Below are 56,315 nucleotides of genomic sequence, written 5' to 3'. Positions count from 1 at the left end.
ATTTCTTTAGTGGCATACTTAAAGCAAAATGTAAAAGCAACAACTTAGTTTTGAGCGAACTTGAACATATGCGAAAGAATATCTCAGATAAAATTGAATACTACACTTCATTAAGACTAATATGTTTAGAATTGAAGGAAGAGTAGAGAGCTAAGCCATGGTTTCCTGTACATGCTTCTTCTTACAGATGCCAAGGGGATGAAACGGTAGTCAGCATCTCTCCCAGAGAAGCTGAGGGAGCCCTGAAGTTAGTTTCAGATTCGTTACTTCTACAGAAGGTAACAAAAGGGAGTGAGGCCATCGGCATTAGGCACCACTTCATTCGTAGCCGTTTTTTGATAGTATAGCCAGGAAGTAAGCGCTGTCGTGGCACCACCCCTTGCCACCTGGTTTTCTGCCACCACCAGTCCTGAAACGTCAACAGGAGTAGAAAGAACCCTCTACTCCTAACAAAATCTTCATGTCAGGCGGGTTTAAATCCAACTTTTACTATATTACTTTACGATTAGGTTCGTGAGGGTGGGAAGCACTACTTTTCAACCCGCCCGACCGCAAAGCCCAGCACATATCCCTTAACTAAATGAAAACTCTGTACGTCACCTTTATACTTCTTACTGGCCTGTTTATAGGCATCTCCTACAAAGTTAAGGATGACTACTTTTACTTACCGTACCCAAATGCCATTGAGTTTGTGTTGGTTTTGCTGCTCCTCCTATTCACAGCAGTAGTTTTGATTTGGAAGAAGCATCGGCGGGAGAAACTGTTCCTGGGGTGCGCATCAGCAGCCACGTTGTTGCTAGTAGTCAACACCATGAACTATTTCCTGGAATGGCATCCGCTCAATCTTTCAATGCCTTTCACAGCTTCACAGTCTTTTGAAGTCAGCCATGAGCCTTACAAATGGCAAACTGCCACTCCAATAAGTGCAGGGTACGATCAGGCAGACATTGAGCAATACCTAAAGGAAGTTGAAGGCTGGGAAAGGCTACGGGGGCTGGTAGTGATCAAAGATGGCAAGTTGGTAGTAGAGAAATATCAGAAAGGTGCTACCAGGTTTAGCGCATTCAACGTTCACTCTGTTACTAAAAGCATTACTTCCGCCCTAACTGATATATCGATCCAAGAAGGCTACCTTAAATCCGAAGAAGATTATGTTATGCCTTTGTTCCCAGAGTACCAGAAGAGCGGGCAAAATCACCCCAAGGAAAGATTGACAGTAGCCCATTTGCTGTCCATGCGGGGTGGTTTTACCGGATGGGATGGCCCACAGAATGTAGCGCAGGTGATGCTGAATGAAGAGGTTTCTGAAAGTAAGCTGGGGCATGAATTCAAGTACTTCACAGGATCACACACCGTTCTTTCTGCTGTGATCACGAAGGCTTCTAAAGCAACCACAAAGGAATTTGCCCAAGAGAAGCTGTTTAAACCGCTAGGTATCCAATGCGGCTTCTGGCGGAAAGTGGACGGCTACTATGCTGGCGGGGACGAGACTTATTTCACGGCAAGAGACCTTGCCAGATTTGGCGAGTTGTACCTAAACAAAGGAAAGGTGAATGGGGTACAGCTTCTGGATTCTTCGTGGGTGGATAAAAGCTTCACCAACTACACCAGCGAAAGCAAAGCTTTCCGAACCTTAGGCTGCTACCAGGAAACTGGATACGGCTACTCATGGTGGCTTCTAAACTACAACGATAAGCCTGTGTACACAGCGAGAGGTAAAGGAGGCCAACACATTCTGATTTTGCCTGAAGAAAACGTTGTAGCTGTGATCCTGCAGGAATGGAACATGCGGAAAGACTCTGCAAAGGAAAATGCCTATTTGTGCAGGTTGCTCTCAATTTTAACTAAAGAAAATAAAAGCACCGCTTACAACACGGCACACAAGTAAAGCTGCGGCTGCACAAGTAGCGTAACCGGAGGAGTTCCTTATATACTGTAGTTACCTAAAAACAAAAGAAAGAGAGAATGGCAGTATCACCTATTGTTCCGAATCATGATGATTCACCTTGGTACAAAATCATGGAAAGCAAAGGGAAAGTGTGGGAGAAGGTAGCAAATGAAGCAGGTGCGGAAATAAGAGGTTCTTACAACGCCAACATAGTAGAGTTTGAAATGACTCAACAAGTGAATTCGTACCAGCTGAGAGTCTACGGTAAAAGAGAACTCACCACAGTCAACAACAGCGGCATCTTTTCAGAAGTTCTAAGGCTGCAGCTAAAGGCTAATGGCATAGAGCAAGAAAAATTCTTGAAAGCTGGTGGAGGGAGCTTTTTGAACCTTTTCTTTAATTTGTCTGGAAAGTACAAGCACAAAGCTTCTGTTGATGGCTATAAAATAAAGTATAACTCCGCATCAACCCTTGAGAAGGTAATTAAGACCAAAATTTTTGAGGTATCACGGGTAAACAGGCTAACTGTTGATGCTGAAGGACTGAGCCTTGAGATGCAGGCAATACCCATGGATGTTAGAGGTGCAAGAAGAGTAAGAGACTTTTGGCAAATAATACTCTAAATATGTCTTTGGCTAGCCATGTGTATACTCCATGCTCGGCTATTGCCTCGCACATCGTCTACACCAACCGTTGCAAAAATGAAAACAGGTTTAACTCATGCACATGAAAAAGCTATTTACCCTTATCGCATTACTTGCCGCTTGCCAGTGCCTAAAGGCGCAGACCATTGATGAGACAGCGGCAGTCCGCTACTTTCAGCTGGCTGACAGCCTCAGACAAGGATACTCTTTGAAACCAGAAACCTGGCGGAAATTTCTGAAGCTGGAGGGGAACAGGCTGTACATCGAAAACCAGAACTTTAGTGACACCTACCTTGAAAAATACAGGAAGGAAATGGAGATCGTGTACATGCCCCAGAACGATACTATTCTTCAGAGAAAGTTGAAAGACCCTAGCCGTTACTACCTCACCTATGTCATCAACGAGTACAGGGCGCATGAGCCAGAGCTTTTGGCTTACCTGGGCAAGCTGTCTTCAAGCAAGGAGGCCTACATTGCGTCCATGTATGAGAATGCTTACCTGATGCTTCCAAAGAAGTTGCAGCAGAAAAGCCCTGAGACCCAGCTGCACTTCATCGCCATCGAGAACGATGCTATCGCCCAGCGAGGCAATATTGTTTTCACCCTTTGGGCTGCTTACAGCTTCGACAGGGTGAATCAAGGCGCACTGGCGGGCCACGAACTGCACCATGTGCTTCGTAAGCCTAAGCAGTACGAGGTAGCCGAAAAAGACAAGGGGTTGCTGCTACTGCTGAACAGGATATTGAACGAAGGCGGCCCGGACCTGATTGACAAGAAGTTTACCATGGCCTCTGGCTTTCCTGAGAACATGCGCTTTGGGGAGTACTTCCTGGTGACAGGGGAAAAGGCCCTGCCCATGATTGATGCGGCCATCACTGAAATGGCAACGGGAAAGAAAGCGTACACCACCAAGGACATGGGTAAGCTGATTGGTTCGAGCGGCCACATACCAGGGTTTTACATGAGCGAGGTTATCGAAAGGAACGGCCTGACAAGGAAACTGGTGAAAAACATACAGGACCCTTTCCAGTTTGTCTACCTCTACAACAAGGCCGCGAAGAAAGACAAAGCGAAACCCTTTACTTTCTCTGACGAGGCTATAGCCTATTTAAAGCAGGTGGAGAAAGGCGCAAAAGAAAAGAATTAATCCCGGTCGTTCAAAGTGCCCATATTTCTACGATGACGGGGAAACCTCAGCAGAACAGAGCTGCTGCAGCTCCTTAGTAACGACTGAAAACAGAGATATTGAGCACAGCAGCGCCTATACTTTTCATCCTGGGCGCTACAGCCGCGCTACGCCCCCCGCTCCCACATGCCTTCCATCACCACCTCCAGCAGGTGCTCGTCCGGGTCGCGGAAGTAAAAAGACAGAAAGCCGCCGCCCCAATCAAACTCCTGCTCTATCTCAACTCCCAACGCTGCAACTTTCTCCTTCCAGGGCTGGTACTCCTCTTTGCTTACCTCAAACGCCAGGTGCAGTTGCCCTCCCCCAAAGTGGGGCGGCAGGGTGCCCCCTTTCTTTGATGCCTCCGGGTTAAAACACAGCAGTACAGAAGCACCCGCCCGAAAGAACACGTGCCGGTCCTTCACCTCGCCTATCGTCTTAAAGCCTAGCTTCTCGCCGTAGAACCGCTTGCTTTCCGCCAGGTCCTTAACATAGAGGCAGGTTTCCTTTATCTTCTTGATCTCCATGGCCTTGTATTTTCTTTTTACTTATCGCGCCGCTTTACAGGCAGTGTTGCAGCCTTTTTATGCATTTTCTCTTAACGTGGCGCAGCGCTTCACGTTTATACTACAGCCCCGCAACTACACTATTTACATGAAACTGATGCTAAAGACTACTGTACTCTTTGTTACGCTTGTTGGCTTGATGCTGCTTATTTTCCGCGACGAGCTCTTCCTTCATGAAGCCGCCGCCGCTAACGGGCTGGAAAAACTGGCCTCCCTCCCCCGCGAGGTGAACGAAAGCTCCGGGCTGGCGGTGCTGGGGCAGGGCCAGTACCTAACGCACAACGATGCCGGCAACAGCCCCAACCTCTACCTCCTGAACGCACAGGGCAAGCTGCAGCAGACAATCTCGCTCAGGCTGCCAAACGTAGACTGGGAAGACCTGACACAGGATGCGGAGGGCAACATTTACATAGCTGATACGGGCAACAATGAAAATGACCGACGGGAATTGGCTGTGTACAAACTTCACCCTGAGCGGCCGGAGCAGGTGCAGGCGATCCGGTTCTCCTACGAAGACCAGACAGCTTACCCGCCCAAGAAGAAGCAGCGCAACTTCGACAGCGAAGCCATCTTCTGGAGCAACGGCAAACTATACCTCATCTCCAAAGACCGCGGGCGTGGCGAAACCGCCAAAGTGTACCAGCTACCCGACCAGCCCGGCACCTACAAAGCCCGTCTCATTGGCAGCCACAACTTAAAGGCTTTGGTAACGGGGGCCGCCATCAGCCCCGACGGCAAGACAGTGGCCCTTGTGAGTGAAGAGGAACTGCACCTCTTCCGGGGCTATAGCAGCCCGGACAAGTTCTACGAAGGCCAGTATGAGAAGCAGAAACTGGATGACGCGGGCCAGACAGAAGCCGTGGCCTTTGAGGGCAACAACAGGCTGGTGCTTACCAGCGAGGGCGGCAACCTGTACTACTTCCCACTGTAGGCACCATTTAAAAAGCGACATCCCCTCCTGCCGTGGCAAAAGGGGATGTCGCTTACTTTTTATACTTGCTTATACTTTCCTCTTCTCTTTCTCCTTCTCTGGCAGGCGGCCACCGGGCAGCGCCGGCGTTGGGTTTTGCCACACCCTAAAGAGAATGAACAGGCCAGCAATAATGAGAGGGATACTCAGGATCTGCCCCATGTTCAGCGTCAGGTTATCCTCAAAGGCCTCCTGGTTCTCTTTCAGGAACTCCACCAGAAAACGGAACGTGAACAGAGCCGTTACAAAGATGCCGAACAGCAGGCCCTTCGGCAGGGCGCTCTTATACTTGCTCCACAGCCAGTACAGCAGCACAAACAGCGCAAACACACTCAACGACTCGTAGAGCTGCGTCGGGTGGCGCGGCACCACCGGGTTCTCGCCCAGGCGCACAAACTCAAAAGCCCACGGCACGTCTGTCGGGCGGCCAATGATCTCTGAGTTCATCAGGTTACCCATACGAATAAGGGCACCGCCCAGGGCTACCACAATCACGATGCGGTCCAGCACCCACATGTAGTCGAACTTCTGTTTTCTGCTGAACAGCCACAGCGCGAAGAGAATGCCAATGGTAGCGCCGTGGCTCGCCAGGCCGCCCTCCCATATCTTCAGTATCTCGATGGGGTTGCTCAGGTAGTAATCCGGGGCGTAGAACAAGGTATGGCCCAGGCGTGCCCCGATTACGGTACCGATGATCATGTACAGCGTAATCACGTCCACGTCGCCCTCGGTGCGGCCTTCGGCTACGTATATCTTGGTTAGGATACGCTGACCGAAGACAAAGCCCAGCGCGAAAAGCAGGCCGTACCAGCGAATGGTGAGTGGCCCGATGCTGAAAATGTCCGGATCAACATTCCAGAGGATATAGTTTAGTATGTTCATAGAGGTGATGCTTATCTGCCAAAGTTACGATAAATCGCTCACCGAAAAAACGTAAGATGCTGCCCATTCGTGTTGTACCACCGCTGCTTAAATTTTAGCCCATGTTGTTTCTGCACCTTTTGCCCGGCCTGCTCGTGCTACTGATCGGCCTTGTTCTGCAGGCCTGGCCGCCGCGGCACATCAACTGGTTCTACGGTTTCCGTACGCACTACTCCATGCGCAGCCCCGAAAACTGGCGTGAGGGCAACCGCTACTATGCCCGCCTCATTGTTGGCACCGGCGTTGTCTCGGTGCTGGCCGGCTGGCTGTGCCACCTCCTGCTGCAGGTGCCTGCAAGTATACTTGTGCTGGCCGGGCTCATGCTCCCGCTGTTTATGGGCAGCATTCTGCTCACCAACGAGCACCTCAAACGAAAGTACGGCAACCGGTAAACACACAGCAGGCGCTGCCTGGTAGGGCAGCGCCTGCTGTGCTACGCTACGTTTAGCTTTATGCTTACTTATCCTGCACCCGCTTAAGTTCCTCTCTAAAGCCTCCGCTCAGGATCGGGAAGCGCAGCCAGCTGCGTGGGTCCACGTTGTAGTCGTCCAGGTGGAAGGCCGGTGCGTAGCGCTCGCGTTTCCACTGGTTGCGGCTCCACAGGCTATAGAACTTCGTGATCCAGGCTTTCAGCACTTCCGCCTGGGCTACTTGCTGCTCCAGCAGAATCGTGTACACCTCCTCCGGCGAATAGCGGTCATGGAAGGCAAGCCGCTCTATCTGGTTCAGCACCTCGTAAGGCATCAGGTCCTTCTCGTCGGTCTGCTCCTCTTCAGACGGCCGCAGCTCGGCGCTCGGCTGCAGGTTGTTCACATACTGCAGGCCGGTATAGCCCAGCTCCTGCTGCGCCCACACCAGAAACTGCCGGATAAACGCTTTGTCTATACCTGCGATGGGTGAAATACTACCCGCCGTGTCCCCGTCCATGGTAGCATAGCCCACAGAGGCTTCGCTGCGGTTAGAGGTGGCCATCAGCAGCGCGTACTGTATGTTAGCCAGCATCCAGATGCCGGGCGCACGCACACGGGCCTGTATGTTCTGCAGCGTGATGTCGTCCTGCTCCCATGTTAACTTCCGGCCTAGGGCGTGCTCTATCTTGCCGATGTACCCCTTCACCTCCTCGTCAATCGTCCAGTTGTAGAACCTGGCCCCGATGGAGTCGGCCAGCTCTTTGGCAGAAGTATAGGTGTCGTCGGAAGAGTTTACTGTGCCTTGGTAAGCGCAGGTCAGGAGCTTGTTAACAATGGCTTTCTGTGCCTCCTCCTGCGGCAGCTGAGCAATGCGGGCCTTGTCTTCGGCTGAGAAAAACAGGGCCTTCTCCACAAATGCCTCGCGCCCCAGGCTCTCTACGCCTCTGCGCACCATCTCCGCCACCGCCACAGCGCACAGAGAGGAGTCGGCGCCGCCACTCAGCGACAGCACGAAGCCCCGGCTGCGGCTTTTGCGCATGTAGTCGAACAGGGCCAGGCTCAGCGCGGCAATCACTTCTTTGTTCTCATCAATTGGCGGCAGGTACTCTATCACCTCGGCTATCTCCGGGTTATCCGAGAAGCACACTTCCGCACACTCCATGTCCACGTCCTTAAAGCACAGCAGCTCATTCCGGCGGATCAGCTTTCCGTTCTGCGCAATAAGCACCTCGCCATCGTAGATCATGCGGCCTGCCTCGTTGCCTAACAGGTTGGCGTACATGTAGGCGCACTGGTACTTCTTAGAGGCATCCACCACCAGCCTGTAGCGCACATCCGTTTTGCTCAGGGCAAAGTGGCTGGCGCTCGGGTTAAGTATAAGCTGCACGCCTTTGGGCATGTGCCGCTCTGCCGGGCGGTTCGGGCGCCAGGCATCCTCGCAAATCTCAAAGGCATACTTTACGCCCTGCTCTTCATACACAATATCGCCAATGCTGTACTTCTGCCCCAGCATTTCAAACTCCTGCACTTCGTTGGCCGGCCATGGCGTAAACCAGCGCGGCTCGTAGTGCACGCCATCGTTAGCCAGAAACTGCTTGGCCGTAAAGCCAATGATCTCTTTGTTCCTGATAACACAGGCAGTATTATAGACACGCATGTTCAGGAAAACAGGCAGGCCTACCGCCACCGTAATACCGTCACACATGTCCTTTACCTGGAGCAGCTGGTTAAAGGCCATCTCCGAAAGCCAGGGGCTCAGGAACATGTCTTCGCAGCCGTAGCCTGTAATGGCCAGCTCGGGTAAAAGCAGGAGGTCTGTGTTGTTTTGCTTTGCCTCGTTTATGGCAGTTTGTATGTTTTGCAGGTTACCTGCCCAGTCCATTGGTGTTTGGTTTAGGGCAGCCGCAGCCAGCATTAATCTCGTTTCTTCCATAGGGGTTTATAACGCATATATAGGGGGGCAAGTTAAGTGCAGGATTTTAATTTTGAACACAGAATACCTGAATTGTTGCATATAATGCCCTACGCAGCGGTTGTGCCGGGAGAGCCCACCAACCCCATCGGCCTGTACCTGGCACAGTGGAGACGCAGAGCCGCAAAACAAAAAAAGGCAAGCCTTACTTAAAGCAAGGCCTGCCCGAGGGGTAAATAGTAAAACTGCCAGGTATTATACATTAACTTTCTGAGGTTTTGGCTCACACACGTGCAAGGCAGGTATAAACGTTACAAACGTACACCCCCACTCCTGCACGTAGGCTAGCTGGTTCATCACCTCCTCTTTCAGGTTCCACGGGAATATGATGATGTAGTCTGGCTCGAACTCCCGAATGTTAGCCTCCTCGCACACCGGAATGTGGCTGCCCGGCAGGTATTTTCCCTGTTTGGACGGAGCTGCATCCACCACAAACTCAATGAGGTCGTTGCCTTTGATCCCGGCATAGTTCAGCAGGGTGTTTCCTTTTGCCGCTGCCCCATAACCGATCACTTTTTTGCCTGCTTTCTTCTTGTCCAGCAAGAACTGCAGCAGCTCATACTTACTAGTGTCCACCCGCTCCTGAAAGCCGAGGTAGTACGCGCTTGTTTTAATGCCTGCGGCCTCTTCTTTATCCAGCATGGCCTGCACCTTCGGGCTTATCTGCCTGGTATCGTCTTTGAGATGCTTGGCAAATATCCTGAGCGAGCCACCATGCGTGGGCACCTCCTCTACATCGAACATCTCCAGGGCATGTGCCTCAAAAATCGTTTTAACCGTGGTGAAGGAGAGGTAGGAGAAATGCTCATGGTAGATAGTGTCGAACTGGCAGTCTTCTACCAGCCGCAGCAGGTGCGGAAACTCCATGGTGATGACGCCACGCTTACGAAGCGCCACTTTCAGGCCTTCCACAAAGTCGTTGATGTCCGGCACATGCGCCAGCACGTTGTTGCCGATCAGCAGGTTTGCCTTTTGCTGCTTTATACTTAGCTCGTGGGCAAAGCCTGCCCCGAAATACTCCGTTATAGTAGGGATGCCTTTCTCCAGGGCAACCTCTGCCGTGTTGCGGGTTGGCTCAATGCCCAGCACCGGCACGCCGTTGTTCCTGAAGTGCTGCAACAGGTAGCCGTCATTAGAGGCAATCTCGATCACCAGGGACTCTTCGTTGTACCCAAAGCGGTCCATCATAGCCTCCACATAGCGCCGCGCATGCTCTACCCAGCTTTTGGAGTAGGATGAAAAGTACACATACTCACTGTTAAAGATCTCTTTGGCCTTCTTGTACTCATCTACCTGCACCAGGTGGCATGTATCGCAGGCGTAGATTGTAAGCGGAAAGTATAGCTCCGGCTCGCTGAGCTGCTCATAGGTTAAAAATGCATTGGAGGGTGGGCAGTTAACAAGGTCTACAAATTTGTTGTAGAGTGGCTCTTTGCAAAACCGACAGTTCATAGCATTTAACAGGTTTAGTTTTTAGATAAGATGAGTTACCCGGCCTGATAAGCAGCCGGGTCAGGAGTGTGCTACAGAGGCTCTGCCTTGCAAGGCATTCTCTGGCGCTGGAGATGTATTGCCACAGGAGCTGCAGCAACACAGGGGAAGCAGCCATGAGCCTACAGCAAACAGATTTCTCTACCTGCCGAAAGCCGTGGCACTAGTTAAAAGTAGCGGTAAGATTTTCTTGTTGGTACCCAAAGCACCTTTGCTGCTATGGGTGCAGCCTTTACCGGGCACGGGTACACGTTACAGAGTTGCCCGAAGATGGGCCTTGATGCTATGAAAGAGGATGTAGAGTTTGCGGATAACCCTTAGCAGGTATACTTCACTAAATACGGCACGGCACGCTTGCTTTGGGAAGGCAAGCAAGAATATACTTATAGCAGCCAGGAAGGTAAACGCCAGGTCTTTGCCGTCCTTGTCGCTGGGGTCCAGGTCGAGCTTGTAAGCGGTGGCTGCTTTCTTGCCGTGCGTGTCTACCAGCTTTTTCTCAAAGGATACACAGCTGATAGAAACTATCAGGAAAATAACCGCCAAAAACGATACGATTATCTGCTCTATGTTACTCTTTGCCAATGCCATATACCTTTTGTGCAGATACTGGAGCAGTAGCAAATAGGTTATATAGAAAGCAGGCTATTTTGTGAAATTTCTCACAAATGAGCTGCAGAGGCCAACAGAGGGCCTTTCCTAATGTGTGGTTAAGGAGGATTTTAGGTTCTGGAGTACGCTATGCCCTAGCTAATCTTGAGCGCCTCCAGCCCTTTTTCGGCCGCAGCCTGGTCAGCCTTTTTCTTGGAGAGGCCTATGCCTACGGCAATGGGTTTGTCGTCGATGTATACTTCGGAGGTAAACTCGGTGGTGTTGCCCTGTTGCTTACGCTTGATAATGTCGAAGCGGATCTCCAGGTTCTGGCTCTGCGCCCACTCTATCAGCTTGCTTTTGAAGTTGGCAGTGGTATTCACTAGGTTGTGTATGTCCACGTGCGGCTTCACCAGCTTGCTCAGGATAAACATGCGCGTGGTGTTGTAGCCCTTGTCCAGGTAAATAGCCCCGACCAGTGCCTCCAGCGCATTGCCGTTAACCGACTTATGGCGCATGCCGTGGTTGGAGGTATCCACCTTTACCAGCAGGTTAAGCCCGATCTTTACGGCTATCTGGTTCAGCGACTCTCGGTTTACGATGCGCGAACGGATTTCCGTCAGAAACCCCTCGTCTTCGTAAGGGAATTTCTTAAACAGGTGCTCTGCTACCACAGCACCAAGTACCGCATCTCCCAAAAACTCCAGGCGCTCGTTCGTCTCATGCTTGCCGGCAGCAGTCTGCCGGGCAAAAGACGTGTGCGTCAGGGCAAGTCTGTACAGGCGGAGATTATCGGGTGTACTGCCAATAATGCCAGCGAGCGCGCGTACTAGTACCTTGTCTTTGTTAAATAACCTGTGGTAAGCGCGCCGAACTGGTTTAAAAGGCCCAAACACTAATCGTTCAATTGACGGAATATAACAGAGGTGTTGTGACCACCGAACCCAAACGTGTTGCTCATGGCAACTTTCACTTCACGCTCCTGCGCCTTATTGAACGTAAAGTTCAGGCGGTTGTCGATCTTATCGTCGTCGGTGAAGTGGTTGATGGTTGGCGGCACAATGTTGTTGCGGACAGCCATTATGGAAGCAATGGCCTCAATGGCACCGGCGGCACCCAGCAGGTGGCCTGTCATCGACTTGGTAGAGCTGATGTTCAGGTCATAGGCATGCTCGCCAAACACAGTCTGGATCGCTTTTACCTCGCTGATGTCGCCAAGCGGCGTGGAAGTACCGTGAACGTTGATGTAGTCAACTTCCTCCGGTTTGATGTTGGCATCGCGCAGCACGTTTTTCATTACGTTCAGGGCGCCTAAGCCTTCAGGGTGTGGAGCCGTGATGTGATAGGCATCGGCAGACATGCCACCGCCTATGATTTCGGCGTATATCTTCGCGCCACGCGCCTTGGCGTGCTCGTACTCCTCCAGAATAAGGGCACCGGCGCCTTCACCCAGCACAAAACCATCGCGGTCTGCGTCAAACGGGCGGGAAGCGGTTGCTGGAGAGTCGTTGCGCTCAGACAGGGCTTTCAGGGCGTTAAAGCCACCGATACCAGCCTCTGTTACGGCAGCCTCAGAACCGCCGGTCACGATCGCATCGGCCATACCCAGGCGGATATAGTTGAAGGAGTCGATAATGGCGTTAGTGGCAGACGCACAGGCAGATACGGTAACGAAGTTAGGCCCGCGGAAGCCATGCTTGATAGAGATCTGGCCGGCACTGATGTCGGCGATCATCTTAGGGATGAAGAATGGGTTGAAGCGTGGTGTTCCGTCGCCGTTGGCAAAGTTCACACACTCTTCCTGGAAGGTGCGCAAGCCCCCGATTCCAGAACCCCAAACCACACCTACACGGTCAGGATCATAGCTCCCCTCAGTCAGCATTGCGTCGCTTACAGCCTCATCGGCCACAATCATCGCAAACTGTGTAAAAAGGTCCATTTTGCGAGCCTCTTTACGATCAAAGTACTTTTCAGGATCGTACCCTTTTATCTCACAGGCAAACTGGGTCTTAAACTTGCTCGCATCAAAGCGTGTAATAGGCGCAGCGCCACTCACGCCGTTGATCAACCCGTTCCAGTATTCTGATACGGTATTTCCAAGTGGCGTGAGTGCGCCTAACCCAGTAACTACGACTCTCTTAAGCTCCATAAGCTGCTAGTAGAGGGATAGATAGTAGAAAATTCTTAATAAACTAAGGGGAGGATATATTACTTCGCGTGCTCTTCCAGGTAGCTTACTGCCTGACCTACGGTCGAGATGTTTTCAGCTTGATCATCTGGAATAGACACGTTGAATTCTTTCTCGAACTCCATGATAAGCTCAACAGTATCCAGTGAATCAGCGCCAAGGTCGTTTGTGAAGCTAGCCTCCGGAGTAACCTCTGACTCTTCAACACCAAGCTTATCGATGATGATAGCTTTTACTTTTTCTGCGATTTCTGACATTTTTCTTATAGTTAATTAAAACACTGTGCAAAGAAATAGCTTTTACCAGACAATGTCAAAAAAAATTACTCTATTCGCTACTTAACAAAACTTTTATACATTGTATTCCCATTTGCAGGCAGAGCTTCTTATTTTAGCGATTCAAAGCAAAAGATGAAGACGCACCGCCTGCACATGGAGTATGATTACAGCTTCGACCTCTACGGACTCGTATCGTCTGTGAGGGATTACAAGCTGGCCTGGGCGCTCAACAAGCTTTTGCACTTGCGCCTTACCAGGCAGCAGGACCTGTGTTACGACCTCTTCGGGAAGGACCGCCTGCTCATCGCTAACTATCAGTATATAACAGAGCATAGCGAAGTAAGGCTCTTCCGCAACAGGGCGCTCGGCAGCTCTACCCTGAAGAAGCCTTTTTTGCTGCCTGACATAAAAGAGTATGACTACGTGCTGCAGATAACCGGGGCGATGCAGCAGCTGTACCCACAGGAACTTCTCAACAAACTGTTGCGCGTTCCGCTGGTACAGTACGTAAAACAATTCGACCCTCTCACGCTTAAGTTTAAGGAGAACCTGATTTTCTAAGTATGGATATTTCTTTTAATAAGACCAAAGTGCTGGCCACAGTAGGCCCAGCCAGTAATTCCTACGAGCGCCTTGTGGCCCTCGTGCAGGAAGGAGTAGATGCATTCCGCCTGAACTTCTCACACGGTGCCTACGAAGAGCACCAGAAGGTAATAAACCACGTGCGTGAGGTAAACCGCCAGTACAACACAAACATCTGCCTCGTACAGGACCTTCAGGGCCCTAAGATCAGGCTGGGAGACGTGGAGAACGGCAGCGTTGAGATAGTAGAAGGACAGCGGGTAAAGTTGGTGTGCGACGGCTCTATAAGCACTGCCGACAGACTGTCTACCATTTACACCGGGCTTGCGAAAGACGTAAACGAAGGAGACGCCATCCTGCTGGACGACGGAAAGCTTGAGCTGCGCGTTATTTCCACAGACAAGGAGCTTGAGGTAATAACAGAGGTGGTTTACGGCGGCATTGTAAAGCCCCGCAAAGGCATAAACCTGCCTAACTCCAGGGTTTCTGCCCCATCCTTAACCGAGAAAGACGTAGAGGACCTTCACTTTGGCCTGGACAACGATGTGGAGTGGGTAGCTCTCTCCTTTGTGCGCAAAGTAGAGGACATCCACGAGATAAAGCGTATTATCAGGGAGCGCGGCAAGGATACCCGCGTGATCGCTAAAATCGAAAAGCCGGAGGCGATCGAGAACATCGACGAGATCATTGGGGCGGTAGACGCCATCATGGTGGCCCGCGGCGACCTCGGGGTGGAAGTAGGCATGGAGAAAGTGCCGATGATCCAGAAGATGCTGGTGGAGAAATGCAACCAGGCCGCCAAGCCGGTCATCGTTGCCACCCAGATGATGGAAAGCATGATCGTGAACCCGCGCCCTACCCGTGCCGAGACAAACGACGTGGCCAACGCCGTGCTGGATGGCGCACACTGCCTGATGCTAAGCGCAGAGACAGCTGTGGGCGCCTACCCGATTGAGACCATCCGCAGCATGAACCTCACCATCCGCATGGTAGAGGAGCACTCGCACGTATTTAACAGAAGCTTTGCCAGCAACCCGGAGTCGCCTACTTTCTTAAGCGACAGCCTTGTGGCCAACGCCTGCAACCTTGCCAGCGACACAAACGCCAAGGCGATCATCGGCATGACCAAATCTGGCTACACAGCCTTCCAACTGGCCAAGTACCGCCCGAAAGCCGACATCTTCGTTTTCACGGAGAACCACAGGCTGCTGAACACCCTGAACCTGGTGTGGGGCGTGCGCGGCTTCTTCTACAATAAGTTTGAGTCTACAGACAGCACCATTCTGGACATTAAGCAGATACTGCTGGACGGCGGCTACATTAAGAAGGGAGACGTGTTCATTAACACAGCCAGCATGCCGATTAACGAGCAGAAGCGCACCAATATGATCAAGCTAAGTGTAGCGTAACCGCTCACAAAGGTGATAGAGTACCAACGCGAGGGCCTGCAGTCGAAACTGCAGGCCCTCGCTTGTATAGTAGGTAGTTGTAAGGTTGGGAAGCGGCTTCCGTTGCTACCCGGGCTGGGCAGGCGCTGTTCACCTGCAGCTGTCCATGCCTCCCCCTCTCCTACAGCGTACATAGCTTTCCATAGTACCTCTAGGCAAAGCTTTCCCTCCGGGCCGCGCAGCAGCATACGGGGCAGGCACAGTGAGTACCGGGCTTATAACGTCGGCTCAGCCTAAGGCAGCGAGTGCACAGCACCAGTGGCTACACATACACCCACACGCTTAAACAGGCACAAACACAAAAAGCCTTACACAGTACGTGTAAGGCTTCAGGGTTCTGTTTCCTAAAAAACTAGGCAGCCAGGCCGTTAACGAACTTAGCCAGTTTAGACTTGTTGTTAGCCGCTTTGTTTTTGTGGATGATGTTTTTCTTAGCCAAACGGTCAAGCATAGAAGAAACTGTCTTGTACAGCTCTTGCGCCTCAGCCTGATCGGTTGTGTTTCTCAGTCTTTTGATGAAAGTACGAGTAGTTTTCGCCTGATACCTGTTACGAAGACGTTTAGCGTTGTTCGCTCTGATTCTCTTTAATGCCGACTTATGGTTAGCCATGTTATTCTATAATAATTAATTCTTTAGATGCGTTTCCTGAATGAGTTTGCAAAGGTATACCCTTTACACTTAATTTCCAAAGTACCTAAAACAAAAATATTTTAGTGCGTATCATAGATCCAAAGATAACAATTCCAGCGGCTTTAACCTACCTTTGCTCTGAAACGACGTTGCAAATTTAACAGATTCAAAAGTATGGCAACGAATAAATACGCACTATTCTTCATATTAGCGTTCAGTACCCTCTCCTGCTCGTCTGACGAGGGGAGCCCGGCCATAGAGCCTGACACGCCCACCCCCTATGCGCTCACCATTCCCAAGCACCTGCCGCAAAACTATACCTTGCCCGCAGACAACCCCTTAACCGAGGAAGGCGTGGAGCTGGGGCGGCACCTGTTTTACGAGGAAAAGCTCTCCGGCAACAACACCATGTCGTGCGGCAGCTGCCACCAGCAGGAGAAAGCGTTTACCGACGGGCGGGCATTGAGCCTGGGCATCGACGGCCTGCCGAGCAGGCGAAGCGCCATGAGCCTGGCCAACATGCTTTGGTTTAGCCAGCTCAACTGGGACGGCAGCGCCCTAAGCCTGGAGGAGCAGGCACGCGGCCCCATCGAGAATACAGTGGAGCTACACGAGAACCTGGGCAGTGCCGTAGCAGAGCTGCAGGCGGCGTCGCCGTACCCGCGCATGTTCCAGAAAGCCTTCGGCGACAGCATCATCACCGAAACGAACGTACTGAAGGCGCTGGCGCAGTTTGAGCGGACGCTTATCTCGGCCGATTCCCGGTACGACCGTTACATGAACAACCAGGAGCAGCTCACCAAGGACGAGCTGGAGGGTATGAAGCTCTTCCTGACGCACCCCGACCCCAGCACCAACACGCGCGGCGGCAACTGCGGCGACTGCCACGGCGGCACGCTCTTCTCCCTCCGCACCTTCCATAACAATGGCCTGGACGATACCTTCAGCGACAACGGCCTGGGCGATGTGACGGGGCTGGAGAGAGACAAGGGTAAGTTTAAGGCGCCAACCATGCGCAACATCGCCCTCACGGCTCCATACATGCACGATGGCCGCTTCGCCACGCTGGAGGAGGTGCTGGACCACTACAACGACCACATCAAGTATAACAGCCCTACCCTGGACCCGCTTATTATAGAGGCCAGCAACGAGCCCAACGGTAAAACCCTGCTGCTGACAGCGGAGGAGAAACGCAAGATCATTGCCTTTCTGCACACCCTCACCGACCCGACCTTTACCACAGACAAACGTTTTTCAGACCCGAATAAATAATTACCTGTCATGAAGAAGCACTTTTCTACGCTGCAACTCTACCGGCTGCTACTCCTGGCGCTGGTCTTCCCGCTGCTCACCTCCTGCAACGATGACGACGAGGAGACAACACCCAGTGCCGATGTAACCGTGCAGTTCCGTAACCTGGTTGCCGGGCAGAACATCACGCTCGGCCAAACCTACACCAGCCCGTCCGGCGACACGTACACGGTGGAGGATTTTAAGTACTACATCAGTAACGTGAAGCTGCTGAATGCCAACGGCGATGTTGTGTACACGGAGCCGGAAAGCTACCACCTTATTAACGAGACGGCAGGCAACACCGCTTTTACACTAGCAGGCGTGCCCGCCGGCAGCTACAGCAAAATAGCCTTCAGCATGGGCGTAGACGAAGCCCGCAACCACTCCACCGACCAGGAAGGAGACCTGGACCCAAGCTCTGACATGGTCTGGGACTGGGACACCGGCTATAAATTTCTGCTGCTGGAGGGCACCTACACCGGCGATGCAGACGCTGGCGGCCTGATTTTCCACATCGGCCAGGATGAAAACTACACAACTTTCACCATGCCGCTGGAGTCGCCGCTTACTATCCGCACCAAGTCCGGCTATACTTTGCAGGTCAGCACAGAGCTGAACGCGCTGTTTCAGCAGCCTAACCTCATTGACTTTGACGAGATGAACGCGGCGATGGGCGGTGAGAACGCTCGCAAAATAGTAGAAAACTACACGGCCGGCTTCTTTTCTGTGGCAGAGTTAAAGTAGCCTGACGTACCTTTGCGGCACATGCCACGCGCCAAACATATCGGGAGCCTTTGCCTCGCCATACTTGTGATGGTGAACGTGCTTTCTATGCCCCTGATACGGCTGGGCTATGAGCTCAACAAAACGTACATCGTGAAGAACCTCTGTGTGAACCGCGATAAGCCACAGCTCGGGTGCGAGGGCAAGTGCCACCTTTCCAAAAGCGTTAAAGCGGCAAGCCAGGAGTCGCAGGGCCAGACCGACTTCAGGGCCAAGTCCCTCTCCTATGAGTTCGTAAGCGTGCCCAGCCCCTACACGGCGCCCGCCCCGGCACCCGCGGCGGCAAACATAACTTACGGCCGCCATGCCCTGCTGGCGTACAACGCCTACACTTCCGAAATCCTGCATCCGCCGCAGGTATAAATCATCTGTACTGTAAGCTGACAGCGCCTCCCCAGCGGGTGGCCTGCCTTGCCTATAGCCACTGCGCACCCTGCGCCGGGGCTGTATACCTATGCCTTATACTTTTAAGGCACTATCATATCTCCTTTTCAAAAAACCACAGATGAAACCACTACAACACATCTTATCTTACATACTACTTCCGCTTACCCTGCTGGCTACCTCCTGCGAAGAGAACGACACACCGGAGGCAAAAGAACCAGGCACCGTAACGCTGGATATACACCACACCTACAACAGCGAGGCGCTCCAGCTAAACCAGGAGTATGCCACGGAAGGGGGCACAGGCATAAAGTTCAGGCAGCTGCGCTACATCCTCAGCAACGTGGTGCTTACCACCGACAACGGCGCGACGTACAAAGTCCCCGACAGTTATTACATTGTTGAGCACACACCGACCCACACACGCGAGCAGGTGGCGCTGACAGGTGTGCCGGCGGGCAGCTACACCTCCGTTTCCTTTGCCATTGGCGTAGACCAAACGGTTAACCACAGCCTAGACCTTGCCGCCGGAGAACTGGCAACCGTATCGGGAATGGCCTGGAGCTGGAATACCGGCTACAAGTTTATCGTTGCCGAGGGCGAGGCCTTTAATGCCGCCACAGGCGCCTGGGAGAACTACACCTACCACGTAGGCACCGACGCGAACTACCGCACCGTTACACTCGCACTGCCAAACGCACTGCAGGTAGAGAAGCAAACCGACAGCCAGGTGATGCTGGTAGCGGAAACCGGCAAACTCTTTAACCAAGTGGATGTATTGCAGTATAAAATGGTAATGTCGGGAGCCGCAACTGCCGCAGTAGCCACGCAGGTGGCAGCTAACTACGCCAGTATGTTCTCGGTACACCACGCCCACAGCATGAAAGGAAACTAATGCCCTGCCTGCGCCACATAGCCACTTTAGGTTTGAGCCTGCTGCTGTTGCCGGGCTGTAAAGACCGCGCCACGGAGGCGCCGGCGCCACAAGCGCAGCGCTTCAGCCCGGCCGTGCCCACTAACCTGGCGACGGAGGTGCCCTTTCCGGAGCGCAACCCTTTTACAGTGGAGGGCGTGGCCCTGGGCCGCATGCTGTTTTACGACCCTATCCTGTCTGCCAGCAACCGGGTTTCCTGCGCCAGCTGCCATCAGCAGGACAAGGCGTTTTCGGATGGCACGGCACTCACAGCAGCCGGTGTAACGGGCAAGCCGCTGAAAAGGCACGCCCCTGCCCTCCTGAACCTCGCCTGGATGGGCGGGCTCTTCTGGGACGGCGGCGCCCGGGACGTGGAGTCGCTGGTGTTCGGGCCCATTACCCACCCGGACGAGATGGGCCAGGGCCTGGGGGAGCTGACGCAGGAGCTGCAGCGCCACCCGGCCTACCCGCGCCTGTTCCGGCTGGCCTTCGGCTCCGACTCCGTTACCTCGGCACGCATCGCACAGGCTCTGGCCCAGTTCCAGCGCACGCTTATCTCCGCCGACTCCCGCTACGACAGGTACGCACGCGGCGAGCGTGGTGCACGCCTGAGCGAACCGGAGCTACAGGGCCTGGCGCTGTTCCGGCAACACTGCGCCTCCTGCCACGCCACGCCATTCTTCACCGACCAGGGCTACCACAACAACGGGCTGGACAGTGCCTTCTCGGAGGATTTTGAGGAGCTGGCTTACGGGCGCGGGCGCATTACGCGGCAACAGCAGGACATCGGCAAGTATAAAACGCCTACCCTGCGCAACATTGCCCTCACGGCTCCTTACATGCACGATGGCCGCTTCGCCACGCTGGGAGAAGTGCTGGACCATTACCGCACGGGTGTAGTTTTGTCAGCGTCGCTGGCTCCGGAGCTACAGCAGCCGAACGGGCAACTGGGCGTGCCCATCACGCCGGACGAGAAAGAAAAGATCATCCTGTTCCTCCATACCTTAACCGACGAGGCCTTTACAAAGCACAAGGCCTTCTCCAACCCTTTTTAAGATGAAAAAATACATGCTGTCGCTGCTGTGCCTCCTTTGTTTTGGAGCCGTACAGGCCTGCGACATTTGCAATCTATACGAGTTCAACCCTATCGACTCGAAGAACTACTTCGGTGTCTTTTACCGCCAAAGCATGTTTAACGGCTACAGCCACCTCCACCAAAGCCACAGCTTTTTTGCCACGCAGAGCGCGCTGGCGACGCAAGGCTCCAACGGGGTGCAGCACGTGCCGGACCAGAGCGAGGTGTACCGGGTGCTGGAGAGCGAAGACGACTACGAGCGCTACGAGACCTGGGAGCTGCGAGGCAACATCCGTATCCTGCCCAAGGTAAACCTGCAGGCGGTGCTGCCCATCCGCAGAAACACCGTTTACTATGCAGAGGTCTTTCACCTGCCCAGCCCCAAAAAAGACACCACCTTTACCGTAAGCGGCCCGGGCGACCTGCTGCTGGCCGCCGACTACCTTCATACTTTTAGCACAGGGTCCGTAAAGCACATCCTCCGCCCGGGTGCAGGCATTAAGCTGCCGACGGGCGTGCACAACAAGAGGATTAGCGGAGAGGAGAAGTACGACCCTGACCTGCAGCCGGGCACCAGCGCCTTCTCTTACCTGGCAAAGCTAGGCTACACGCTGCTGTTGAATGAGCAAATCGGCCTCGACCAAAGTATAAGCCAACAGTGGATGAGCGAAGGAAGCAACGGCTACCGCTTCGGAGACCAGTTTAACTATACCGGCTCCGTGTTTTATGTCATGCGCCCGGGCATGCTGCAGGTGATCCCGCGGGTGGGAGCCTATTACGAGGCTGCGCAGCGGTCTGCCCAGGATGGCGTGGCAGCAGAACAGACGGGCGGTCGGGCGCTGTTCGGCCAGGCAGGGGCAGACGTGGTGCTAAAGCAGTTGACGCTAACGGCCGCTTACTTTCAGCCGGTGCACCAGCGCCTCCACGGTAAGCAGGTGGGCAACGCCGGCCGCTTTCAGGTAGGCCTGTTCGTGAACCTGTAAAAAAGAAAGGCCGCTGCGGTATACCCGCAGCGGCCTTTCTTTTATCTGTTAATGCTTAGTTATTTTCTCTTTCCACATTCGCGTCAACGTCTACGTCCACGTCCTCTATGTTACCGAGGCGCTCCTGTACTTTGTTCTCGAAGTCGTTCCACTCGTTTTTGGTCTCCTCCCACTCACGGCGGGTCGCCTCATCCCAGTTAGCGCTTTCACGCTCCAGCTCGGACTCGCGGCGGTTGTACTCGGTGCGCATCTCGCGGAACTCGTCGGCTGTCACCGTTTCCGCACGCTCTGAGTTGGTTGTTACCCAGGCATCGAAGTCATCGTACGTTCTGCGGGCTTCCATGTGCGCCTCGTCCAGATCGCCTTCCACTGTTTCCACAGCCTCATCGTTTGTTCCGGTGCCGGTGTTCTGATCACAGGCAAACATAAAAGTACCCAGTGCAAGGGCAAATCCTACGGTTTTAAACTTTGATATGATTTCCATAGTTCTAGTTCCTATTGATGATTATCCTTACTCATACGGACCTAAGCAAAATAATGATATAAAAACCGCTCGAAAGGGATTAAATTCGCGTTTTGAGCGTTATTTTCTTATAAAGAAGTATAAAACAGAAAGCGTAAGTCATGCCACTGCTACCCTCCAAACACAGCGCCCCTTTCTACCTTTTTAACGGGCACCTGCAAACCATTATCCCGAGCCTGTTCAGGCAGGTTGAGGGGGTGGCCTACGAGCGGGAGCGCCTCCTGACACCCGACGACGACTTTATCGACCTCGACTGGTCGCGGGTTGGCTCGGATGCCCTTATCGTGCTCTCGCATGGGCTGGAGGGCGATACGGGTCGGCCGTATATTACCGGCATGGTGAAGGCCTTTAACGCGGAAGGCGTGGATGCGCTGGCCTGGAACTACCGCAGCTGCAGCGGCGAACCCAACAAGCTGCTCCGCTCCTACCATTTGGGGGCCTCCGATGATTTGCACCTGGTGCTGCAGCACGCCCTTGGCACGCACCCGTACAAGTCCGTGTACCTGGTGGGCTTTAGCGCCGGCGGAAACATTACCCTGAAGTACCTTGGCGAGGACCCGCAGCAGGTGCCGGCACAGGTAAAGCGGGCCGCCGTGTTCTCCACACCGGTAGACCTGAAAGGCTCGGCTCAAAAGATATCCAAAGTATACACCCAGCGCTTCCTGAAGACGCTAGGCGAGAAACTGGAGCAGAAGCGCCAGATGTACCCCGATGAGGTGGACCTGTCGGACTATAGCCTGTTCTGGTCCTTCCCGGAGTTTGATGACCGCTACACCGCTCCCCTGCATGGTTTTAAAAATGCCGAAGACTACTATGCCCGCGTCAGCTCAAAGCAGTTCCTGCAGGCGATCCGCGTCCCGACGCTGTTGGTAAACGCTAAAAACGACCCTTTCCTGTCGCCGGAGTGCTACCCGGTGCAGGAGGCAGAGGCCAACCCATACTTTTACCTGGAGATGCCGGAGGAAGGCGGGCACGTGGGTTTTGCCGTCGATTTCCGAAGGAACCTGTACTATTCAGAAGCGAGGGCGGTGGATTTTTTACTGGGTGAGAGGTAAGCGACTTTCCTGAATAGCGTCTTTTTTTTCTGGTCTATCTTCTGGAAGGGCTCTTTTGTGTGTTTCTCTCCTGGCCCACCTCTGGCGCAAGTCTTCAGACTTGTGCCTTACTTATAGTGTCGAGTTTGCAACTCGACTGGCTTGCAAAGCCATACCGTACAGCTGATATACAAAACAGCTTCTCTGGCGCAAGCGTCCGCTTGTGCCGCGACTGTTCCTCCAGCTCCCAAATGCCTACCGTTTCAACTTCTGCTTTGGAGCGCTCATGCCCGCGAGGGCTCATCCTGGGGTATCGCACTGTGTGCCTGAAGCTGCCCTCGCTCCGTTGCGGGCTGCCCTTACGGGCACCGCAACAGGCACAAGGCGCTCAACCCAGGGGCTGGGATCAGGTCAGGTAGCTACTGCCTTTGCTGCGCGAACGAAACACTTAATGCAGGGCAGCCCAAGGTTATTTGTTCTTCAGCGGCACGTACACCACCTTCTTGGTATCGAAGAACTCTTCGTTGAAATAGCTCTTTAACTCGTGCGTCTGGGTAATAAGCCCTGACTCTGCCAGCTCTTCTTCCAGGTCTCCGCCTTTCAGGTAGTACAGGCCCTCCGTCTCCAAACCGGTTTTCTTGAAGCTGTTCATCACCCAGGGCCAGAAGTTGGCGAGGCGGGTAACGGCGCGGCTCACGATAAAATCGTACTTGTCGCGCACCTGTTCGGCGCGGGTGTGCGAGGCGGTAACGTTCTGCAGGTGCAGCTCGCGCGCAATCTCGTTTACCACGTGTATCTTTTTGCCGATGGAGTCCACCAGGTGGAACTTCACCTCCGGGAACATCACCGCCAGCGGCAGGCCCGGTAAGCCGCCGCCCGTGCCCACGTCCATTACAGAGGTGTTGCCCGGGAAGGTAACCACCTTGGCTATGCCTAGCGAGTGCAGAATGTGGTGCACCCCCAGCTGGTCCATGTCCTTGCGCGAGATCACGTTGATCTTCTGGTTCCACTCCTTGTACAGCTCCCCCATCTGCTCAAACTTCTGCAACTGGTCTTCGGTAAGCTCCGGGAAATAACCTGAAAGTAAAATGCGGATGGCGGTCATAGTAATTATGAATGATGAATTAGAAATTATGAATTGGGTTTTAGGAGACTGCGAAGTATAAAACAGCTGCAATTAGCGCCACAAAAGCAACTATAAGCACAGCCATGAGAGCGTCGATGAGCAGAACCACCCCTGCGTTGCGAAACTGCCCCTCATACTTTCTGCTAAGTTCCTGCTTCACCTTCTCCTTGTTTCTAAAGCGAAGATACAGATAAGCTTTGCCTATCAATACAAGTATAACATCCCCTATTAAAAACTCCATCTATACATGCTGCATCTAAACTTTACACAAGTATACATCTTGTGTCCTGTGTCTTGCTACTTGTGTCCTTAGTGCGCAAAAGTATGAAATATGCGCGGAACTAGCGTTAAGTATAAAGCCCCGGCTGCACGAGGCAACAGGGGCTTTAACCGTAATCAATATATTAACCTTAATTTAATGCTTGTTAGATGAGGTGCTTTTTGTTCTTCACCATGTCATAGAGCAGCTCGCGGGCGCGGTGCAGCTGGGCTTTTACCGTGCCGAGCGGGGCGTTGAGCTCCGTGGCAATTTCCTCGTAGCTCAGCTCGTTAAAGTAGCGCAGCGTAACCAGGCGCTGGTACTTCTCGGGCAGCTTGGCCACCACATACTGCATAATCTCGATCTTCTGGTTCTTGATCGCCTCCTCCTGCGGGTTCAGGTTCTTATCCTTAAAGTCGATCGTGATCTCATCGCCATTGTCGATTTTGATGGCTGAGTCGATGGACATGGTTTTGATCCTGTTCTTGCGGATGAAGTCGATACAGTTGTTGGTGGCAATCCGGAACAGCCAGGTACTGAAGGCGTACTCCGGGTTAAACTTATGTAGGTTCTTGAATGCCTTGGCAAAAGCCTCTATCGTCAGGTCCTCCGCATCGTCAGCGTTGCGCACCATCTTCAGAACTACGTGGTACACAGGCTTTTTATAGATACTCATGAGTTCGGCGTAGGCCTTCTCATCGTTTTCTTCTACCGCAGCCTGAATTAGCTTGAAGTCATGCTTTGCTTTCGCAGAGAATTGTTTATTTACTTCCATCTGAATTGTTTATACAGTAACACAGATATCCCAAGGAACAGGTAGTTTACAAAGTAAACCAGGTCCAGCACAGGCATCAGCAGCAAGGATATCCTATCGTTTAGTCTGCGGGCGGCCGCCAGGTACACCGGGAAGACCGTGAGGTAGCGAACGCCTGCAAGCGCTCCTAATATAGCTAAATGGCTATTTAGAACAAGAAGAATAACGAGAAGTATGTAAAAAAGTATATTCGATACTATAAAAGCTCCTATTCTTCGCTTATCTGCCGCTCTGTACCGCCCCCCGACCGACAAATGTCTCCTTTTCTGGACTATCCACTCCCGAAACGTCCTTTTGGGAATACTGATTGTCTGCGCCTCCTTGTCGATAACAATACTAACCTTACTATTGTTGGCGGCATCGCGCACAAAAAGATCATCGTCGCCGCCCATTAACTTGATATGCGATGCAAACCCCTTGTTCTTAAAGAAACACCCTTTCGTGTAAGATAAGTTTCGGCCAACGCCCATATAGGCGTTCCCTGCGTTTGCTTGAGACAAATACTGGATTCCGGTCAGGAATGTTTCATATCGGATCAGGTGATTCAAAAATCCTTTTAAATGTGCATACGGAGAGTAGCCAAGTACCACTTCTGCCCCACGGGCGTAGCCTGCCTGCATCCGGGCGACCCAGGTTGGGCTGCAAGGGCGGCAGTCGGCGTCGGTAAACAGCAGGTGCTCATACTTGGCGGCGCGTATGCCCAGGGCCAGCGCGTACTTCTTCGGGTTCAGGTACTCGGGTGTCTTTTTCACCGTCACCACCCGGAAGTTCGGGTACTGGCGCTCCAGCTCATAGGTGTAGAACTCGGTGTCGTCTTCGGAGCGGTCGTTCACCAGCAGCACTTCAAACTCAGGGTACTCCTGGTCCAGCAGGGCGGGCAGCAGCTCCATCAGGTTGTCCAGCTCATCGTGGGCCGCCACAATCACCGACACCGGCAGTTGCGCCGCCGGCTCCGGGTCTGTGTGCTTGGTGAAAGGCAGGAACCTAAAAAAAGAAAAGTATAACTGCACCAGCACGCACAGCGCCAATGCCCCCAGGAGTATAAGTGGTATCAATTAAGAATGATGAATTAAGAATGATCAATGAACACGTAGGCCGCTCCAGCGCATTTTCTCCGCAGCTTTAGAGCATCACCCTTTCAAAATTAGGCAAAGTATAGGCATTTCCGAAGCGAGTCCGAATTTTAAAGTTGGCTATGGTTTGTGCAGGTGTAGTTTGTATCTTTGCCGGTTAACTAAAAACTCAGAACTTAAAGAAATAGAAGCCCTTGGGGCGGGCCGGCTTTTGGTGTTGTTTTTGCAAGATGATGCGCCGGCAACCATACAACCATGCAATTTAACTTAGTAGCGACAGACGCTCAATCCAAAGCACGCGCCGGAGTGGTGCAAACCGACCACGGAGCCATCGAAACGCCGATCTTTATGCCTGTGGGCACGGCCGGAACCGTAAAGGCTGTGCACCAGCGCGAACTGAAAGAAGACGTAAAAGCCGAGATCATCCTTGGCAACACCTACCACTTATACCTGCGCCCGGGCCTTGAGGTACTGGAGAAGGCAGGCGGCCTGCACAAATTCAACGGCTGGGACCGCCCCATACTTACCGACAGCGGCGGCTATCAGGTATTCTCGCTGGCCGGCACGCGCAAGATCAAAGAGGAGGGCGTGAAGTTTAAGTCGCACATCGATGGCTCTACGCTAAATTTCACCCCGGAGAACGTGATGGACACGCAGCGCATCATCGGGGCAGACATCATCATGGCCTTTGACGAGTGCACCCCCTACCCTTGCGACTACGGCTATGCCCGTAACTCTATGGAGCGCACGCACCGCTGGCTGCAGCGCTGCGTAGACCGCTTCGACAGCACCGAACCGAAGTATGGCTACAGCCAGACGCTCTTCCCGATCGTGCAGGGCAGCACCTACAAGGACCTGCGTGTGCAGTCGGCGGAGACCATAGCCAGCTTTGGCCGCGAGGGCAATGCCATCGGAGGTTTATCGGTAGGCGAGCCTGCCGAGATGATGTATGAGATGACCGACCTGGTGTGTGACATACTGCCGAAGGACAAGCCGCGTTACCTGATGGGCGTGGGCACGCCGGCCAACATACTGGAGAACATCGCGCTGGGCGTGGATATGTTCGACTGCGTACTGCCGACCCGCAACGCCCGCAACGGCATGCTGTTCACCACGCAGGGCATTATCAACATCAGAAATAAAAAATGGGCCGATGATTTCAGCCCGATTGATGCGGAACTGGGCGGCTACGTCAGCACCTTCTATAGCAAGGCCTACCTGCGCCACCTGATCCACAGCACCGAATACCTGGCTGGCCAGATCGCCAGCGTGCATAACCTCACGTTCTTCCTGTGGCTGGTAAAACAGGCACGCCAGCAAATCCTGAATGGAACTTTCCGCGACTGGAAAGATGTGATGGTAAAGAAATTAATGACAAGACTGTAATTAGAAATTAGAAATTATGAATTAGAAATTAAATCCCAACGTTGGCAATGTACTTAGTGCAGGCCACTCATTTTTAATTTCTAATTTTTAATTCGTAATTAACTTCTGTGAAGCTCCTCGACAAATACATCTTAAAGAAGTTCCTGACCACGTACGTGTTCACGGTGCTGATACTGGTGTCCGTTATCCTTGTGATTGACTTCACAGAGAAGAACGACGACTTTATCAAAACCAACCCGGCCGTCAGCGAGATACTCTTTGACTATTACCTGAACCTGATCCCCTTCTATGCGAACATGCTCAGCCCGATCACGGTGTTTATTGCCACCGTGTTTGTTACAGCCAAGCTGGCCTCGCATACCGAGATTGTGGCCATCCTGAGCAGCGGGATTAGCTTCAGGCGGTTTCTGGTGCCTTACATCATCGGGGCTTCTCTGATCGGAGCGACCATCTTTGTGCTTATCGGCTGGGTAATTCCCAATGCCAACAAGGAGAGCGTGGCCTTCCAGGTAAAGTACATTAAAAGTCCTTTTACCTACGACAGCCGTAACATCCACATCAAAATAGGGCCTGAAACCTATGTGTACATGGAGAGCTACAACAACACGGCACACGTAGGCTACAACTTCGCCCTGGAAAGCATCGACAACACCAAGCTCAAGCGGAAGCTCAGCACCAACAGCATCTCCTGGAACGCCGAAAAGGAGAAGTGGCACATAGACCGCTACACGCTGCGCACCTTCGATGGCGAGAAGGAAACGATCTTTAAGGGAGCCAACCTCGACACCACCCTCAACCTGCGCCCCAAGGACTTCGAGAGCACCTACAGGCTGGAGCAGACCCTGACCCTGACGCAGCTAAACGACTACATCAACGAAAAGATAGAGCGCGGCGCCGACGACATTGAGATTTACCTCATTGAGAAGTATGAGCGCTTCAGCTACCCGTTTGCCATTGTTATACTTACCGTGATCGGGGTGATTGTGAGTGCCCGCAAGGCGCGCGGTGGCGTAGGCTTTCAGATTGCGCTGGGCTTTTTCCTGGCCTTCATCTTCATTATTTTCGTAATCACGAGCCGCAGTTTAGCGCAGGTTGGCGATATTGCGCCACAAATTGCCGCCTGGATTCCGACCATCGTTTTTACAGGTATAGGGTTTCTGTTGTATCGTTACGTTCCGCGCTAGATGCCACGTCTCAAAGATTTTATCGAGCTCCACTTTGTTATCTTCCTGTGGGGTTTTACGGCCATACTTGGCAAGCTGATCTCCATCCCGGCGGTGGAGCTGGTCACGCTGCGCACCCTTATTGCCGCACTGGCGCTGGGGGCGGTGGTGTACCGGCGCGGCACGCCTTTCTGGATGGGCCGTACCATGGCGCTAAAGATGCTGGCGGTGGGTTTCGTTATCGCGGCGCACTGGATCCTTTTCTTTGCAGCGGCGCGCGTGGCCTCCGTCTCGATCTGCCTGGTTGGCCTGGCCACCTGCAGCCTCTGGACGGCCTTTCTGGAGCCGCTCTTCAACAAGGGCCGGATAAAGCCGCACGAGATCTTCCTGGCGCTGCTCGTGATCATCGGGCTCTACATCATCTTCCAGAACGAAACCAGCTTCGATAGCGTGCTTGGCATCAGTATGGCCATCGGTGCCGCGCTGCTCGGCTCCATCTTCACGATCATCAATGCCAACTTTGTAAAGAAGGTCCCCTCTACCACTATCACGGTGTATGAGATGGCCGGCGCCTGCCTGGGCTCTGTGCTGTTCTTCCCGTTTTACACGGCGTTCTTTGCAGAGGGAGGTGCGCTAAACTTCGGCCTTACCACCATGGACTGGGTGTACCTGCTGGTGCTGGCCCTGGCCTGCACCGTGTATGCCTACACAGCCTCCGTGCGGCTCATGCAGCGTATCTCTGCCTACACGGTTAACCTGACAGTGAACCTGGAGCCGGTGTACGGCATCATCCTAGCCTGGATCATCTTTAATGAGGACGAGAAGATGTCTTCCGGCTTTTATGTAGGCGCCACGGTTATCCTGCTAAGCGTGTTTATCTACCCGGTGCTCGAAGCCCTCGAGCGGCGCCGGAAAAGGCTAAAGCAGCCCCTTCCAGACGGTGTAGTGGTCCGGGAAGAGTAAGCTTTCCGGTGCTTCGCCTTTGAACAAGCCGTAGACGGCCGAGCCGGAGCCTGTCATGGAGGCATAGGCTGCACCGGCCTCATACAGCTTTTCCTTCACCTGCGGCAGCTCCGGGTACTTCGGAAACAGGGCCGCCTCGAAATCGTTCTTCAGCACCTCGCGCCATACTTTCACCTCCTGCTTCAGCAGCATGGCCATGTCGCAGGTAGGCGTTTCCGGTTTAATGCTGCCGTAAGCCTCTGCCGTGGTAATATGGATGCCGGGGTACACCACCACGCAGCTGTAGCCACTCAGGCTCAACTCCACAGGGCTGAACACATCGCCGCGCTCTGTGGCAATCACCGGCTTGTTTTGCACAAAAAAGGCACAGTCGGAGCCTAGCTGGCGCGCATAGTTCTCCAGCACATCCCCCCCCAGGTTTAGCTCAAACAGCTTGTTCAGGATGCGCAGCGTAAAGGCGGCATCGGCAGACCCTCCGCCAAGCCCTGCCCCCATCGGAATAACCTTGTGCAGGTGCATGTGCACGGGTGGCAGGCTAAAGTCCTGCTGCAGCAGCTTGTAGGCCTTCAGGCAAAGGTTGGTCTCAGGGTTCCCCGGCACCGGCAGGCCCGTCATGTCAAAGGCTTCCTGCTCCGAAGGCAGAATCTCCAGGGCATCGGTCCAGCGCACCGGGTAAAAGCAAGACTGCAGGTTGTGGAAGCCGTCCGGCCGCTTTTCCGTAATGTACAGGCCAAGGTTTATTTTAGCGTTTGGGAAGTCAAGCATTGTCTGAAATGTGCTGTTTAAGGGCTGCAATCTATAAAATTGTACCGAAAAGGCGGCGGCAGTTCACCGGCTTTCTAAAAATGTACGCCGATAAACTGTTATAGTAAACATGAAACTTGTAAATTAATGGACAGCATCACAGCACCTTGGCCCACCAGGGGCAGCTAAATTGGTGCCAGTACCGTATTTACTGAATCTGTATCCGAGGCTTCTCAGCCGCAGGGGCTCCAATTCACTTTAAGATTATGCTTTACAGGCCAGGACGTATTTCCCTTTCGGTGCCGCACATGGGCGGGCACGAGAAAAACTATGTGCAGAAAGCGCTGGAGGATAACTGGGTAACCACCGCCGGGCCTAACCTGCCCGGCTTTGAACACGACATCTGCCAGCACACCAACTCCCGCCATGCCGTGGCCCTCAGCTCCGGCACGGCGACTATTCACCTGGCCCTGCGCGTGCTGGGCGTACAGCCCGGCGACGAGGTGCTCTGCTCCACCTTTACCTTTGTAGCCTCAGCAAACCCTATTTTATACCTGGGGGCGCAGCCTGTTTTTGTGGAGAGTGAGCCCGACACGTGGAACATGTGCCCCGAAACGCTGCACAAAGCCATTGCCTCGCGCCTGCGGTTAGGCAAGCGCCCGGCCGCCATCCTGCTGGTGCACCTTTACGGCATGCCTGCTAAGATGAAGGAAATCATGGCGGTGGCGCAGGAGTTTGGGATACCGGTGGTGGAAGACGCGGCAGAGGCGCTTGGCTCGCGCTACGGCGGCCACCAGGTGGGTACCTTTGGCCGCATTGGCGTCTTCTCGTTTAACGGCAACAAGATCATCACCACGTCGGGGGGCGGCGCCCTGATAACCGAGGACGAGCAACTGGCTGAGCAGGCAAGATTTCTGTCTACGCAGGCAAAAGACCCCGCTCCCTACTACCAGCACTCGCAGATGGGCTACAATTACCGTATGAGCAACATCAGCGCGGGCATTGGCCGGGGCCAGATGGAGGTGCTGGAGAAGCGCGTGAAGCAGCGCCGCGAGATACACACGTTCTACCGCAACCAGCTCGGGCACATCGAAGGGCTGGAGTTTCTGCCGGAGCCGAAGGCCTGCTTCTCTAACCGCTGGCTAACCACGGTTCTCCTGCCTGCCCCGCACACACCGGAAAGTATACGGCTGGCCCTGGAAGAGGAGAATATCGAAACGCGCCCGCTCTGGAAACCGATGCACCTGCAGCCGCTTTTTGAGCACCACCCGTACGAAGGAGACAACCTGAGCGGCAAGCTGTTTGAACGCGGCCTGTGCCTGCCGAGCAGCAGCAGCCTAACAGACGAAGAGCTCGACAAGGTGGTTAAGCACCTGAAGCGCCTGCTGGAGGTGACGTAGGCTTTCTTTCCGTTTCCCGGTCTTCCTCCTGTCCTTCTTACCAAGGAGAATACCTGTTATGACTGCTCTGGAAGTATACCACAAAGGTTTGCTGCGCCAGGCGGGTACTGGACGTGCCTTATACTGCCGCGAGCGCCGTCTCCAGTTCTGCTATCAGCTCCTCCGGCTCCTCTATTCCCACCGAAAAGCGGATCACCCCCACCGTGATGCCCATCTTTTCCTGCTGCTCCGTGCTCAGAGCGCGATGCGACGTACCCAGTGGGTAAGAAACAGAGGTGTTTACACCGGCAAGCGACGGGGCGAAAGGTATACTTGGCAGCGCCTGCATAAAACGGTTAACCGCCTCCGTCTCATCTTTGATCCGGAAGCTCAACATGCCCCCGAACATCCCCTGCCCCTGGCGCTTTGCCAACTCATGCTGCGGGTGCTCCTCCAGGCCCGGGTACCACACCTTCTCCACCTTGGGGTGGCGCTCAAGGTATTCGGCTATTTCCAGGGCGTTGCTGCAGTGCTGCCTCATGCGCAGGCGCAGTGTCTTCAGGCCCCGTGCAGCCAGCCAGCCCTCGAAGGGGCTAAGGTTCAGCCCGTACACCATCATTACTCTCTGCACCCGCTGCAGGTCCTCCTGCTCTTTGCAAACCACCACGCCCGCCGTTACATCGCTGTGTCCGGACAGGTATTTGGTCACGCTGTGGATAACGGTATCGGCACCCAGTTCCAGTGGCCGGGTCAGTACCGGGGTGGCAAAGGTGTTGTCGATCACAAGCTTAATTCCCTGCCGCTTCGTTTCCTGGGCCAGCCTTGCCACGTCGAGCACCTGCAGCAGCGGGTTGCTTACTGTTTCGGCCAGTAGCAGGCGCGTGTTCGGGCGCACGTAGCTCCCTAGCGTATAGGTATCCGCTGTGGGCACAAACGTTACATCCACCCCGATGCGGGTCATCTCCTGGGAGAGCAGGGAGGACGAGCCGCCGTAAATCTCCTCGGCACACAGCACATGGTCGCCGGCCTTGCAAACCGCCAGCACCGCCGCCAGAATAGCCGACATCCCCGATGAGGTCACCACGGCCCCTGCCCCTTTTTCCAGCTTGTTTACCTCCTGCGCCAGCTCATCCGTGTTGGGGTTGCCGTAGCGCGTGTACATGTAGCTCTGCCCCGGCTGCTCAAAATACTGCTCCAGTGCGTTCAGGTCATCAAACGCAAATACTGAGGTCTGGTAAATCGGGGTGGTTTTGGGATGGATGTGCGGCATGAGTTGTAAGTATGATTTAGGCATCAAGTTAAGCAGGAATTCTTATATTGTATAAGTATTTCATTCCAAACATAAGCTCTCATCAACATGAAAACAGCCACACAAGCCCGCTGCCTCTTGGCGCTGCTCACGCTACTCCTGGGCAGTTTTGCTTCGGCAGGCGCGCAGCCACTTAGCTCACAGGAGATCGACACCCTTGTGGCGCGGACCATGAGAACCTTTCAGGTGCCGGGTATTTCCGTAGCAGTGGTCAAGGATGGTAAGGTGGCGCACATGAAGGGCTACGGCGTGCGTTCGCTCAACTCAGGGGAGCCAACAGACGAGCACACGCTTTTCGGGGTGGCCTCCAACAGCAAGGCGTTTACCGCGGCCTCCATTGGCATGCTGGTGGAGGAGGGCAAGCTGAAGTGGGACGACAAGGTGATCGATTACATCCCTGAGTTCCGCCTCTACAACGACTATGTTACGGAGGAGTTTACCATCCGGGACCTGCTAACGCACCGGAGCGGCCTCGGCCTCGGCGCCGGCGACCTCATGATCTTCCCGGACGGGAACGACTTTACCCTGAATGACCTCCTGCGCAACATGCAGCACCTGAAGCCTGTCTCGGCCTTCAGGACAAAGTATGATTACGATAACCTGCTGTACATAATCGCAGGCGAGGTAGTGGCAAGGGTATCGGGTATGAGTTGGCCGGCGTTTGCCGAGAAGCGCATTATGCAGCCGCTGGGCATGGCACGCAGCGCCGCCAGCTTCGGCAGGCTGAAGGACATTTCCAACACCATAGATGCCCATGCCATTGTGGAGGGAAAGCTACAGGTAATCGACCGCTACAACCTGCCGCTAACAGACGCCGCCGGAGGTATCTACACCAGCGCCCACGACCTGAGCAAATGGCTCGTCATGCTGATGAACAACGGGAAGTATGGCCCTGCGCCTCAGCAAAGCCTGCTGTCAGAAGAAGTGATACAGGAGCAATGGACACCACAGACCATCATCCCTTTCAGAGGCAGCAGCACCTTTAACACGCATTTTAAGTCCTACGGGCTCGGCTGGTTCCTCAACGACGCCAAGGGCTACAAAGAAGTAAGCCACACAGGCGGCCTGGCAGGTATGGTTAGCCAGGTAACCATGCTGCCGGAGCTGCACCTGGGCATTATCGTACTGACAAACCAGCAGAACGGGCAGGCGTTCCAGGCCATCACCAATACCATTAAGCAGGCCTACCTGGGCATGGAGAGCAAAGACTGGGTGGAGTACTACAGGGAGGAGGAAGCGGAGTACCTGGCAGAGGCCAAAGCCATAACCGATAAAACCTGGCTGGAGGTAAACGCCAACCTGAAAAACAAAAGGAAAAGAGTGGCTTTCGAGCCCTACACCGGCACGTTTGGGGATAAGTGGTTTGGGGAGATACAGGTATACAAAAAGAACAACAGGCTATGGCTGCAGTCTAAGCGCTCCCCTAAACTGCACGGCGAAATGCTCTACTACAAAGACAGTACCTTCGTCGTGAAGTGGGATGACCGCAGAATGGAGGCCGATGCGTTTGTCAGGTACTCCCCTGGCCTCTCGGGAATAACCATGGAGGCAGTATCGCCGCTTACGGACTTTAGCTACGACTTCCACGACCTGGACTTCCGCAGGGTGGCGGAGGCCCGAAGCTCTACAAGCGGCGCCCGGTAACGCAGTAAAACAGCAAGGCCTCCTGCTCAAAGAGAGCAGGAGGCCTTGCTTTATACTTTAGAAAAGGCTGTTACTCCGTCACTGACTCAGCGAGTACAATGATCTTGTTGTTCAGCACTTCTACCACACCACCGTCTACGGTAAAAAACTCCTGGCCTTTGCTGGTAGTGATACGGATGCTTCCTCTATCGAGCGTGCTGATAAGGGGAGCGTGCTGGTCGAGTACCTCGAAAGAGCCGTTGGCTCCCGGGAACTTAGCAGACTCTACCTCACCGGCATAAACCTTTTTATCAGGTGTGATTATCTCTAAATACATCTTTGTTAGTTAAGAGTTTAGAGTTAAAAGTTCAGAGTTAGAATTGGTGTACAACTCATAACTTTAAACTTTTAACTCTTAACTAATGAAATCTATTTTGCTTCGGCCATCATTTTCTCACCTTTGGCAACAGCGTCTTCAATGGTACCTACCAGGTTGAAGGCTGACTCCGGAAGGTGGTCATACTTACCGTCCATGATCTCGTTGAAGCCTTTGATGGTGTCTTTGATATCAACAAGCACACCTTTCAGGCCTGTGAACTGCTCTGCTACGTGGAACGGCTGAGACAGGAAACGCTGCACACGGCGCGCTCTGTGTACCACCAGTTTATCCTCGTCAGAAAGCTCGTCCATACCCAGGATGGCGATGATGTCCTGAAGCTCTTTGTAGCGCTGCAGGATCTCTTTCACACGCTGCGCTGTGTTGTAGTGCTCGTCACCAACAACGTCTGGCGTCAGGATACGTGATGTAGAATCCAGAGGGTCTACCGCAGGGTAGATACCAAGCTCGGAGATTTTACGGGAAAGTACGGTAGTAGCATCCAGGTGGGCAAACGTAGTTGCCGGAGCCGGGTCAGTCAAGTCATCCGCAGGTACGTAAACGGCCTGCACGGATGTAATGGAACCACGCTTTGTAGACGTGATGCGCTCCTGCATGGCACCCATTTCAGTTGCCAGCGTTGGCTGGTAACCTACCGCAGATGGCATACGCCCCAGAAGGGCCGACACCTCAGAACCCGCCTGCGTGAAGCGGAAGATGTTATCTACGAAGAACAGGATGTCACGGCCGGCGTCGCTTGAGCCTGGCTCACCATCGCGGTAGTACTCCGCCATTGTAAGACCGGAAAGCGCCACACGTGCACGCGCCCCAGGAGGCTCGTTCATCTGGCCGAAGACGAAGGTCGCCTTAGACTCCTTCAGTTCTTCCTGATTTACTTTGGAAAGATCCCAGCCACCGTGCTCCAGCGACTCAAGGAACTCAGCGCCGTAGCGCACGATACCAGCCTCGATCATCTCACGAAGTAAGTCGTTACCCTCACGTGTACGCTCACCTACACCGGCAAATACAGAAAGACCGCCGTGTGCTTTCGCGATGTTGTTGATCAGCTCCTGGATCAATACGGTTTTACCTACACCGGCACCACCGAAAAGACCGATTTTACCACCTTTTGCATAAGGCTCGATCAGGTCGATTACTTTGATACCTGTATAAAGAACTTCAGAAGAAGTAGCAAGGTCTTCGAAGCGAGGCGCAGGTCGGTGGATAGGAAGACCACCTGTGCTCACTGGCTGCGGAATACCGTCAATGGCTTCGCCGATCACATTGAAAAGGCGACCTTTAATGCCTTCGCCTGTCGGCATTTTGATTGGGCCACCCAAGTCAACTACTTCAGCGCCACGAGTAAGGCCTTCTGTAGAGTCCATCGCAATGGTACGCACGCGGTCCTCACCCAAGTGATTCTGAACTTCCAGCACTACTACCTGGCCGTTGTCTTTCGTCACCTGAAGGGCATCCAGAATATTTGGTAGCTTAGAGTTTTCACCCACAAAGCTAACGTCCACCACTGGACCGATAACCTGGGTAATTCTGCCAATATTTGCCATTTGACTTTTTATGTTGATTAACTAGTATAACGGAGTTATTTCAGGGTGCAAAACTAATGGATTAATCTCTTATATCCATGCTAGAATATAAAAAGTTTTGCGCTGTGCGCCACTACCCTGAAAGCAGCTGTTTTAAAAGCAAGGGGCGCGGTGTTATTACAGGTGCTCCCCGGCACTTTGTTTCGCCGCCAAAAGCTTAACTGGCTCTTTTAGATATCGATGCGCATGACCCACCGGCCAGGCTCGGTTACTTTGAAGCTTACCACCCGGTCATACGTCACCGCCTTCATTTTGCTGGGTGATTTAAAGCGGATGTTTCCCTCGAACGGAAATACCACATTGTCGAACCCCAGGTAGGAGCTGCCGCTCACGGTGCTGCCGCTGCTGCCTATCAGCTGCAGCTCTTCCGGATTCCGGATCGGGAGGCCCCCGTCCATGATCAGGATCTCGATGTTGTACCCTTCGGTGTTATGCTGCGTTATGGAGGCCCGCGTTATGTTGCGTTTCATGGTAACACCGGCTGCGGCAGGCTTGCGCTCCCGGCGCTTCTTCTTGCTTTTCTTCGCCGTGGCAGTCTGCTTCGCGGTGTCAGCCTGTGTTACCGACAGTTCGGAAACGGGGGCGAAACGCACGGGATTGGGGGCTTCGGCCTTCCCTGTGCCACAGCACAGGCCAATCAGGAGAGAGTAGAGGTACACCATAGGAATAGCTTTTATAGCAGGAAGATACGGTGTAGCACGTGAAGAACAAAACTGCTTACTCAGAATTTCAGCGCCTTCGCCTATAGGTTCTTCAGCACCTCTATCTGTTCGTCGTTCAGGAGGATGTACCGGTTGTTAAAGGGGTTGGCAAAGAATTTCTCCACGATCACGTACTCCCCCGACTTAAGCTTGTGAATGTTGTAGCTAAAAAGGCTGTTTGCCCTCTCTATTACCAACTCCGTTGTGCTCAGGTCCAGTTCTCGGCCGCAAGTAGTTACTATCAGATCGGTGTTTACAATGGTCATAGGGCGCGGTTAGGTATTTAAGTGATTGAGAATTCTTTACGCATAAATCCTGATCGGGTGACAGTTTACAGATATAAAAGTTTGCACTTATTTTATTTGCAGGGCATGTTACAAAGTTATACCCGGGTAGTGCAAACCAGCCGGCACACAGGCCCGCGTGGCAGCGGGGCGTTCAAAAAGGCTCAAGTTCTACTGTTCTCATATAGTATAAGTTCCTACTTTTGCTAATCCGTTACATAAGCCAGATAAACGTGGAACAACAACTCACTACAGTAGAAACAGCCCAGAAGCTTGGCCTTCTGGAAGAGGAATTTGAACGCATCAAACAAATCTTAGGCCGTACGCCAAACTTCACTGAGCTCAGTATCTTCTCGGTAATGTGGTCGGAGCACTGCTCCTACAAAAACTCCATCGTGTGGCTTAAAACCCTGCCAAAGGACTCGCCACGCATGCTGGCAAAGGCCGGGGAAGAAAACGCCGGCCTGGTAGACATCGGCGATGGCTACGCCTGCAGCTTTAAGATCGAGTCTCACAACCACCCGTCCGCCATTGAGCCTTACCAGGGCGCAGCCACGGGTGTGGGAGGCATCAACCGCGACATCTTTACAATGGGGGCCCGCCCGATCGCGCAGCTGAACTCGCTTCGCTTCGGCAACCCGAGGTCGGAGAAAACGCAGCGCCTGCTACGAGGTGTCGTGAAAGGCATCGGCGACTACGGCAACGCGTTCGGCATCCCGACGGTGGGCGGCGAGCTCTTCTTTGACGAGTGCTACAACATCAACCCGCTTGTGAATGCCTTCTCGGCAGGTATCGTAAAAGTAGGCGAAACCGCCTCTGCCACCTCCTACGGTGTCGGCAACCCGGTGTTTATCGTGGGCTCGGCCACCGGCAAGGACGGCATCCACGGTGCTGCCTTCGCCTCGAAAGACATTACCGAAGACTCCGCCAAAGACCTGCCTTCTGTACAGGTAGGCGACCCATTCCAGGAGAAACTGCTGCTGGAGGCGACGCTGGAGATCATCCAGTCGGGCCACGTGATCGGCATGCAGGACATGGGGGCCGCCGGCATCACCTGCTCTACCTCCGAGATGAGCGCCAAGGGCGAGCACGGCATGGACATCTGGCTGGACAAAGTGCCTACGCGCCAGAAGAACATGCTGCCGTTCGAGATCCTGCTTTCCGAAAGCCAGGAGCGCATGCTCATCGTGATGAAGAAAGGCTATGAGCAAACTATAAAAGACATTTGCGACAAGTGGGACCTGTACTGCGAGCAGATCGGCGTGGTGACGGAGGGCGGCATGCTGCGCTACTACCAGGACGGTGAGCTTGTAGCCGAGGTTCCTGCCGACGACCTGGTGTTGGGCGGAGGCGCCCCGGTTTACCACCGCGAGTACCGGGAGCCGGCGTACTATGCCGAAGCGAAGAAGTTTAACATTGACCAGGTGCAGGAGCCGGAGGACTACCAGGCCGTGGCCGACTTCCTGACCACGCACCCAAACATCGCCTCCAAGCGTTGGGTGTACCGCCAGTACGACTCCATGGTAGGCACCGCCACCATGACCACGAACGCCCCGTCTGACGCTGCCATCGTGAAAGTGAAGGGCACCGACAAGTCGATCGCCGTGACCGTGGACTGCAACAGCCGCTACGTGTACTCCGACCCGGAGGAAGGAACGGCGATTGCCGTGGCAGAGGCTGCCCGTAATATCGTATGCTCCGGCGCCGAGCCTGTGGCTATCACCAACTGCCTGAACTTCGGCAACCCGTACGTGCCGGAGGTATACTGGCACTTTGTGGGCGCCATCAAAGGGATGGGCAAAGCCTGCGAAGCGTTCGGCACCCCGGTAACCGGCGGCAACGTGAGCTTCTACAACCAGTCATCAGACGAGGGCCCGGTGTTCCCGACCCCGACCATCGGCATGCTGGGCATCCTGGAGAACAAGGACAACAAGATGACGCTGGCTTTCCAGAACGCCGGCGACCTTATCTATATGATCGGCGACGCCAGAAACGACATCGCCTCTTCCGAGTACGTGTACTCCTACCACCAGATAAAGCTTACCCCTGCCCCATACTTTAACATGGACGAGGAGCTGAAGCTGCAGGCGAGCGTGAAGGAAGTGATCGGTCAGAAGCTGGTAAACTCGGTGCACGACGTGGCGGACGGCGGTTTATACATCGCGCTGCTGGAGTCTGCCATGCCGAAAGAGCTGGGCTTCGACATCGAGACAGATAAAAATTTCAGAAAAGACGCATTTTTATTTGGCGAGAGCCAGAGCCGCGTAGTTGTTTCTGTTGCGCCGGAAAAACAGGCCGCCTTTGAGGAAGCGCTTCAAAATAAGGGCATGAATTTCACAAAGTTAGGCACTGTTACAGGCCATGACTGCCACATCGACGGCGCTCTTTTCGGAGGCATCTCGGTAGCCAAAAAGCACTATGACACGGCGCTGGAGCAGATTTTAGACTAAAAATTTATAAAAAAATTTGAGCCGAATGTTTGCAGTTTAAATTCGTCTCTCTATCTTTGCATCACCAAACGACAACAGAACAACAGTTTCGAAGTCGATGCGGAGATTGTCCGATGGTGTAACTGGCAACACGTCTGATTTTGGTTCAGAAGAGTCCAGGTTCGAGCCCTGGTCGGACAACTTTAAAAAGAACAACACTCTAACGGGTGTTGTTCTTTTTTTTGCGCGTACAGCAGGCGTAACTGTTTAAAAATCAGAAATATTTAATGCCTACCATCAGGAATTTTGGTAGCTTTGCGGGCATAATCAACTAAACCCAACCAACCGTTTTTTTAGTTTTAGCACCGTTATGCCACACGTTAAAATCTTCTCTGGTTCAGAATCCCGTTACCTGGCTGAGAAAATAGCTGCCGCCTATGGCACTAAGCTCGGCGACCTTACTATCTCCCGCTTTAGCGACGGCGAGATAGGCGTACACTACAACGAGTCAGTTCGTGGCGCAGAGGTGTTTATCGTACTGTCTACCTTCCCTCCGGCTGATAACCTGATGGAGCTGATGCTGCTGGTGGATGCCGCCAAGCGTGCCTCTGCGCACAAGGTGATCGTGGTGATGCCATACTATGGCTATGCACGCCAGGACAGAAAAGACAAGCCGCGCGTTTCTATCGGCTCTAAAGTGGTAGCCAACGCCATCCAGTCGGTAGGCACCGACCGCCTGATGACCTGCGACCTGCACGCAGGCCAGATCCAGGGATTCTTCGACATCCCGGTGGACCATCTGGACGGCTCGGCTATCTTTGTGCCGTACCTGCGCAGCCTGAACCTGGGCTCAAATCTGATCTTCGCATCGCCTGACGTAGGGGGTGTGGTGAGAACAAGAGCCTTCGCAAAGAACTTTGGCGCCGAAATGGTTGTTTGCGACAAACACCGCAAACGCGCTAACGAGATCGCCTCTATGCAGGTAATCGGTGATGTGGAAGGAATGGACGTGGTGTTGGTGGATGACATGGTGGATACTGCCGGTACCATCACCAAGGCGGCGCAGCTGCTGAAAGAGAAGGGGGCGAAAACAGTTCGCGCTATCGCTACGCACCCGGTGCTGTCTGGCCCGGCGTATGAGCGCATCGAGAACTCTGTGCTGGAAGAGCTGGTGGTGTCCGACACTATCCCGCTGAAGCAGGAGAGTTCTAAAATCAAGGTACTGTCTTTTGCGGACCTTTTTGCCAGAGCGATTAACAACGTGGTAACGCACGAGTCGATCAGCTCTCTGTTTATTTAGTTAGGCTATACTTTTGTAGCAATATATTTTAACAAAACACTTTTATGCAAACGTTAGAGATTATAGGGTTTAAAAGAGCAAATCTCGGCAAGCAGCAGTCGAAAGAACTGCGTAATGAGTCTTATGTACCAGGCGTACTGTACGGCGGCGGTGAGCAAGTTCACTTCTACGCTCCAGCTATCCTGTTCCGTGACCTGATTTACACGCCGGTAGTACACGAGGTAGACCTGAACATCGAAGGCACACACTACAGAGCTGTGCTGCAGGACGCTCAGTTCCACCCGGTAAACGAAATGCTGCTGCACGTTGACTTCCTGGAGCTACAGGACGACAAAGCGGTGAAGATTGATGTACCTGTTAAGTTTGTTGGTAACTCTCCGGGCGTTATTGCCGGTGGTAAACTGGTAACCAAGCTGCGTACTATCAAAATCAAGGCGCTTCCTGCCAACCTGCCAGACTTCGTAGAGGTAAACATCTCCGAACTGGAACTTGGCAAGTCAATCAAGGTATCGAAGATCCAGCCAGAGAACTACGAGATCCTGACAAACCCAAGCGCTCCGATTGCTACAGTGACTATTCCGCGTGCCCTTAAGAGTGCACAGGCTGAAGAAGCTCGTGGCAAAAAGTAATTTGAGCCACAGCTCAGAATACAACCAAATCCTGTCCTGCCTCCAAGCGGGGCAGGATTTTTTGTTTCTTTACCGACACCAGTAGCAGGACGTAAGACACAAGGCGTTAAATTTGCGCTATACTTTGTCGCTGCTCCGCACAGCAGGCAGCCTTAAATCTAATGTCTGGCATCTAACGTCTAAAAAAGAATGCTACAAAGTATAAAACAGTGGCTGGGCCTGGCGCCCGAAGCCGCACCAGAAGAAGACACACGTATGAAATACCTGATTGTGGGCCTTGGCAACATCGGCCCCGAGTACGCTGACACCCGCCACAACATCGGCTTTATGGTGCTTGACTACCTGGCCCGGAAGTATGAGGGCAACTTTGACGTGAGCCGCCATGCCTTTGTGACGGAGATCAAGACCAAAGGCCGCACCTTTGTGCTCGTAAAGCCAACCACGTACATGAACCTGAGCGGCAAGGCCGTGGGCCACTACCTCAGCAGCCTGAAGCTGACGCCGGACCAGATGCTGGTGATCACCGATGATATCGCCATTCCTTTCGGAAAGCTGCGCATACGCGCCAAGGGCAGCGCCGGCGGCCACAACGGCCTAAAGCACATCGAACAGACCCTGGGGCACAACAACTACCCGCGCCTGCGCTTTGGCGTGGGCGACAACTTCCATAAAGGAAAGCAGGTCGACTATGTGCTGGATAAGTTCGGAGAGGAAGAGCAGCCGGAACTGCAGACGCTGATCGAGAAAGCCGCAGACGCCGTGATCGCCTTCGGCACCATCGGCCTGGAGCGCACCATGAACCAGTACAACACCAAGTAAGGCCGCAGCCCCTGCTTGTTAGTATACAGGCCCCTCCTGAGTAAATACGGGAGGGGCCTTACTTTTTTGTGAACGGCCTAACAAAACTGCCGCCGAAACAATACATTTGCCTTAGCGCCACCTGCTTACCACTACTATGAAAAAAGTGCTCCTGCTGTACCGCAATGCCTTCGGGGGCCTCTCCCGCCCTGCCTGGATGATGTCCTTAGTAATGCTGATCAACCGCAGCGGCGCCATGGTAACGCCCTTCCTGAGCGTGTACCTGACCGAGGTGCTGGGCTACACGTTAAGAGAGGCTGGCATCATCCTGAGCATGTACGGGCTCGGCTCCGTGTGCGGTGCCTACCTGGGCGGCTGGCTCACCGATAAGGTGGGGCACTTTAAGGTGCAGTTCCTGAGCCTGACGGTAGGCGGCAGTTTATACTTTATGCTGCTGCACCTGCAGGCGTTCGCCGCTCTGGCTGCAGGGGTCTTTATCCTCAGCCTTGTGAATGACACGCTGCGGCCGGCCAACTCCTCCTCAATCGCCTCTTACGCACGCCCTGAGAACGTGACGCGGGCATTCTCCCTGAACCGCATGGCGCTCAACCTGGGCTTTTCTATCGGCCCGGCGCTTGGGGGTTTGCTGGCAGCAGTATCCTACCAATGGCTGTTTATAGCCGACGGCACCACCTGCATCATGGCCGGGCTGTTCTTCTACATCTACTTCAAAAACAAACAGGGGAACAACACCCCCGAGAACACGGCACAGGCGTCTGCCGCTCCCGCTGTCAGGCTGCGCTCGCCCTACCGCGACGGCTACTTCCTACTGTTCGCTGTGTTCTGCTGCTGCTTTGCCATGATGTTCTTCCAGCTGCTTTCTACGCTGCCGCTCTACTACCGCCAGGTGTATACACTGCCTGAGAGCCGCATCGGAGGTTTACTCGCTCTAAATGGATTAATCGTTTTTCTGCTGGAAATGGTGGTGGTATACTTGCTGGGCGAAAAAGCCAAGAAATCCTGGCTTATCGTGATGGGCACCTTAGTGTTGGGCTTCTCCTTCGTACTGCTAAACCTGACGCAGCACCTAAGTATTTTGTATGCGGCAATGTTCCTGCTAAGTATAGCCGAGATTCTGGCCATGCCGTTTATGGCTACAATTACCGTTGAGCGATCCGGGCCTACCAACCGGGGCGCTTACATGGGCCTCTACACCATTTCTTACGCGGCGGCACACGTGGTGGCCCCTTACCTGGGCACCACCATTGCCAGCACCTACGGCTTTGCAACGCTGTGGTGGGCTACCGGGGCCCTGTCTCTGGTAACGGCTCTGGGGCTATACTTTGTCGTGCAGCACATAGAGGGGGAGCGTACAGCACGTGCAGCCGTGGCTGCTTCCGAGGCAAAAGGCATTGCGATAGGCTAACGCTACCGTGTACTTACAGTAGCTATAGCCACGGCAAAGCTTTAATAAGAGGATACGGCAAACAAAAACCCTCACCTGCATATCAGCAAGTGAGGGTTTATACTTTGAAACAGGTTATTCGCTTAACTTACCGTTCCACCGTTGGTGATCTGCTTGCTTGGCTGCACAAAAGCCAGGGAGCCGTCTGCGTTCTCCGCCATCAGGATCATGCCTTGGCTGGTGATGCCTTTGATATCGCGCGGGGCCAGGTTTACCAGTATGCTTACCTGCTGGCCCACGATGTCCTCCGGTTTAAAGAACTCCGCGATACCGCTTACCACAGTACGCTGGTCAATGCCGGTGTCCACCTTCAGCTTCAGGAGCTTTTTGGTTTTGGCTACTTTCTCAGCCTCAATAATGGTACCCACCCGTACATCCAGCTTGGTGAAGTCGTCGAAGGTAATGTTCTCCTTCGCCGGCTCGACCGTGGCGTTGGCAAGCTCGTTGGCTTTTTTCGTATCCAGTAGCTTTTGCACCTGGGCATCCACGGCAGTGTCCTCGATCTTCTCGAACAAGAGCTCTGGCTTGCCTATGATATGACCGGCCGGCAGCAGGTTCGCAGCACCGGCGTCTGCCCACATGGCCGGGTTCATGCTGAGCATGCCACGCAGCTTAGCGGCAGAGTCTGGCAGGAACGGCTCCATCAGGATGGCCAGGCTACCGGAAATCTGCAGGGCGATGTTCATGATCGTCTTCACGCGCTCGGCATCCGTCTTGATCAGCTTCCACGGCTCCGTGTCGGCCAGGTACTTGTTGCCCAAACGAGCCAGGTTCATCAGCTCGCCCAGTGCATCTCTAAAGCGGTAACGCTCGATATACGATGCGATCACCAGCGGCATCCCTTCCAGCACGCCCAGCACTTCCTTGTCGTACTCTGTCAGCTCGCCACGGGCAGGCACGGCGCCTTCGTAGTACTTCTGGGTGAGCACCACCGCGCGGTTAATGAAGTTGCCAAGTATAGCCAGCAGCTCGTTGTTATTGCGGGCCTGGTAGTCTTTCCAGGTAAAGTCGTTGTCTTTTGTTTCGGGGGCATTTGCCGCCAGCACATAGCGCAGCACATCGCCCTTGCCCGGGAAGTCCTGCAGGTACTCGTGCAGCCACACCGCCCAGTTGCGGGAGGTAGAGATCTTGTCGCCCTCCAGGTTCAGGAACTCGTTGGCAGGCACGTTGTCCGGCAGAATATAGTCGCCGTGTGCCTTGAGCATGCTCGGGAAGATGATACAGTGGAACACGATGTTATCCTTGCCGATGAAGTGCACCAGCTTGCTCTCCTCGTCTTTCCAGTACTTCTCCCAGTCGTCTGTGAGGGCTTTGGTTGCCGAGATGTAGCCGATTGGCGCATCGAACCACACATACAGCACTTTGCCCTCTGCCCCTTCCACCGGTACCGGCACGCCCCAGTCCAGGTCGCGGGTTACGGCGCGCGGCTGCAAGCCCTGGTCTATCCAGCTCTTGCACTGGCCGTACACGTTCGGCTTCCAGTCGCCTTTGTGGCCTTCCACGATCCACTCGCGCAGCCACGGCTCATACTCGTTCAGGGGCAGGTACCAGTGCTTTGTTTCGCGCATGACCGGCACAGCGCCGCTCAGCGTGCTTTTCGGGTTGATCAGGTCTGTGGCGTTCAGGGAGGTGCCGCAGGCTTCGCACTGGTCGCCGTAGGCATTCTCGTTGCCGCACTTGGGGCAGGTGCCTACAATGTAGCGGTCAGCCAGGAACTGCTGCGCCTTCTCGTCATAGTACTGCTGGGTGGTCTGCTCGATAAACTTGCCGTCCTCGTAGAGCTTCTTAAAAAAGTCTCCTGCAGTTTCGGCGTGTATTTCTGAGGAAGTGCGGTCGTAGATATCAAAGGAGATGTTAAAGTCTTTGAAGGAGTCCCTGATCAGCTCATGGTATTTGTCCACGACCTGCTGCGGCGTAATCCCCTCTTTTTTGGCGCGGATGGTGATCGGCACGCCATGCTCGTCCGATCCGCAGATGAACTTCACATCGCGGTTCTGCAGGCGCAGGTAACGCACATAAATATCAGCAGGCAAGTATACACCTGCCAGGTGGCCAATGTGCACCGGGCCATTGGCGTACGGCAAAGCAGCCGTTACAGTATATCTTTTCGGGTTATTCGTCATGTCGTCTCTTTAAAAAGCAAATATACAAATACCAGACGGAAAGAAGCGCCAAGTGCCGCCAATCCCGTAAAAGGAAGTATAGCTGCATACTCTTATTTTGCGTAAGATGATACAGGCTTTCGGCCACACACCCTAAAGCCGTGGCGATGGCGCTTATGTGCCGGTCGAGCGCCCACACTTAAAAACCGATTGACCATAAATCAAAAATCATCCTGACTTATGAAGAACAAAGATAACTTCAGAACCACCAAGCACGACGGGGATAACCTTGGCGAGCGCGACAGCATGGAGGAAGTAACGAAGAACCCAGCCCCGCGCAAAGCAGACCGTGAGTCGCAAAACACCCCGCCCGACCATGAAGTGTACGTAGACCTGGAGCCGGACGAGCTGCACCTGAGCGATGAGGAAAAGGCGGAGGACGTAGGCAAGAAGAGCAAAAAGCCGAAAAAATAACTCTTTAGCCCTACCACACGCGGGCCCCAGCTGTACACACAGCTGGGGCCCGCGCTTTTTTACTGGCCGGTTGGCAGTGGCCGCACCACAGGGTAGATAGGCCAGTAGATGTTATGCCGCGTCGAGTCGATCGGGGCCAGCGGCAGCGTGCGGGGGCGCAGTGTGTTTGGCGTCATGGCCGGGCTGTTGCTGTCGAACTGCTCAATGTTGCGCTTCCGGTTTATCTCACTCGCCTGCTGCCCCATGCGGTCGCGGAGGGTCTCGGCGGGGTTGTTGTAAAGCGTTACCCGTTCGTTTACCCTGGCCGGCGGCGGCAAAGCCTCCTGCCCCTCCGACAGCGAGGTGCAGGCGCCCGCTCCGAGTAGCGCTATTGCTCCAATATATATGTTGTATTTGGTCATGGTTCTGTATCGTTACTGTTATACTTTGCCCGGCCTTCCGGGCCTGTACTTATAGTATACGGATACAATCCGGAACGGCGGATGCCGGTGTGGTGCGCCTCCCCATAAAAAGAGAGGGTTAGAGGCACTGCACCCCTAACCCTCTCTTGCTGTTGGTTATCGCTGAAAGACTAGCCCCACACCTGGGTATGCCCCACCTGCGTCAGCAGCAGCCCGTCCGGCGCCGGGTTAACATAGCCTTCTTTTGTCAGGTGATGCTCTGCCTCCTTCTGCACATCCTTGTAGTGCGGATACCGCTCCTGCAGGAACGGGTAAAGCTGCTGGTAGTGCAGCACGCTTCCCTCGCGCACTTCAAACTGCTTAAAGGCTTCCATAATGCACTGGGCTGTGTTCTCTATGTTATCTGCTTCTGAATGTAGTTCTGCCATAGCTTTATTCTGTTTTGGTTTAAAGTTAAAGTACGGCGGATACTGGTTGTTCGTTGATGGCGGGCGCTTTTCGCTCTTCGGGCGGGCCTGATAAAGCCGCTGCAACTGCCCCGACGCTCAGATAACCAGCCACGCAAGGCGCGTAACGCGGCTAGGCCTCCGAAGGCAGCAGGTTGCGGATACCGTCCCACAGCTCGATGCGCTGGGCAATGCACTGCCGGGACACCTCCAGGGCCTCCTGCCACTTGTCATCGTCATCCCCGCAGAGCTCATCCACCATTTGCAGGGCAAGCGGCGTATGCACTTCCTCGTCCAGCTGCACGTGGCGGTCCAGGTAGTATATAAACGTCTCCAGCTTGCCGGGGAAGCGCTTGTTCAGGTCGGTGATCAGGTGGCGGAACATGTCCGGGATCAGGTCTTCGCGCCCAAAGGTAAAGGCTGCCGCCACGGCATGCGGGCTGCCCAGGTTGATGATGCGGAAGGTGTTGCGGACAAAGGCCTTCACCGAGGCATCGACCGGCAGCAGGTCCAGCGCGCTGTTCACTGTTTTGCCCTCTTGTATGCTTTGCAGCAGTTGCTCTATCTGGCTGGTGTCGGCGCCGGCCTCTGCCATGGCCCGCAGGTACAGCTCGAAATGGCTCACCGGCCTGCCTTCCTGGTCCACGTCTGTCTCCTCCTCCAGCACAATCTCGTTGATCAGGCGGCGGGTACTGGGGCTGGCGGTGGGCACCCAGGGCAGCGTGGTGCAGGTCAGGTCCCGCTGCAGGGCCTTCAGCAGGCTCATAAAGTCCCACACGGCAAACACGTGGTGCTCCATAAACACCCGCAGGTCTTCGAGCGTTTCCAGGCTCTGGTAAACGTTGTGCTGCAGCAGCTGCCGCCGGTGCCCCTGCAGGGCCTGCTGCAGCGCTTCTATTCTTTTGTTCATGATGGCGTTGAATGTACTTAAGCAAGTATAAAAAAGCATTTGCCAAGCCGGAAAAGCGGGCTTGGCAAATGCAAAGGTATAGCAGAGAATGCTACCGTAGGCTTCTTTATTTCTCCTCGAAGTCGAGGGCGGCGGAGTTAAGGCAGTAGCGCAGCCCGGTTGGCTCCGGCCCATCCGGGAAAACGTGGCCGATGTGGGAGCCGCAGCGGGCGCACTCCACCTCGGTCCGGACCATGCCCAGGGCCACGTCCTCTACCTCTTTCACCCTTTTCTCTTCGATGGGGGCGTAAAAGCTTGGCCACCCTGTGCCGGACTCAAACTTTGTGGCTGAGGTAAACATGGGGTTGTGGCAGGCGGCGCAGTAGTAGATGCCCTCCTTCTTGTTGCTGTTGTAGGCGTTGTTAAACGAGGGCTCGGTCCCCTCTTCGCGCATCACGTAGTACTCCTCCTTGCTGAGCAGCTGGCGCCACTCCTCCTCCGTGTGCACCACGGTGTCCTCCAGCGTTTCGCTGTTGAGGGCCTGCCTTACGTAGTCCGGCAGCGGCTCGTCTCCGGCAGTGGCAGTGGTGGCGGCAAAATCAGTGGATGTATCCTGTTGGGCGCATCCCACCAGGTGGAATGCGGCAATTATCAAAAAAAATTGTATCAGTTTCATACGTATACTTACGGGGCAAACTGCCATTCGGCTTCAGCCCTTTAAAATTTCCTAACCGCTTAGGAAACAAACTTTAACGGCAGAATGTTTGCCCCTTAACCTGCAGCAAACGCAGGCCAACAATAATTTAATACAACCATAACCTGTTTATTTCGAGCGAACTAGTGAAAGTCTGAAGCCTTTTTAGTAATTTCGCGGCTCGAAAAACCAATTCAATGCAAAATATTCGAAATATTGCGATCATCGCACACGTAGACCACGGCAAGACAACGCTCGTGGACAAGATCATCCATGCTTCAAAGCTTTTCGCGGAGCACCAGCAGTTCGACGACCTGATTCTGGACAACAACGACCTGGAGCGCGAGCGCGGCATCACGATCGTTTCTAAGAACGTGTCGGTTCGTTATAAAGACGTTAAGATCAACATCATTGACACGCCTGGTCACGCCGACTTCGGTGGTGAAGTGGAGCGTGTACTGAAAATGGCGGATGGTGTTCTGCTGCTGGTAGACGCCTTTGAAGGCGCCATGCCACAGACGCGTTTCGTATTAGGTAAAGCTATCCAGTTAGGCCTTAAGCCGATTGTGGTAGTAAACAAAGTAGATAAAGAGAACTGCCGCCCGGACGAGGTGCACGAGCAGGTGTTCGACCTGATGTTTAACCTGGACGCGACGGAAGACCAGCTGGACTTCACTACGCTGTACGGTTCTTCTAAGCAGGGCTGGATGAGCACCGACTGGACACAGCCGACCGATAACATCACGCCTTTGCTGGATGCGATCATCGACGTGATCCCGGCCGCCCCTACCAACGATGGTTCTCCACAGATGCAGATCACTTCGCTTGACTACTCTTCTTTCGTGGGTCGTATCGCCATTGGCCGCGTTCACCGTGGAACACTGAAAGAGGGTATGCCTATTAGCTTGTGCAAAGCCGACGGCACGATCAAGAAAGGCAAAATTGCCGAGCTGCAGGTTTTCGAAGGCCTTGGCAAGAAAACAGTGAAAGAGGTTTCGGCAGGTGAGATTTGTGCCGTAACCGGTATCGAAGGCTTTGATATTGGCGACACCATCGCCGATGCCGAGAACCCGGAGCCACTGGCGCGTATCTCTATCGACGAGCCAACCATGAACATGCTGTTCACGATCAACAACTCTCCTTTCTTCGGTAAAGAGGGCAAGTTCGTGACATCCCGCCACCTGCGCGACCGCCTGTTCAAGGAAACAGAGAAAAACCTGGCCCTGCGCGTACAGGAAACTGACCGTGAAGATACCTTCCTGGTATTCGGCCGCGGTATCCTGCACTTGTCTGTACTGATCGAAACCATGCGCCGCGAGGGGTATGAGCTGCAGGTTGGTCAGCCGCAGGTAATCTATAAAGAAATTGACGGTGTGCGCCACGAGCCGATCGAGCACATGGTGGTAGACGTTCCGGAAGAGACTGCCGGTAAGGTAATCGAGCTGGTAACGCAGCGTAAGGGCGAGCTGACGATCATGGAGCCGAAAGGCGACCTGCAGCACCTGGAGTTCAACATTCCGGCGCGTGGCCTGATTGGCCTGCGTAACAACGTGCTGACTGCTACTGCCGGTGAGGCCATCATGAACCACCGCTTCCTGGCGTACGAGCCGCACAAAGGCAACATCCCTAGCCGTAACAACGGTTCTATCATTTCGATGGAGACGGGTGCCGGTACAGCTTACTCTATCGATAAGCTGCAGGACAGAGGGGTATTCTTCGTTGATCCGGGTGTAGAGGTATACATGGGTCAGGTAATCGGAGAGCACAGCCGCCAGAACGATATCACGGTGAACATTCAGAAAGGCAAGAAGCTGACGAACATGCGTGCTTCCGGCTCTGATAACAACGTGAAGATCGCACCGGCCAAGAAGTTCTCTCTGGAAGAAGCCATGGAGTACATCCAGAAGGATGAGCTGCTGGAGGTAACGCCTAAGAGCATCCGCATGCGTAAAATCTACCTCGACGAGAACGAGCGTAACCGCATGTCAAGAGCTGACAACGCGTAAGCTTCGCGAAGTATAAATTTCCAAAGCCCCATGCAGCTACGGCTGCATGGGGCTTTTTTTGTTGCCCATCATATCCCGGAGCTTTCTTGCCCTTAACATGTGCGATATTTTAGTATCTTAAGCCAAGGAAAAGACCTGCTAACACACGTGTTTCTCATTTAATCTGTGAGAAAAGGGCAGTGAAGGCTGGCAACACCTTTAGTGCTGCTGAACGTCATCGCGATACATGTACCAACCATCCTTATGGATAAGCAAATGAATAGACTTATCAAACCATTAGTTGGGGGCATGATGGCTGTTATATTGTTAACATCATGTAATAAAAAAACCACCCCAGAGGACCCTCTAAGCACGAGCGATAGTTTTAGAGCCAGTTTGACGGAGGTGCAAATAGGAGGAAGTGGCTACTATATTGCCTTACCACCAAACTATTCAATAACAGAAAAAGAAGGGCCTGATTTCTCTGTATATTATTTCACACCGACTGACACAACTGGTGTACCAGCGTATTCTGCAGGGTTGTACTTTGGGAATTACCCGAGCAAGTTCGGCCCGGACAGCTGCAAAACCGACGTGTTGACTGGCAAGGTGCTTCATAGCACCAGCAACTGGACCACCTACGCCTGTGATGGGAAATACTTTACTGAAACAATTGCTGAAAGTAAAAGCGGCGCCGGCTGGAATAGAATGATTCACGCCTTTGGAGGCGGAACAAACGCAAGTGCGCTAGATAAGACAATGGTAATTTTTTCTACTTTAAGAAAAAGGTAAAAGTACCAGTACTCAAACGCACTGCTATCAGCCCCGCGCCCCACAGCAAGGCGCTAGCGGTTATTGCAGGAACAACTTTACCACATAGCATCTGACTGAACATGAAAAAAGTAATCTTAGACTTAGCTGTAACTTTAGATGGGTTCATAGAGGGGCCAAACGGAGAAATAGATTGGTGTATTATGGATGATGACATGGACTTTGACGGCTTCCTGTCGACCATCGACACCATTTTTTATGGCCGGGTAAGCTATGACGCCTGGGGAAACTTTCAGCCGGACGAGGGTGCAAGCGAGGCCGAGCTTAAACTATGGCAAGCGGTTCACGCAAAGAAGAAGTACGTGTTCTCACGCCAGCCTGTAGAGGATGGCAGAGCAACCTTTTTACATTCGGACATAGCTAACAGCGTAGCGGCTATAAAGAAAGAAGGCGGCAAGGACATTTGGCTTTACGGCGGGGCAGGCCTGATCAAAACGTTTATCCAGCTTGGGCTTGTAGACCTATACCGTATTTCAGTTCACCCAACAGCCTTGGGAAGTGGAAAGCCGTTGTTTGAGGACTTAAAGGACCGGGTGAACCTACACTTGGTTCAAGCAAATACATTCAAATCGGGGGTTGTACAGTTAATCTATCAACCCAGAAAATAAACCACAAACAGGCAGCAGGGTTTGTAGCTCTGCTGGAGCAACGCAGGCAGGTGAGAGGTAGATAACCGAGCATCGCCCCTGGGGGCTTCCAACGGCAGGTGGAGGTACTACCAAGAATGGAACAATGCGACTTTCCTACATTGGCAGGTGGATTACGACGAGTTAGTAAAGCTCGTCCCCGACGACTTGGAAATAGACCTGTTCAAAGGCAAGCCCTGGGTGTCGCTGGTGGCATTTACGATGGAAAAAATAAGGTCGCGAAACCTGCCGTATTTCTCTCCTGTATCCAACTTTGACGAAATCAACATTCGTACCTATGTGAAGTACAACAACAAAGCAGGCGTTTACTTCCGGAGCATTGAAGGTGGAGCAAAAATATCCTGCCAGGTTGCCAAAAGCCTGTCAGAACTCCCTACCGACACTCAAGGATAAAGAGGGAAGAAATACCCAGTACACCAGGTTTGGTAGACTGTTGAACAACACCCCGCACCTGAGCCATTTTTCGACGGGAGTTGAGGTCTTAACCTGGGGCAAAAAGAAGTACAAAAAGCCGGCTACAGCAAAACCTGCAGCACATTAAAAGCGCCATCACCCAACCATTCCCTCAACACGTTTCACCTCATAAAACAAAACCCGAGAGAAGCTGTTTTCTTACTTCCTTACTGCGCCTTTTTGCGGCTGATGCACAAGAACAGTAATTTACCAGCGCATGTAAGCACGCGTCTGTAGACTGTCCTTGGCCTGGAGGGTGTAACATCCCTGGCCGCAACAGGTAAAGACATGGTACCAACAAACCTAACGTATAAGACATGGAAAAAAGAAAGCTAGGCAACACCGACCTCTACACCGCACCAATTGTAATGGGTGGCAACGTATTTGGCTGGACCCTGAACGAGAAAGAATCCTTTGCTATTCTGGATGAAGTATACAGCAACGGGATCAACACCCTTGACACGGCCGATGTATACTCCCGCTGGGCAGAAGGAAACGAAGGCGGCGAGTCTGAAACCATCATTGGCAAGTGGATGAAGGAGCGCGGCAACCGCGACAGCATCAACATCATCACCAAAGTAGGCTCAGATATGGGCCAGGGGCAAAAAGATATCTCCGAAAAGCACATCCTAAAAGCTGCCGATGACTCCCTGAGAAGGCTGCAAACCGACCACATCGATTTATACTTGACTCACTGGGATGACGACAAAACGCCGGTAGAGGAAACCCTCGGCGCTTACCAGAAGCTCATAGAAGCAGGAAAAGTAAGGTACATCGGGGCCTCCAATCTTTCGCCCGAGCGCTTAAAAGCCTCCCTGGATGCCAGCAAAAACCAAGGCTTGCCCCGCTACGAGGTGTTTCAGCCGGAGTACAACCTCTACGACCGGGAGGGCTACGAAAAGGGAGTTGCCTCTATCTGCCGGGAAGAGGGCCTGGGTGTAATCACGTACTTCTCGCTGGCCAGCGGCTTCCTGAGCGGCAAGTACCGCAGCGAGGAAGACCTGGACAAAAGCACCCGCGGAGGCGGCATTAAAAAGTACCTGGATGCACGCGGCAAGCGCATACTGGCAGCCCTCGACGACCTATCCGCCAAACATAACGTTTCGCAGGCCAGTATTGCCCTGGCCTGGCTTATAAACAGCCCGCTCGTGACCGCCCCCATCGCCAGTGGCACCAAGCAAAAGCATATTCAGGCGTTTACCGAGGCCATGCAAACATCGCTGAGCCAGGAGGACCTGAAGCAGTTGGAGGAAGCCTCGGCAGTATAAGCGGGAAGCCAAGGTTCCACCAACCGTACCGTATCAGCAAAAGGAGGCCTGCTGCAGTCATGTGGCAGGCTTTTTTGCTGTGGGTTGCCCTGTTTCGCCTGCTTAAAGGTATATTTGTCTGTACGTTAGCCCATCAGACAAGTATAAGCAAGCCCATGAGTGCTGTAACCCGAAAAGCTTTTAAGCGCGTGCTGTTCCCGCAGCTGCGGCTTTCCCCTATTTCTGCCGGGCAGAAAGTAGAGGCTTTGGATGGCATCAGGGGGCTGGCTATTCTGGCCGTGCTTTGTTACCATTGCACCAGCTTCTTCCCCCTGGGCTGGGTCGGGGTGGACCTCTTCTTTGTGCTCTCGGGTTTCCTGCTCACCAATATTCTGCTGCAACGCAGGCAGGAGAGCGGGTACTTCCGTTCTTTTTACGCCAAGCGCGCGCTCCGCATACTTCCGCTGTACGCGCTTATACTTTGGGCCGCCTGCATTTTTAGTGTGATCTATGCTACGGAGCTCCCGCACATCAGCTACTTCTTCTTTCTCCAGAACGTGAGCACGGCCTTAGCTAACGCTTTCCCGGGCAACACGCACCACCTGAACCACCTGTGGTCTATCGCGGTTGAGGAGCAGTTTTACCTGATACTGCCTCTTGCGGTATACTTTCTGGCCGCCCGGAACTACCTGCTCTTTCTATTCGCCTTACTGGTTACGGCGCTTTTAAGCCGCTCGCTTCTTTTCTGGGAGGGGAACCTGGGCTATTACGTTTTGCTAACTTCCAGAATGGATGCCCTGGCTTTCGGCAGTCTGGCTGCGCTGCTTCTTCAGCATCACCGGGAGGTACTGAACCGATGGACGCTTCCCCTGCTCTACGCCTCGGCGGGTATCCTGCTGGTTGCAGTGCTAACGGAAGGCCCCGGCTACGACAACCCGTACCTGGCCACGGCTGGCTATACGCTCTTTGCGCTGCTGTTTAGCTGCTTGCTGACCGTGTCGCTTTCTACCCACCCCCGGAATGCCGTACGGCAGCTGTTCCGCACCAGAACCCTGCGGGCTCTGGGCAAGTATTCCTTTGGCCTGTACATCTATCACTGGCCGCTGTTCAGGCTGTTTACAGACCCGCTTAAGCACCACCTAAAAGGGTATATTCCGGGGCAGTACCTGAGCCTAAGCGTGGCGCTGCTGCTTGCGGCCACCACTGCCATAGTTACCTTGCTCAGCTATCATCTGGTAGAGGTGCGTTTCCTGCGGCTGAAGAAAAAGGTCGCCCGGAAAGCAAGCGGTTCAGCTGATTTAGAGCCTACAGGCAGTATTAAGGTATAAACCAGTTGAGCTACACTACAGAAATGGCTAAATTGCAACAAAATAAGAGTTATGAGCAAAGCTAATTGGAAAACCGTAAAGGAATACGAGGATATAACCTATAAGAAAGCGGATGGCGTGGCCCGTATCGCTTTTAACCGACCAAACGTACGCAACGCGTTTCGCCCGAAAACGGTGGCGGAACTGTTTGAGGCATTTCTGGATGCCCGCGAAGACACTTCTATTGGCGTAGTGCTGCTTTCTGCCGAGGGCCCGTCTACCAAAGACGGCGTGTACTCGTTCTGCAGTGGCGGCGACCAGAATGCACGCGGCCACCAGGGCTACGTGGACGAGGCGGGTATGCCGCGCCTGAACATCCTGGAGGTGCAGCGCCTGATGCGCTTTATGCCGAAAGTGGTGATAGCCGTAGTACCGGGCTGGTGCGTAGGCGGCGGCCACAGCTTACACGTAGTTTGCGACCTGACGCTGGCCAGCAAGGAGCACGCCATCTTCAAGCAAACCGATGCCGATGTAACGAGCTTCGACGGCGGCTACGGATCTGCTTACCTAGCAAAGATGGTGGGCCAGAAACGTGCCCGCGAAATCTTCTTCCTGGGCCGCAACTACTCCGCACAGGAGGCTTACGACATGGGCATGGTGAACGCCGTTGTGCCGCACGACGAG

At 53.7% G+C, this 56,315-nt stretch carries 58 protein-coding genes and 1 tRNA gene (2 of these 59 cut by a window edge); 34 read left to right on the top strand and 25 right to left on the bottom strand.

What is annotated here, in order from left to right:
• The 4 genes from CA264_RS00795 to CA264_RS00780 form a co-directional block, all read left to right on the top strand.
• Positions 1-146 carry the final stretch of a hypothetical protein gene (locus CA264_RS00795; protein WP_162912046.1) on the top strand. The gene continues 988 nt to the left of window position 1, outside the view, so 146 of the gene's 1,134 nt are visible here — the last part of the coding sequence; its start codon lies off the left edge, out of view; the stop codon is at positions 144-146.
• A gap of 434 nt (positions 147-580) precedes the next feature.
• Positions 581-1,888, top strand: coding sequence for a serine hydrolase domain-containing protein (locus tag CA264_RS00790; protein WP_025609506.1), 1,308 nt, complete (start codon positions 581-583; stop codon positions 1,886-1,888).
• A gap of 77 nt (positions 1,889-1,965) precedes the next feature.
• Positions 1,966-2,511, top strand: coding sequence for a hypothetical protein (locus CA264_RS00785; protein WP_025609505.1), 546 nt, complete (start codon positions 1,966-1,968; stop codon positions 2,509-2,511).
• Positions 2,512-2,614: 103 nt separating this feature from the next.
• A complete protein-coding gene (locus CA264_RS00780) occupies positions 2,615-3,679 on the top strand; it encodes a DUF5700 domain-containing putative Zn-dependent protease (RefSeq protein WP_025609504.1) in 1,065 nt (354 codons plus the stop codon).
• Positions 3,680-3,825: 146 nt separating this feature from the next.
• Here CA264_RS00780 and CA264_RS00775 read toward each other — a convergent pair whose 3' ends face one another.
• On the bottom strand, positions 3,826-4,224 hold the full coding sequence (locus CA264_RS00775) for a VOC family protein (protein WP_025609503.1): 399 nt from the start codon (positions 4,222-4,224) through the stop codon (positions 3,826-3,828).
• 127 nt (positions 4,225-4,351) lie between these two features.
• Here CA264_RS00775 and CA264_RS00770 point away from each other — a divergent pair, with 127 nt between their 5' ends.
• Complete coding sequence (locus CA264_RS00770) at positions 4,352-5,194, top strand: NHL repeat-containing protein (RefSeq protein ID WP_025609502.1); 843 nt, start codon at positions 4,352-4,354, stop codon at positions 5,192-5,194.
• 69 nt (positions 5,195-5,263) lie between these two features.
• Here the strand turns inward: CA264_RS00770 and lgt are convergent, their stop codons facing one another.
• A complete protein-coding gene (lgt, locus tag CA264_RS00765; protein ID WP_036777950.1) occupies positions 5,264-6,115 on the bottom strand; it encodes a prolipoprotein diacylglyceryl transferase in 852 nt (283 codons plus the stop codon).
• A 101-nt stretch (positions 6,116-6,216) separates the two neighbouring features.
• Here lgt and CA264_RS00760 point away from each other — a divergent pair, with 101 nt between their 5' ends.
• Positions 6,217-6,546 carry an SdpI family protein gene (locus CA264_RS00760; protein ID WP_025609500.1) on the top strand — a complete coding sequence of 110 codons (330 nt, stop codon included), beginning with the start codon at positions 6,217-6,219 and terminating at the stop codon, positions 6,544-6,546.
• 64 nt (positions 6,547-6,610) lie between these two features.
• Here CA264_RS00760 and nadE read toward each other — a convergent pair whose 3' ends face one another.
• From nadE to CA264_RS00730, 6 genes are all read right to left on the bottom strand, one after another.
• Positions 6,611-8,497 carry an NAD(+) synthase gene (nadE, locus tag CA264_RS00755; RefSeq protein ID WP_025609499.1) on the bottom strand — a complete coding sequence of 629 codons (1,887 nt, stop codon included), beginning with the start codon at positions 8,495-8,497 and terminating at the stop codon, positions 6,611-6,613.
• 234 nt (positions 8,498-8,731) lie between these two features.
• On the bottom strand, positions 8,732-9,988 hold the full coding sequence (locus tag CA264_RS00750) for a class I SAM-dependent methyltransferase (RefSeq protein ID WP_025609498.1): 1,257 nt from the start codon (positions 9,986-9,988) through the stop codon (positions 8,732-8,734).
• Positions 9,989-10,279: 291 nt separating this feature from the next.
• The gene (locus CA264_RS00745) at positions 10,280-10,615 is read right to left on the bottom strand and encodes a hypothetical protein (protein WP_162912045.1); all 336 of its coding nucleotides are present in this window, start codon (positions 10,613-10,615) and stop codon (positions 10,280-10,282) included.
• Positions 10,616-10,770: 155 nt separating this feature from the next.
• Positions 10,771-11,511, bottom strand: a complete 741-nt coding sequence (gene rnc, locus CA264_RS00740; RefSeq protein WP_025609496.1) for a ribonuclease III — start codon at positions 11,509-11,511, stop codon at positions 10,771-10,773.
• On the bottom strand, positions 11,511-12,764 hold the full coding sequence (gene fabF, locus CA264_RS00735; protein WP_025609495.1) for a beta-ketoacyl-ACP synthase II: 1,254 nt from the start codon (positions 12,762-12,764) through the stop codon (positions 11,511-11,513). Before fabF ends, rnc begins: the two co-directional genes overlap by 1 nt.
• Before the next feature lie 59 nt (positions 12,765-12,823).
• On the bottom strand, positions 12,824-13,060 hold the full coding sequence (locus tag CA264_RS00730) for an acyl carrier protein (protein WP_025609494.1): 237 nt from the start codon (positions 13,058-13,060) through the stop codon (positions 12,824-12,826).
• A gap of 153 nt (positions 13,061-13,213) precedes the next feature.
• Here CA264_RS00730 and CA264_RS00725 point away from each other — a divergent pair, with 153 nt between their 5' ends.
• Together CA264_RS00725 and pyk are read left to right on the top strand one after the other, a co-directional pair.
• Entirely contained in the window at positions 13,214-13,642 is a 429-nt protein-coding gene (locus CA264_RS00725) for an IPExxxVDY family protein (RefSeq protein WP_025609493.1), read from the top strand.
• Between the two features lie 2 nt (positions 13,643-13,644).
• Positions 13,645-15,072: a pyruvate kinase gene (gene pyk, locus CA264_RS00720; RefSeq protein WP_025609492.1), complete on the top strand. Its 1,428-nt coding sequence runs from the start codon at positions 13,645-13,647 to the stop codon at positions 15,070-15,072.
• A 391-nt stretch (positions 15,073-15,463) separates the two neighbouring features.
• Here the strand turns inward: pyk and rpsT are convergent, their stop codons facing one another.
• On the bottom strand, positions 15,464-15,721 hold the full coding sequence (gene rpsT, locus CA264_RS00715; protein ID WP_025609491.1) for a 30S ribosomal protein S20: 258 nt from the start codon (positions 15,719-15,721) through the stop codon (positions 15,464-15,466).
• A 195-nt stretch (positions 15,722-15,916) separates the two neighbouring features.
• Here rpsT and CA264_RS00710 point away from each other — a divergent pair, with 195 nt between their 5' ends.
• The 6 genes from CA264_RS00710 (at position 15,917) to CA264_RS00685 (ending at position 21,173) form a co-directional block, all read left to right on the top strand.
• Complete coding sequence (locus tag CA264_RS00710) at positions 15,917-17,014, top strand: cytochrome-c peroxidase (protein ID WP_025609490.1); 1,098 nt, start codon at positions 15,917-15,919, stop codon at positions 17,012-17,014.
• Positions 17,015-17,023: 9 nt separating this feature from the next.
• Positions 17,024-17,779, top strand: coding sequence for an MbnP family protein (locus CA264_RS00705; RefSeq protein WP_025609489.1), 756 nt, complete (start codon positions 17,024-17,026; stop codon positions 17,777-17,779).
• A gap of 21 nt (positions 17,780-17,800) precedes the next feature.
• Positions 17,801-18,181, top strand: a complete 381-nt coding sequence (locus CA264_RS00700; protein ID WP_025609488.1) for a hypothetical protein — start codon at positions 17,801-17,803, stop codon at positions 18,179-18,181.
• 142 nt (positions 18,182-18,323) lie between these two features.
• On the top strand, positions 18,324-19,097 hold the full coding sequence (locus CA264_RS00695; RefSeq protein ID WP_025609487.1) for an MbnP family protein: 774 nt from the start codon (positions 18,324-18,326) through the stop codon (positions 19,095-19,097).
• Complete coding sequence (locus CA264_RS00690; RefSeq protein WP_071784645.1) at positions 19,097-20,170, top strand: cytochrome-c peroxidase; 1,074 nt, start codon at positions 19,097-19,099, stop codon at positions 20,168-20,170. Before CA264_RS00695 ends, CA264_RS00690 begins: the two co-directional genes overlap by 1 nt.
• A gap of 1 nt (position 20,171) precedes the next feature.
• On the top strand, positions 20,172-21,173 hold the full coding sequence (locus tag CA264_RS00685; RefSeq protein ID WP_025609485.1) for a hypothetical protein: 1,002 nt from the start codon (positions 20,172-20,174) through the stop codon (positions 21,171-21,173).
• A gap of 55 nt (positions 21,174-21,228) precedes the next feature.
• On the opposite strand, the gene CA264_RS00680 is transcribed toward CA264_RS00685, so the two are convergent.
• A complete protein-coding gene (locus CA264_RS00680; RefSeq protein WP_025609484.1) occupies positions 21,229-21,657 on the bottom strand; it encodes a hypothetical protein in 429 nt (142 codons plus the stop codon).
• Positions 21,658-21,797: 140 nt separating this feature from the next.
• On the opposite strand from CA264_RS00680, the gene CA264_RS00675 reads away from it, so the two are divergent.
• Positions 21,798-22,751, top strand: coding sequence for a YheT family hydrolase (locus CA264_RS00675; RefSeq protein WP_025609483.1), 954 nt, complete (start codon positions 21,798-21,800; stop codon positions 22,749-22,751).
• 448 nt (positions 22,752-23,199) lie between these two features.
• Here CA264_RS00675 and rsmG read toward each other — a convergent pair whose 3' ends face one another.
• The 4 genes from rsmG to CA264_RS00655 form a co-directional block, all read right to left on the bottom strand.
• Positions 23,200-23,835 (bottom strand): 16S rRNA (guanine(527)-N(7))-methyltransferase RsmG, encoded by a 636-nt coding sequence (gene rsmG, locus CA264_RS00670; protein WP_025609482.1) that lies wholly within the window; start codon positions 23,833-23,835, stop codon positions 23,200-23,202.
• A gap of 40 nt (positions 23,836-23,875) precedes the next feature.
• A complete protein-coding gene (locus tag CA264_RS00665) occupies positions 23,876-24,097 on the bottom strand; it encodes a hypothetical protein (RefSeq protein ID WP_025609481.1) in 222 nt (73 codons plus the stop codon).
• Positions 24,098-24,281: 184 nt separating this feature from the next.
• Positions 24,282-24,890, bottom strand: coding sequence for an RNA polymerase sigma factor (locus CA264_RS00660; protein ID WP_025609480.1), 609 nt, complete (start codon positions 24,888-24,890; stop codon positions 24,282-24,284).
• A complete protein-coding gene (locus CA264_RS00655; protein WP_157593758.1) occupies positions 24,881-25,984 on the bottom strand; it encodes a glycosyltransferase in 1,104 nt (367 codons plus the stop codon). The genes CA264_RS00660 and CA264_RS00655 overlap by 10 nt, the downstream gene beginning before the upstream one ends.
• A 273-nt stretch (positions 25,985-26,257) precedes the next feature.
• Between CA264_RS00655 and tgt the strand changes: the two genes are divergently transcribed.
• The 3 genes from tgt to CA264_RS00640 all read left to right on the top strand — a co-directional run bounded on the left by tgt (position 26,258) and on the right by CA264_RS00640 (position 29,514).
• Complete coding sequence (gene tgt / locus CA264_RS00650; RefSeq protein WP_025609478.1) at positions 26,258-27,388, top strand: tRNA guanosine(34) transglycosylase Tgt; 1,131 nt, start codon at positions 26,258-26,260, stop codon at positions 27,386-27,388.
• Between the two features lie 107 nt (positions 27,389-27,495).
• Positions 27,496-28,572, top strand: a complete 1,077-nt coding sequence (locus CA264_RS00645; RefSeq protein ID WP_025609477.1) for an LptF/LptG family permease — start codon at positions 27,496-27,498, stop codon at positions 28,570-28,572.
• Positions 28,573-29,514 carry a DMT family transporter gene (locus CA264_RS00640; protein ID WP_025609476.1) on the top strand — a complete coding sequence of 314 codons (942 nt, stop codon included), beginning with the start codon at positions 28,573-28,575 and terminating at the stop codon, positions 29,512-29,514. It begins immediately after the preceding gene.
• Here CA264_RS00640 and ispE read toward each other — a convergent pair.
• Complete coding sequence (gene ispE / locus CA264_RS00635) at positions 29,470-30,279, bottom strand: 4-(cytidine 5'-diphospho)-2-C-methyl-D-erythritol kinase (protein ID WP_025609475.1); 810 nt, start codon at positions 30,277-30,279, stop codon at positions 29,470-29,472. The two genes, CA264_RS00640 and ispE, sit on opposite strands and share 45 nt — an antisense overlap.
• 245 nt (positions 30,280-30,524) lie before the next feature.
• Here ispE and CA264_RS00630 point away from each other — a divergent pair, with 245 nt between their 5' ends.
• The gene (locus CA264_RS00630) at positions 30,525-31,658 is read left to right on the top strand and encodes a DegT/DnrJ/EryC1/StrS family aminotransferase (protein WP_036777944.1); all 1,134 of its coding nucleotides are present in this window, start codon (positions 30,525-30,527) and stop codon (positions 31,656-31,658) included.
• Positions 31,659-31,776: 118 nt separating this feature from the next.
• Here the strand turns inward: CA264_RS00630 and CA264_RS00625 are convergent, their stop codons facing one another.
• Positions 31,777-32,907, bottom strand: a complete 1,131-nt coding sequence (locus CA264_RS00625; protein WP_025609473.1) for a trans-sulfuration enzyme family protein — start codon at positions 32,905-32,907, stop codon at positions 31,777-31,779.
• A gap of 87 nt (positions 32,908-32,994) precedes the next feature.
• On the opposite strand from CA264_RS00625, the gene CA264_RS00620 reads away from it, so the two are divergent.
• Positions 32,995-34,590: a serine hydrolase gene (locus CA264_RS00620; protein WP_025609472.1), complete on the top strand. Its 1,596-nt coding sequence runs from the start codon at positions 32,995-32,997 to the stop codon at positions 34,588-34,590.
• Between the two features lie 70 nt (positions 34,591-34,660).
• On the opposite strand, the gene atpC is transcribed toward CA264_RS00620, so the two are convergent.
• From atpC to CA264_RS00600, 4 genes are all read right to left on the bottom strand, one after another.
• On the bottom strand, positions 34,661-34,906 hold the full coding sequence (gene atpC / locus CA264_RS00615; RefSeq protein ID WP_025609471.1) for an ATP synthase F1 subunit epsilon: 246 nt from the start codon (positions 34,904-34,906) through the stop codon (positions 34,661-34,663).
• A gap of 92 nt (positions 34,907-34,998) precedes the next feature.
• Positions 34,999-36,510: a F0F1 ATP synthase subunit beta gene (atpD, locus tag CA264_RS00610; RefSeq protein ID WP_025609470.1), complete on the bottom strand. Its 1,512-nt coding sequence runs from the start codon at positions 36,508-36,510 to the stop codon at positions 34,999-35,001.
• 209 nt (positions 36,511-36,719) lie between these two features.
• The gene (locus CA264_RS00605) at positions 36,720-37,211 is read right to left on the bottom strand and encodes a hypothetical protein (RefSeq protein ID WP_025609469.1); all 492 of its coding nucleotides are present in this window, start codon (positions 37,209-37,211) and stop codon (positions 36,720-36,722) included.
• An 80-nt stretch (positions 37,212-37,291) separates the two neighbouring features.
• Positions 37,292-37,516: a hypothetical protein gene (locus tag CA264_RS00600; protein WP_025609468.1), complete on the bottom strand. Its 225-nt coding sequence runs from the start codon at positions 37,514-37,516 to the stop codon at positions 37,292-37,294.
• A 245-nt stretch (positions 37,517-37,761) separates the two neighbouring features.
• Between CA264_RS00600 and purL the strand changes: the two genes are divergently transcribed.
• The 6 genes from purL (at position 37,762) to CA264_RS00570 (ending at position 44,116) form a co-directional block, all read left to right on the top strand.
• Complete coding sequence (gene purL / locus CA264_RS00595) at positions 37,762-39,984, top strand: phosphoribosylformylglycinamidine synthase subunit PurL (protein WP_036778019.1); 2,223 nt, start codon at positions 37,762-37,764, stop codon at positions 39,982-39,984.
• 107 nt (positions 39,985-40,091) lie between these two features.
• Positions 40,092-40,164, top strand: a tRNA-Gln gene (locus CA264_RS00590).
• A gap of 169 nt (positions 40,165-40,333) precedes the next feature.
• Positions 40,334-41,263 (top strand): ribose-phosphate pyrophosphokinase, encoded by a 930-nt coding sequence (locus CA264_RS00585; RefSeq protein ID WP_025609466.1) that lies wholly within the window; start codon positions 40,334-40,336, stop codon positions 41,261-41,263.
• Positions 41,264-41,307: 44 nt separating this feature from the next.
• On the top strand, positions 41,308-41,892 hold the full coding sequence (locus tag CA264_RS00580) for a 50S ribosomal protein L25/general stress protein Ctc (RefSeq protein ID WP_025609465.1): 585 nt from the start codon (positions 41,308-41,310) through the stop codon (positions 41,890-41,892).
• 255 nt (positions 41,893-42,147) lie between these two features.
• Positions 42,148-42,711 (top strand): aminoacyl-tRNA hydrolase, encoded by a 564-nt coding sequence (pth, locus tag CA264_RS00575; RefSeq protein WP_025609464.1) that lies wholly within the window; start codon positions 42,148-42,150, stop codon positions 42,709-42,711.
• Between the two features lie 136 nt (positions 42,712-42,847).
• Complete coding sequence (locus tag CA264_RS00570) at positions 42,848-44,116, top strand: MFS transporter (RefSeq protein WP_025609463.1); 1,269 nt, start codon at positions 42,848-42,850, stop codon at positions 44,114-44,116.
• A 122-nt stretch (positions 44,117-44,238) separates the two neighbouring features.
• Here the strand turns inward: CA264_RS00570 and metG are convergent, their stop codons facing one another.
• Complete coding sequence (metG, locus tag CA264_RS00565; RefSeq protein ID WP_025609462.1) at positions 44,239-46,278, bottom strand: methionine--tRNA ligase; 2,040 nt, start codon at positions 46,276-46,278, stop codon at positions 44,239-44,241.
• Positions 46,279-46,497: 219 nt separating this feature from the next.
• On the opposite strand from metG, the gene CA264_RS00560 reads away from it, so the two are divergent.
• Positions 46,498-46,731, top strand: coding sequence for a hypothetical protein (locus CA264_RS00560; protein WP_025609461.1), 234 nt, complete (start codon positions 46,498-46,500; stop codon positions 46,729-46,731).
• A gap of 59 nt (positions 46,732-46,790) precedes the next feature.
• Here CA264_RS00560 and CA264_RS00555 read toward each other — a convergent pair whose 3' ends face one another.
• The 4 genes from CA264_RS00555 to msrB all read right to left on the bottom strand — a co-directional run bounded on the left by CA264_RS00555 (position 46,791) and on the right by msrB (position 49,143).
• Positions 46,791-47,132, bottom strand: a complete 342-nt coding sequence (locus CA264_RS00555; protein WP_025609460.1) for a hypothetical protein — start codon at positions 47,130-47,132, stop codon at positions 46,791-46,793.
• A gap of 170 nt (positions 47,133-47,302) precedes the next feature.
• Positions 47,303-47,560, bottom strand: coding sequence for a hypothetical protein (locus CA264_RS00550; RefSeq protein WP_237151155.1), 258 nt, complete (start codon positions 47,558-47,560; stop codon positions 47,303-47,305).
• A gap of 151 nt (positions 47,561-47,711) precedes the next feature.
• A complete protein-coding gene (locus CA264_RS00545; protein ID WP_025609458.1) occupies positions 47,712-48,488 on the bottom strand; it encodes a DUF3050 domain-containing protein in 777 nt (258 codons plus the stop codon).
• Positions 48,489-48,594: 106 nt separating this feature from the next.
• Positions 48,595-49,143 (bottom strand): peptide-methionine (R)-S-oxide reductase MsrB, encoded by a 549-nt coding sequence (msrB, locus tag CA264_RS00540; RefSeq protein WP_084196316.1) that lies wholly within the window; start codon positions 49,141-49,143, stop codon positions 48,595-48,597.
• A gap of 215 nt (positions 49,144-49,358) precedes the next feature.
• On the opposite strand from msrB, the gene typA reads away from it, so the two are divergent.
• From typA to CA264_RS00505, 7 genes are all read left to right on the top strand, one after another.
• Positions 49,359-51,167: a translational GTPase TypA gene (gene typA / locus CA264_RS00535; RefSeq protein WP_025609456.1), complete on the top strand. Its 1,809-nt coding sequence runs from the start codon at positions 49,359-49,361 to the stop codon at positions 51,165-51,167.
• A 255-nt stretch (positions 51,168-51,422) separates the two neighbouring features.
• Positions 51,423-51,938, top strand: a complete 516-nt coding sequence (locus tag CA264_RS00530; protein WP_211332058.1) for a hypothetical protein — start codon at positions 51,423-51,425, stop codon at positions 51,936-51,938.
• 101 nt (positions 51,939-52,039) lie between these two features.
• Positions 52,040-52,585, top strand: a complete 546-nt coding sequence (locus CA264_RS00525) for a dihydrofolate reductase family protein (protein WP_025609454.1) — start codon at positions 52,040-52,042, stop codon at positions 52,583-52,585.
• A 147-nt stretch (positions 52,586-52,732) separates the two neighbouring features.
• Complete coding sequence (locus CA264_RS00520; protein WP_237151154.1) at positions 52,733-53,017, top strand: DUF2071 domain-containing protein; 285 nt, start codon at positions 52,733-52,735, stop codon at positions 53,015-53,017.
• 377 nt (positions 53,018-53,394) lie between these two features.
• A complete protein-coding gene (locus tag CA264_RS00515) occupies positions 53,395-54,345 on the top strand; it encodes an aldo/keto reductase (protein WP_025609452.1) in 951 nt (316 codons plus the stop codon).
• Positions 54,346-54,500: 155 nt separating this feature from the next.
• Positions 54,501-55,652 (top strand): acyltransferase family protein, encoded by a 1,152-nt coding sequence (locus CA264_RS00510; RefSeq protein WP_025609451.1) that lies wholly within the window; start codon positions 54,501-54,503, stop codon positions 55,650-55,652.
• A 51-nt stretch (positions 55,653-55,703) separates the two neighbouring features.
• Positions 55,704-56,315 carry the 5' portion of a 1,4-dihydroxy-2-naphthoyl-CoA synthase gene (locus CA264_RS00505; RefSeq protein ID WP_025609450.1) on the top strand. The gene runs 231 nt beyond the window's last position, so the window shows 612 of its 843 coding nt (coding positions 1-612); it begins with the start codon at positions 55,704-55,706; its stop codon lies off the right edge, out of view.

This window comes from Pontibacter actiniarum, assembly GCF_003585765.1.
GTDB lineage: Bacteria > Bacteroidota > Bacteroidia > Cytophagales > Hymenobacteraceae > Pontibacter > Pontibacter actiniarum.
This window is presented reverse-complemented; position numbering and strand designations above follow the sequence as displayed.

Bases quoted from the DNA above. Each gene is read 5' to 3' on its own strand.
- CA264_RS00790 (WP_025609506.1), top strand. From the start codon at position 581: ATGAAAACTCTGTACGTCACCTTTATACTTCTTACTGGCCTGTTTATA.
- CA264_RS00785 (WP_025609505.1), top strand. From the start codon at position 1,966: ATGGCAGTATCACCTATTGTTCCGAATCATGATGATTCACCTTGGTAC.
- CA264_RS00780 (WP_025609504.1), top strand. From the start codon at position 2,615: ATGAAAAAGCTATTTACCCTTATCGCATTACTTGCCGCTTGCCAGTGC.
- CA264_RS00775 (WP_025609503.1), bottom strand. From the start codon at position 4,224: ATGGAGATCAAGAAGATAAAGGAAACCTGCCTCTATGTTAAGGACCTG.
- CA264_RS00770 (WP_025609502.1), top strand. From the start codon at position 4,352: ATGAAACTGATGCTAAAGACTACTGTACTCTTTGTTACGCTTGTTGGC.
- lgt (WP_036777950.1), bottom strand. From the start codon at position 6,115: ATGAACATACTAAACTATATCCTCTGGAATGTTGATCCGGACATTTTC.
- CA264_RS00760 (WP_025609500.1), top strand. From the start codon at position 6,217: ATGTTGTTTCTGCACCTTTTGCCCGGCCTGCTCGTGCTACTGATCGGC.
- nadE (WP_025609499.1), bottom strand. From the start codon at position 8,497: ATGGAAGAAACGAGATTAATGCTGGCTGCGGCTGCCCTAAACCAAACA.
- CA264_RS00750 (WP_025609498.1), bottom strand. From the start codon at position 9,988: ATGAACTGTCGGTTTTGCAAAGAGCCACTCTACAACAAATTTGTAGAC.
- CA264_RS00745 (WP_162912045.1), bottom strand. From the start codon at position 10,615: ATGGCATTGGCAAAGAGTAACATAGAGCAGATAATCGTATCGTTTTTG.
- fabF (WP_025609495.1), bottom strand. From the start codon at position 12,764: ATGGAGCTTAAGAGAGTCGTAGTTACTGGGTTAGGCGCACTCACGCCA.
- CA264_RS00730 (WP_025609494.1), bottom strand. From the start codon at position 13,060: ATGTCAGAAATCGCAGAAAAAGTAAAAGCTATCATCATCGATAAGCTT.
- CA264_RS00725 (WP_025609493.1), top strand. From the start codon at position 13,214: ATGAAGACGCACCGCCTGCACATGGAGTATGATTACAGCTTCGACCTC.
- pyk (WP_025609492.1), top strand. From the start codon at position 13,645: ATGGATATTTCTTTTAATAAGACCAAAGTGCTGGCCACAGTAGGCCCA.
- rpsT (WP_025609491.1), bottom strand. From the start codon at position 15,721: ATGGCTAACCATAAGTCGGCATTAAAGAGAATCAGAGCGAACAACGCT.
- CA264_RS00710 (WP_025609490.1), top strand. From the start codon at position 15,917: ATGGCAACGAATAAATACGCACTATTCTTCATATTAGCGTTCAGTACC.
- CA264_RS00705 (WP_025609489.1), top strand. From the start codon at position 17,024: ATGAAGAAGCACTTTTCTACGCTGCAACTCTACCGGCTGCTACTCCTG.
- CA264_RS00700 (WP_025609488.1), top strand. From the start codon at position 17,801: ATGCCACGCGCCAAACATATCGGGAGCCTTTGCCTCGCCATACTTGTG.
- CA264_RS00695 (WP_025609487.1), top strand. From the start codon at position 18,324: ATGAAACCACTACAACACATCTTATCTTACATACTACTTCCGCTTACC.
- CA264_RS00690 (WP_071784645.1), top strand. From the start codon at position 19,097: ATGCCCTGCCTGCGCCACATAGCCACTTTAGGTTTGAGCCTGCTGCTG.
- CA264_RS00685 (WP_025609485.1), top strand. From the start codon at position 20,172: ATGAAAAAATACATGCTGTCGCTGCTGTGCCTCCTTTGTTTTGGAGCC.
- CA264_RS00680 (WP_025609484.1), bottom strand. From the start codon at position 21,657: ATGGAAATCATATCAAAGTTTAAAACCGTAGGATTTGCCCTTGCACTG.
- CA264_RS00675 (WP_025609483.1), top strand. From the start codon at position 21,798: ATGCCACTGCTACCCTCCAAACACAGCGCCCCTTTCTACCTTTTTAAC.
- rsmG (WP_025609482.1), bottom strand. From the start codon at position 23,835: ATGACCGCCATCCGCATTTTACTTTCAGGTTATTTCCCGGAGCTTACC.
- CA264_RS00665 (WP_025609481.1), bottom strand. From the start codon at position 24,097: ATGGAGTTTTTAATAGGGGATGTTATACTTGTATTGATAGGCAAAGCT.
- CA264_RS00660 (WP_025609480.1), bottom strand. From the start codon at position 24,890: ATGGAAGTAAATAAACAATTCTCTGCGAAAGCAAAGCATGACTTCAAG.
- tgt (WP_025609478.1), top strand. From the start codon at position 26,258: ATGCAATTTAACTTAGTAGCGACAGACGCTCAATCCAAAGCACGCGCC.
- CA264_RS00640 (WP_025609476.1), top strand. From the start codon at position 28,573: ATGCCACGTCTCAAAGATTTTATCGAGCTCCACTTTGTTATCTTCCTG.
- ispE (WP_025609475.1), bottom strand. From the start codon at position 30,279: ATGCTTGACTTCCCAAACGCTAAAATAAACCTTGGCCTGTACATTACG.
- CA264_RS00630 (WP_036777944.1), top strand. From the start codon at position 30,525: ATGCTTTACAGGCCAGGACGTATTTCCCTTTCGGTGCCGCACATGGGC.
- CA264_RS00625 (WP_025609473.1), bottom strand. From the start codon at position 32,907: ATGCCGCACATCCATCCCAAAACCACCCCGATTTACCAGACCTCAGTA.
- CA264_RS00620 (WP_025609472.1), top strand. From the start codon at position 32,995: ATGAAAACAGCCACACAAGCCCGCTGCCTCTTGGCGCTGCTCACGCTA.
- atpC (WP_025609471.1), bottom strand. From the start codon at position 34,906: ATGTATTTAGAGATAATCACACCTGATAAAAAGGTTTATGCCGGTGAG.
- atpD (WP_025609470.1), bottom strand. From the start codon at position 36,510: ATGGCAAATATTGGCAGAATTACCCAGGTTATCGGTCCAGTGGTGGAC.
- CA264_RS00605 (WP_025609469.1), bottom strand. From the start codon at position 37,211: ATGGTGTACCTCTACTCTCTCCTGATTGGCCTGTGCTGTGGCACAGGG.
- CA264_RS00600 (WP_025609468.1), bottom strand. From the start codon at position 37,516: ATGACCATTGTAAACACCGATCTGATAGTAACTACTTGCGGCCGAGAA.
- CA264_RS00585 (WP_025609466.1), top strand. From the start codon at position 40,334: ATGCCACACGTTAAAATCTTCTCTGGTTCAGAATCCCGTTACCTGGCT.
- CA264_RS00580 (WP_025609465.1), top strand. From the start codon at position 41,308: ATGCAAACGTTAGAGATTATAGGGTTTAAAAGAGCAAATCTCGGCAAG.
- pth (WP_025609464.1), top strand. From the start codon at position 42,148: ATGAAATACCTGATTGTGGGCCTTGGCAACATCGGCCCCGAGTACGCT.
- CA264_RS00570 (WP_025609463.1), top strand. From the start codon at position 42,848: ATGAAAAAAGTGCTCCTGCTGTACCGCAATGCCTTCGGGGGCCTCTCC.
- metG (WP_025609462.1), bottom strand. From the start codon at position 46,278: ATGACGAATAACCCGAAAAGATATACTGTAACGGCTGCTTTGCCGTAC.
- CA264_RS00560 (WP_025609461.1), top strand. From the start codon at position 46,498: ATGAAGAACAAAGATAACTTCAGAACCACCAAGCACGACGGGGATAAC.
- CA264_RS00555 (WP_025609460.1), bottom strand. From the start codon at position 47,132: ATGACCAAATACAACATATATATTGGAGCAATAGCGCTACTCGGAGCG.
- CA264_RS00550 (WP_237151155.1), bottom strand. From the start codon at position 47,560: ATGGCAGAACTACATTCAGAAGCAGATAACATAGAGAACACAGCCCAG.
- CA264_RS00545 (WP_025609458.1), bottom strand. From the start codon at position 48,488: ATGAACAAAAGAATAGAAGCGCTGCAGCAGGCCCTGCAGGGGCACCGG.
- msrB (WP_084196316.1), bottom strand. From the start codon at position 49,143: ATGAAACTGATACAATTTTTTTTGATAATTGCCGCATTCCACCTGGTG.
- typA (WP_025609456.1), top strand. From the start codon at position 49,359: ATGCAAAATATTCGAAATATTGCGATCATCGCACACGTAGACCACGGC.
- CA264_RS00530 (WP_211332058.1), top strand. From the start codon at position 51,423: ATGAATAGACTTATCAAACCATTAGTTGGGGGCATGATGGCTGTTATA.
- CA264_RS00525 (WP_025609454.1), top strand. From the start codon at position 52,040: ATGAAAAAAGTAATCTTAGACTTAGCTGTAACTTTAGATGGGTTCATA.
- CA264_RS00515 (WP_025609452.1), top strand. From the start codon at position 53,395: ATGGAAAAAAGAAAGCTAGGCAACACCGACCTCTACACCGCACCAATT.
- CA264_RS00510 (WP_025609451.1), top strand. From the start codon at position 54,501: ATGAGTGCTGTAACCCGAAAAGCTTTTAAGCGCGTGCTGTTCCCGCAG.